Annotated in this window: 63 protein-coding genes (1 of these 63 cut by a window edge); 14 read left to right on the top strand and 49 right to left on the bottom strand. The window is 47.7% G+C overall.

What is annotated here, in order from left to right:
• Positions 1 to 37: 37 nt before the first annotated feature.
• From B3S86_RS03550 to B3S86_RS03445, 22 genes are all read right to left on the bottom strand, one after another.
• Complete coding sequence (locus tag B3S86_RS03550) at positions 38 to 904, bottom strand: 2-oxoacid:ferredoxin oxidoreductase subunit beta (RefSeq protein ID WP_290749177.1); 867 nt, start codon at positions 902 to 904, stop codon at positions 38 to 40.
• Entirely contained in the window at positions 891 to 2,639 is a 1,749-nt protein-coding gene (locus B3S86_RS03545) for a 2-oxoacid:acceptor oxidoreductase subunit alpha (RefSeq protein ID WP_290749174.1), read from the bottom strand. The genes B3S86_RS03550 and B3S86_RS03545 overlap by 14 nt, the downstream gene beginning before the upstream one ends.
• Before the next feature lie 191 nt (positions 2,640 to 2,830).
• On the bottom strand, positions 2,831 to 3,091 hold the full coding sequence (locus tag B3S86_RS03540; protein WP_023467705.1) for a stage V sporulation protein S: 261 nt from the start codon (positions 3,089 to 3,091) through the stop codon (positions 2,831 to 2,833).
• 29 nt (positions 3,092 to 3,120) lie between these two features.
• On the bottom strand, positions 3,121 to 3,915 hold the full coding sequence (locus tag B3S86_RS03535) for a TIGR00282 family metallophosphoesterase (RefSeq protein WP_290749171.1): 795 nt from the start codon (positions 3,913 to 3,915) through the stop codon (positions 3,121 to 3,123).
• 49 nt (positions 3,916 to 3,964) lie between these two features.
• On the bottom strand, positions 3,965 to 5,527 hold the full coding sequence (gene rny / locus B3S86_RS03530) for a ribonuclease Y (RefSeq protein ID WP_023467703.1): 1,563 nt from the start codon (positions 5,525 to 5,527) through the stop codon (positions 3,965 to 3,967).
• A gap of 193 nt (positions 5,528 to 5,720) precedes the next feature.
• Positions 5,721 to 6,764 (bottom strand): recombinase RecA, encoded by a 1,044-nt coding sequence (recA, locus tag B3S86_RS03525; RefSeq protein ID WP_023467702.1) that lies wholly within the window; start codon positions 6,762 to 6,764, stop codon positions 5,721 to 5,723.
• Between the two features lie 111 nt (positions 6,765 to 6,875).
• A complete protein-coding gene (locus B3S86_RS03520; protein ID WP_290749168.1) occupies positions 6,876 to 8,108 on the bottom strand; it encodes a competence/damage-inducible protein A in 1,233 nt (410 codons plus the stop codon).
• A gap of 71 nt (positions 8,109 to 8,179) precedes the next feature.
• Complete coding sequence (gene pgsA / locus B3S86_RS03515) at positions 8,180 to 8,758, bottom strand: CDP-diacylglycerol--glycerol-3-phosphate 3-phosphatidyltransferase (protein WP_035408854.1); 579 nt, start codon at positions 8,756 to 8,758, stop codon at positions 8,180 to 8,182.
• Positions 8,759 to 8,822: 64 nt separating this feature from the next.
• Entirely contained in the window at positions 8,823 to 9,722 is a 900-nt protein-coding gene (locus tag B3S86_RS03510; RefSeq protein ID WP_035409716.1) for a helix-turn-helix domain-containing protein, read from the bottom strand.
• A gap of 27 nt (positions 9,723 to 9,749) precedes the next feature.
• The gene (locus B3S86_RS03505; protein ID WP_023467698.1) at positions 9,750 to 10,532 is read right to left on the bottom strand and encodes a DUF3388 domain-containing protein; all 783 of its coding nucleotides are present in this window, start codon (positions 10,530 to 10,532) and stop codon (positions 9,750 to 9,752) included.
• A gap of 94 nt (positions 10,533 to 10,626) precedes the next feature.
• A complete protein-coding gene (ymfI, locus tag B3S86_RS03500) occupies positions 10,627 to 11,331 on the bottom strand; it encodes an elongation factor P 5-aminopentanone reductase (protein WP_290749163.1) in 705 nt (234 codons plus the stop codon).
• Positions 11,331 to 12,602, bottom strand: coding sequence for an EF-P 5-aminopentanol modification-associated protein YfmH (yfmH, locus tag B3S86_RS03495; protein WP_290749160.1), 1,272 nt, complete (start codon positions 12,600 to 12,602; stop codon positions 11,331 to 11,333). The genes ymfI and yfmH overlap by 1 nt, the downstream gene beginning before the upstream one ends.
• Positions 12,599 to 13,852 (bottom strand): EF-P 5-aminopentanol modification-associated protein YfmF, encoded by a 1,254-nt coding sequence (gene yfmF, locus B3S86_RS03490; protein ID WP_290749157.1) that lies wholly within the window; start codon positions 13,850 to 13,852, stop codon positions 12,599 to 12,601. Before yfmF ends, yfmH begins: the two co-directional genes overlap by 4 nt.
• Entirely contained in the window at positions 13,852 to 14,400 is a 549-nt protein-coding gene (locus B3S86_RS03485; protein ID WP_035408870.1) for a cob(I)yrinic acid a,c-diamide adenosyltransferase, read from the bottom strand. The genes yfmF and B3S86_RS03485 overlap by 1 nt, the downstream gene beginning before the upstream one ends.
• Positions 14,397 to 16,151: an ATP-binding protein gene (locus B3S86_RS03480; protein WP_290749153.1), complete on the bottom strand. Its 1,755-nt coding sequence runs from the start codon at positions 16,149 to 16,151 to the stop codon at positions 14,397 to 14,399. The genes B3S86_RS03485 and B3S86_RS03480 overlap by 4 nt, the downstream gene beginning before the upstream one ends.
• Before the next feature lie 11 nt (positions 16,152 to 16,162).
• On the bottom strand, positions 16,163 to 16,879 hold the full coding sequence (locus B3S86_RS03475; RefSeq protein ID WP_035408876.1) for a response regulator transcription factor: 717 nt from the start codon (positions 16,877 to 16,879) through the stop codon (positions 16,163 to 16,165).
• Positions 16,880 to 17,050: 171 nt separating this feature from the next.
• A complete protein-coding gene (ccsB, locus tag B3S86_RS03470; RefSeq protein WP_035408879.1) occupies positions 17,051 to 18,217 on the bottom strand; it encodes a c-type cytochrome biogenesis protein CcsB in 1,167 nt (388 codons plus the stop codon).
• Positions 18,214 to 19,761: a cytochrome c biogenesis protein ResB gene (gene resB / locus B3S86_RS03465; protein ID WP_081780387.1), complete on the bottom strand. Its 1,548-nt coding sequence runs from the start codon at positions 19,759 to 19,761 to the stop codon at positions 18,214 to 18,216. The genes ccsB and resB overlap by 4 nt, the downstream gene beginning before the upstream one ends.
• Positions 19,762 to 19,783: 22 nt before the next feature.
• Positions 19,784 to 20,374, bottom strand: a complete 591-nt coding sequence (locus B3S86_RS03460; RefSeq protein WP_035408882.1) for a redoxin domain-containing protein — start codon at positions 20,372 to 20,374, stop codon at positions 19,784 to 19,786.
• A gap of 126 nt (positions 20,375 to 20,500) precedes the next feature.
• Positions 20,501 to 21,262, bottom strand: coding sequence for a pseudouridine synthase (locus B3S86_RS03455; protein ID WP_023467688.1), 762 nt, complete (start codon positions 21,260 to 21,262; stop codon positions 20,501 to 20,503).
• Complete coding sequence (gene scpB / locus B3S86_RS03450) at positions 21,262 to 21,834, bottom strand: SMC-Scp complex subunit ScpB (RefSeq protein WP_023467687.1); 573 nt, start codon at positions 21,832 to 21,834, stop codon at positions 21,262 to 21,264. The genes B3S86_RS03455 and scpB overlap by 1 nt, the downstream gene beginning before the upstream one ends.
• A complete protein-coding gene (locus B3S86_RS03445) occupies positions 21,824 to 22,579 on the bottom strand; it encodes a segregation/condensation protein A (protein ID WP_035408886.1) in 756 nt (251 codons plus the stop codon). The genes scpB and B3S86_RS03445 overlap by 11 nt, the downstream gene beginning before the upstream one ends.
• Positions 22,580 to 22,672: 93 nt before the next feature.
• On the opposite strand from B3S86_RS03445, the gene B3S86_RS03440 reads away from it, so the two are divergent.
• Positions 22,673 to 23,137, top strand: a complete 465-nt coding sequence (locus B3S86_RS03440; protein ID WP_290749142.1) for a DUF309 domain-containing protein — start codon at positions 22,673 to 22,675, stop codon at positions 23,135 to 23,137.
• Between the two features lie 17 nt (positions 23,138 to 23,154).
• Here B3S86_RS03440 and B3S86_RS03435 read toward each other — a convergent pair whose 3' ends face one another.
• The 11 genes from B3S86_RS03435 to B3S86_RS03385 form a co-directional block, all read right to left on the bottom strand.
• Positions 23,155 to 23,502 (bottom strand): GNAT family N-acetyltransferase, encoded by a 348-nt coding sequence (locus B3S86_RS03435; protein WP_023467684.1) that lies wholly within the window; start codon positions 23,500 to 23,502, stop codon positions 23,155 to 23,157.
• Between the two features lie 152 nt (positions 23,503 to 23,654).
• Positions 23,655 to 24,182, bottom strand: a complete 528-nt coding sequence (locus B3S86_RS03430) for a type 1 glutamine amidotransferase domain-containing protein (protein ID WP_290749139.1) — start codon at positions 24,180 to 24,182, stop codon at positions 23,655 to 23,657.
• A 97-nt stretch (positions 24,183 to 24,279) separates the two neighbouring features.
• Positions 24,280 to 24,717 (bottom strand): peptidylprolyl isomerase, encoded by a 438-nt coding sequence (locus B3S86_RS03425; protein WP_023467682.1) that lies wholly within the window; start codon positions 24,715 to 24,717, stop codon positions 24,280 to 24,282.
• A 103-nt stretch (positions 24,718 to 24,820) separates the two neighbouring features.
• On the bottom strand, positions 24,821 to 25,825 hold the full coding sequence (locus tag B3S86_RS03420) for a S66 family peptidase (RefSeq protein ID WP_290749136.1): 1,005 nt from the start codon (positions 25,823 to 25,825) through the stop codon (positions 24,821 to 24,823).
• Between the two features lie 83 nt (positions 25,826 to 25,908).
• The gene (locus tag B3S86_RS03415; RefSeq protein ID WP_290749133.1) at positions 25,909 to 26,553 is read right to left on the bottom strand and encodes a hypothetical protein; all 645 of its coding nucleotides are present in this window, start codon (positions 26,551 to 26,553) and stop codon (positions 25,909 to 25,911) included.
• A 93-nt stretch (positions 26,554 to 26,646) separates the two neighbouring features.
• Entirely contained in the window at positions 26,647 to 27,948 is a 1,302-nt protein-coding gene (locus B3S86_RS03410; protein ID WP_023467679.1) for a pyrimidine-nucleoside phosphorylase, read from the bottom strand.
• Between the two features lie 46 nt (positions 27,949 to 27,994).
• The gene (locus B3S86_RS03405) at positions 27,995 to 28,807 is read right to left on the bottom strand and encodes a purine-nucleoside phosphorylase (RefSeq protein ID WP_029341181.1); all 813 of its coding nucleotides are present in this window, start codon (positions 28,805 to 28,807) and stop codon (positions 27,995 to 27,997) included.
• 18 nt (positions 28,808 to 28,825) lie between these two features.
• Positions 28,826 to 29,998, bottom strand: coding sequence for a phosphopentomutase (gene deoB / locus B3S86_RS03400; RefSeq protein ID WP_035408904.1), 1,173 nt, complete (start codon positions 29,996 to 29,998; stop codon positions 28,826 to 28,828).
• A 118-nt stretch (positions 29,999 to 30,116) separates the two neighbouring features.
• Complete coding sequence (gene xerD / locus B3S86_RS03395) at positions 30,117 to 31,001, bottom strand: site-specific tyrosine recombinase XerD (RefSeq protein ID WP_035408906.1); 885 nt, start codon at positions 30,999 to 31,001, stop codon at positions 30,117 to 30,119.
• Positions 31,002 to 31,126: 125 nt separating this feature from the next.
• Positions 31,127 to 31,609 carry a Fur family transcriptional regulator gene (locus tag B3S86_RS03390; RefSeq protein WP_023467675.1) on the bottom strand — a complete coding sequence of 161 codons (483 nt, stop codon included), beginning with the start codon at positions 31,607 to 31,609 and terminating at the stop codon, positions 31,127 to 31,129.
• Positions 31,610 to 31,710: 101 nt separating this feature from the next.
• Positions 31,711 to 32,241 carry an NUDIX domain-containing protein gene (locus B3S86_RS03385; RefSeq protein ID WP_035408909.1) on the bottom strand — a complete coding sequence of 177 codons (531 nt, stop codon included), beginning with the start codon at positions 32,239 to 32,241 and terminating at the stop codon, positions 31,711 to 31,713.
• Positions 32,242 to 32,408: 167 nt separating this feature from the next.
• Between B3S86_RS03385 and B3S86_RS03380 the strand changes: the two genes are divergently transcribed.
• Both B3S86_RS03380 and B3S86_RS03375 read left to right on the top strand, forming a co-directional pair.
• Complete coding sequence (locus B3S86_RS03380; protein WP_290749123.1) at positions 32,409 to 33,263, top strand: aldo/keto reductase; 855 nt, start codon at positions 32,409 to 32,411, stop codon at positions 33,261 to 33,263.
• Positions 33,264 to 33,330: 67 nt separating this feature from the next.
• Complete coding sequence (locus B3S86_RS03375; protein ID WP_035408915.1) at positions 33,331 to 33,990, top strand: type 1 glutamine amidotransferase domain-containing protein; 660 nt, start codon at positions 33,331 to 33,333, stop codon at positions 33,988 to 33,990.
• A gap of 66 nt (positions 33,991 to 34,056) precedes the next feature.
• On the opposite strand, the gene B3S86_RS03370 is transcribed toward B3S86_RS03375, so the two are convergent.
• The 11 genes from B3S86_RS03370 to B3S86_RS03320 form a co-directional block, all read right to left on the bottom strand.
• Positions 34,057 to 34,674 (bottom strand): hypothetical protein, encoded by a 618-nt coding sequence (locus tag B3S86_RS03370; RefSeq protein WP_290749119.1) that lies wholly within the window; start codon positions 34,672 to 34,674, stop codon positions 34,057 to 34,059.
• Between the two features lie 79 nt (positions 34,675 to 34,753).
• A complete protein-coding gene (locus B3S86_RS03365) occupies positions 34,754 to 35,290 on the bottom strand; it encodes a PadR family transcriptional regulator (RefSeq protein ID WP_035408921.1) in 537 nt (178 codons plus the stop codon).
• A 155-nt stretch (positions 35,291 to 35,445) separates the two neighbouring features.
• Positions 35,446 to 36,036 (bottom strand): NUDIX hydrolase, encoded by a 591-nt coding sequence (locus B3S86_RS03360; RefSeq protein ID WP_290749115.1) that lies wholly within the window; start codon positions 36,034 to 36,036, stop codon positions 35,446 to 35,448.
• Positions 36,033 to 36,614 (bottom strand): CDP-alcohol phosphatidyltransferase family protein, encoded by a 582-nt coding sequence (locus B3S86_RS03355; protein WP_035408929.1) that lies wholly within the window; start codon positions 36,612 to 36,614, stop codon positions 36,033 to 36,035. Before B3S86_RS03355 ends, B3S86_RS03360 begins: the two co-directional genes overlap by 4 nt.
• Before the next feature lies 1 nt (position 36,615).
• The gene (locus tag B3S86_RS03350; RefSeq protein ID WP_035408932.1) at positions 36,616 to 37,503 is read right to left on the bottom strand and encodes an ABC transporter ATP-binding protein; all 888 of its coding nucleotides are present in this window, start codon (positions 37,501 to 37,503) and stop codon (positions 36,616 to 36,618) included.
• Positions 37,475 to 38,221, bottom strand: a complete 747-nt coding sequence (locus B3S86_RS03345; RefSeq protein ID WP_290749110.1) for an ABC transporter permease — start codon at positions 38,219 to 38,221, stop codon at positions 37,475 to 37,477. Before B3S86_RS03345 ends, B3S86_RS03350 begins: the two co-directional genes overlap by 29 nt.
• The gene (locus B3S86_RS03340) at positions 38,218 to 38,976 is read right to left on the bottom strand and encodes an ABC transporter permease (RefSeq protein WP_290749107.1); all 759 of its coding nucleotides are present in this window, start codon (positions 38,974 to 38,976) and stop codon (positions 38,218 to 38,220) included. The genes B3S86_RS03345 and B3S86_RS03340 overlap by 4 nt, the downstream gene beginning before the upstream one ends.
• The gene (locus B3S86_RS03335; RefSeq protein ID WP_035408940.1) at positions 38,963 to 40,159 is read right to left on the bottom strand and encodes an ABC transporter substrate-binding protein; all 1,197 of its coding nucleotides are present in this window, start codon (positions 40,157 to 40,159) and stop codon (positions 38,963 to 38,965) included. Before B3S86_RS03335 ends, B3S86_RS03340 begins: the two co-directional genes overlap by 14 nt.
• Before the next feature lie 19 nt (positions 40,160 to 40,178).
• Entirely contained in the window at positions 40,179 to 40,937 is a 759-nt protein-coding gene (locus B3S86_RS03330; RefSeq protein ID WP_290749102.1) for an SDR family NAD(P)-dependent oxidoreductase, read from the bottom strand.
• Positions 40,937 to 41,908 carry an MBL fold metallo-hydrolase gene (locus tag B3S86_RS03325; RefSeq protein WP_035408946.1) on the bottom strand — a complete coding sequence of 324 codons (972 nt, stop codon included), beginning with the start codon at positions 41,906 to 41,908 and terminating at the stop codon, positions 40,937 to 40,939. The genes B3S86_RS03330 and B3S86_RS03325 overlap by 1 nt, the downstream gene beginning before the upstream one ends.
• A gap of 173 nt (positions 41,909 to 42,081) precedes the next feature.
• Positions 42,082 to 43,521 carry an NADP-dependent glyceraldehyde-3-phosphate dehydrogenase gene (locus B3S86_RS03320; RefSeq protein ID WP_035408951.1) on the bottom strand — a complete coding sequence of 480 codons (1,440 nt, stop codon included), beginning with the start codon at positions 43,519 to 43,521 and terminating at the stop codon, positions 42,082 to 42,084.
• Between the two features lie 218 nt (positions 43,522 to 43,739).
• On the opposite strand from B3S86_RS03320, the gene B3S86_RS03315 reads away from it, so the two are divergent.
• Positions 43,740 to 44,618 carry a chemotaxis protein CheV gene (locus B3S86_RS03315; RefSeq protein WP_035408954.1) on the top strand — a complete coding sequence of 293 codons (879 nt, stop codon included), beginning with the start codon at positions 43,740 to 43,742 and terminating at the stop codon, positions 44,616 to 44,618.
• A 53-nt stretch (positions 44,619 to 44,671) separates the two neighbouring features.
• On the opposite strand, the gene B3S86_RS03310 is transcribed toward B3S86_RS03315, so the two are convergent.
• The gene (locus B3S86_RS03310; protein ID WP_035408957.1) at positions 44,672 to 45,040 is read right to left on the bottom strand and encodes an Hpt domain-containing protein; all 369 of its coding nucleotides are present in this window, start codon (positions 45,038 to 45,040) and stop codon (positions 44,672 to 44,674) included.
• 122 nt (positions 45,041 to 45,162) lie between these two features.
• Here B3S86_RS03310 and B3S86_RS03305 point away from each other — a divergent pair, with 122 nt between their 5' ends.
• Positions 45,163 to 46,098 (top strand): magnesium transporter CorA family protein, encoded by a 936-nt coding sequence (locus B3S86_RS03305; RefSeq protein WP_023467658.1) that lies wholly within the window; start codon positions 45,163 to 45,165, stop codon positions 46,096 to 46,098.
• Positions 46,099 to 46,179: 81 nt separating this feature from the next.
• On the opposite strand, the gene B3S86_RS03300 is transcribed toward B3S86_RS03305, so the two are convergent.
• Complete coding sequence (locus B3S86_RS03300) at positions 46,180 to 47,283, bottom strand: PP2C family protein-serine/threonine phosphatase (protein WP_035408959.1); 1,104 nt, start codon at positions 47,281 to 47,283, stop codon at positions 46,180 to 46,182.
• A gap of 126 nt (positions 47,284 to 47,409) precedes the next feature.
• On the opposite strand from B3S86_RS03300, the gene ytzI reads away from it, so the two are divergent.
• Entirely contained in the window at positions 47,410 to 47,583 is a 174-nt protein-coding gene (gene ytzI / locus B3S86_RS03295) for a YtzI protein (RefSeq protein ID WP_023467656.1), read from the top strand.
• 133 nt (positions 47,584 to 47,716) lie between these two features.
• A complete protein-coding gene (locus B3S86_RS03290) occupies positions 47,717 to 48,268 on the top strand; it encodes a hypothetical protein (protein WP_290749095.1) in 552 nt (183 codons plus the stop codon).
• 53 nt (positions 48,269 to 48,321) lie between these two features.
• Here B3S86_RS03290 and B3S86_RS03285 read toward each other — a convergent pair whose 3' ends face one another.
• Positions 48,322 to 48,906 (bottom strand): YdcF family protein, encoded by a 585-nt coding sequence (locus B3S86_RS03285; RefSeq protein WP_290749091.1) that lies wholly within the window; start codon positions 48,904 to 48,906, stop codon positions 48,322 to 48,324.
• 149 nt (positions 48,907 to 49,055) lie between these two features.
• Positions 49,056 to 49,880, bottom strand: coding sequence for an endonuclease I family protein (locus B3S86_RS03280; RefSeq protein ID WP_290749088.1), 825 nt, complete (start codon positions 49,878 to 49,880; stop codon positions 49,056 to 49,058).
• A gap of 355 nt (positions 49,881 to 50,235) precedes the next feature.
• Between B3S86_RS03280 and amyS the strand changes: the two genes are divergently transcribed.
• A complete protein-coding gene (gene amyS, locus B3S86_RS03275; RefSeq protein WP_414651175.1) occupies positions 50,236 to 51,759 on the top strand; it encodes an alpha-amylase in 1,524 nt (507 codons plus the stop codon).
• A 46-nt stretch (positions 51,760 to 51,805) separates the two neighbouring features.
• On the opposite strand, the gene B3S86_RS03270 is transcribed toward amyS, so the two are convergent.
• Positions 51,806 to 52,420, bottom strand: a complete 615-nt coding sequence (locus B3S86_RS03270) for an NAD(P)-dependent oxidoreductase (protein WP_290749083.1) — start codon at positions 52,418 to 52,420, stop codon at positions 51,806 to 51,808.
• Between the two features lie 181 nt (positions 52,421 to 52,601).
• Between B3S86_RS03270 and B3S86_RS03265 the strand changes: the two genes are divergently transcribed.
• The 6 genes from B3S86_RS03265 to B3S86_RS03240 form a co-directional block, all read left to right on the top strand.
• Positions 52,602 to 53,291, top strand: a complete 690-nt coding sequence (locus tag B3S86_RS03265; protein ID WP_290749081.1) for a hypothetical protein — start codon at positions 52,602 to 52,604, stop codon at positions 53,289 to 53,291.
• Positions 53,292 to 53,308: 17 nt separating this feature from the next.
• Positions 53,309 to 54,232 (top strand): AAA family ATPase, encoded by a 924-nt coding sequence (locus tag B3S86_RS03260; protein WP_029341157.1) that lies wholly within the window; start codon positions 53,309 to 53,311, stop codon positions 54,230 to 54,232.
• Positions 54,233 to 54,238: 6 nt separating this feature from the next.
• Positions 54,239 to 55,306, top strand: a complete 1,068-nt coding sequence (locus B3S86_RS03255) for a DUF58 domain-containing protein (protein ID WP_290749078.1) — start codon at positions 54,239 to 54,241, stop codon at positions 55,304 to 55,306.
• 28 nt (positions 55,307 to 55,334) lie between these two features.
• Positions 55,335 to 56,195 carry an ABC transporter permease subunit gene (locus B3S86_RS03250; RefSeq protein ID WP_290749075.1) on the top strand — a complete coding sequence of 287 codons (861 nt, stop codon included), beginning with the start codon at positions 55,335 to 55,337 and terminating at the stop codon, positions 56,193 to 56,195.
• On the top strand, positions 56,195 to 57,223 hold the full coding sequence (locus tag B3S86_RS03245; protein ID WP_290749073.1) for an ABC transporter permease subunit: 1,029 nt from the start codon (positions 56,195 to 56,197) through the stop codon (positions 57,221 to 57,223). The genes B3S86_RS03250 and B3S86_RS03245 overlap by 1 nt, the downstream gene beginning before the upstream one ends.
• A 114-nt stretch (positions 57,224 to 57,337) precedes the next feature.
• On the top strand, positions 57,338 to 57,397 hold the beginning of the coding sequence (locus B3S86_RS03240) for an MFS transporter (RefSeq protein WP_290749070.1). Its footprint extends 1,113 nt past the window's final position; 60 of the gene's 1,173 nt are visible here — the first part of the coding sequence; it begins with the start codon at positions 57,338 to 57,340; the stop codon falls past the right edge of the window.

The following is a 57,397-nucleotide window of genomic DNA, read 5'->3' as shown; positions in this document are numbered from 1 at the left end:
TAGCATCCCCAAAAACCAAACACATCTTTCCTCTATCTTACATGAATTCTGCCGCTAGTTTACCGAATGTTTCTTCGTTTAGCTCAAGATCCGCATATGCGAGACCGGATTCTTGGTACCCATCGATTTGTGACTGGTAATCAGGACGTGTTTCATCCTGATAGATCAATCCCATGACGAGACCATCGTGTGCATGAACGGTCTGTTTTGCAAGATCCAAGTTCGACGGGTCGTATTCTTCGATATCGGACAGCTTCGTCAAGTTCTGCTTGAACCAATCGTACGTATTGACCTTGTTGAATGTGACGCATGGACTGAAGACGTTGATGAACGCAAATCCTTTATGCGCCGTCGCTTGCTCGATCAATTGCGTCAACCCTTTTAAATCATTCGAGAAGCTCTGGGCAACGAATGTCGCGCCAGCCGTCAAAGCAAGTTCAACCGGTGAAACACTCTTTTCGATCGATCCTTTTGGAGTTGACTTCGTCTTAAATCCCGGTGCAGAAGTAGGTGACGTCTGTCCCTTCGTCAAGCCGTAAATCTGATTGTCCATGACGATGTACGTCATGTCGACATTCCGTTTGAACGCATGAATCGTATGTCCCATGCCGATCGCGAATCCATCACCGTCGCCACCAGACGCGATGACCGTTAATTCGCGGTTCGCCATCTTGACACCTTGGGCGATCGGTAAAGATCGTCCATGAACGCCGTGGAAGCCATACGTATTGATGTAACCGGAAATCCGACCAGAACAGCCAATCCCGGAAATCAATGCTAACTCTTCTGGTTCGAGACCGACGTTTGCGACAGCACGCTGAATCGCTGCTTGAATCGAGAAGTCTCCACACCCCGGACACCAGTTTGGTTTGACATCATTTCTAAAATCTTTAAAGGTTGCCATGATATACCCCTCCTACGACCTGCTCGACGACCTCTGCCGGGTAGAACGGGTCGCCATTGAATTTCAGGATATGCTCGATCTTCGATGCATGTCCACAGTTCATCTGGATCAGCTTCGCCAGTTGTCCTGTTGCATTGTACTCGACGACGATGACTCGTTTTGCCCGCTCTAAGTGCGGCGTGACAAGTTCACTTGGGAACGGATGGACTTGACGGATATGCAAGTGATCGACCTTGATCCCTTGTGTTTCGAGTCGTGGCATGATCTCTTCGATTGTTCCACGTGTCGAGTTGAAACCAACGAATAAGATATCCGGTTCTGCATGATGCTCCGTTACAAGAACGGCATTCTGTAAGCGGAACGTATTCAGCTTGCGAAGTCGTTTCGTCATTTGATCGACCCGGTTCTTCGTCGCTTCCGACGGACGCCCTTCCTCATTGTGCTCAACACCCGTCACGTGATGAATCCCGTGCTTGACGCCTGGAATGACACGTGGGCTGATTCCATCTTCCGTCACTTCGTAGCGTTTGAAGTACGCTTTCCCTTCAAGTTCCGGTAAGTCTTCCTGAATCAACTTCCCGCGACGGATCTCAACGCGTGACATATCTGGTGGCTCAACCGATTGTTTTCCGAGCGATAGCATCAAATCCGTCAATAGAATGACAGGACATTGGTACTCTTCTGCGATGTTAAATGCTTCTGCTGCATCGTAGAACGCTTCCTCGACCGTTGATGGTGCCAAAACGACCTTTGGAATTTCACCATGTGTACTATAGATCATCGCCATCAAGTCAGATTGTTCCTGTTTCGTTGGTAGACCTGTTGACGGACCACCCCGTTGTGTATCGACGATGACGAGCGGTGTTTCCGTCATCCCGGATAATCCGATCGCTTCCGCCATTAGTGACAATCCTGGACCAGCAGACGCCGTCAAAGCACGGACACCTGCGTAGTTGGCACCAATTGCCATCGTGACCGCTGCCAGTTCGTCTTCCGTCTGGACGACCGTTCCACCGAACTGCGGTAATTTCTTGATTAAGTATTCCATGATCTCAGACGATGGTGTGATCGGGTAAGCTGCCATCAGACGCGCTCCACCGGCAATCGCGCCAAGAGCAATTGCATCGTTTCCAATCATGAACATCCGTTGTTTTCCGTCAGCCGGTTCCAAGACGAACCGTTCGCCCTCTCCTGCAAGAGCTTCAAACGCTGCTGCTCCTTCACGGATTGCTGCTAAGTTCTTCTCGACCATATCTGGACCTTTTCGTCCGAAAATCTGTTCGACGACGGCTTGGAAACGCTCTGGTGCAATGCCGAGAATCGCACTCGATGCACCAATCGCGACCATGTTCTTCATCAAAGCCGTACCGAGATCAGCTGCGATCTCCGTAAATGGAATCGCATACAATGAGGCGCGTGCTTCGTCCGGATTCGTCGGATTGAATTTCGCATCCGCGATGATGATGGCACCTTGACGCAATTCATGGAAGTTGACGTCGATCGTCTCTTGATCGAATGCGACCAAAATATCGAGATCATCGGAAATCGTCCGGACTTCCTGTGTCGCGACACGAATCTTATTATTCGTATGTCCTCCCTTGATACGTGACGAAAAGTGACGGTAGCCATACAGGTAATAGCCGAGTCGATTCAAGGCAATCGCAAAGATTTCGCCTGTTGATTCGATCCCTTCTCCCTGCTGACCGCCAACTTTCCATGATAACTGATTATACATCGACGTTCGCTCCTTCTCTGTCCCCTGAAATGATAGTTCTCTCTATCCTCCCTCATGATACCGATTTACCGGAAGTAGTACAATGCTCCCTCGGTGGAAAGGTGAGAAAAATTCGAAGACGCAGCAAAAAGACCATCTACTCCAGTCGAGTAAATGGTCTACTTGTAAATATAGGACCTATGTCCAACTCATCATCGTGGTTCGATGATGAGTTTGATGGCGGTTCTTTCTTCTCCATCAATTAAAATGTCTGTGAAGGCTGGGATACAAATCAAATCGATGCCAGAAGGCGCCACGAATCCGCGTGCGATGGCGACGGCTTTGACAGATTGATTGAGCGCTCCCGCACCAATGGCCTGAATCTCGACGGAACCTCTCTCTCGAATGACACCCGCGAGTGCACCTGCTACCGCGTTTGGATTCGACTTAGCTGATACTTTCAGGACGTCCATGCGTGTACCTCCCCATCCAGAAATGGCAATCAGTCGAAGAATACTGACTGATCCGTCAGATGAATCCGTTCAATCTTCGTTGCTCTTTTTGTTGTGTCATCGATATGAATCAAGACTCCATTAAGTTGTTCCCGTCCTTCGGCAACTTCAAACCGCGTTGGGAGCTGTGTCTTAAATTTTCGTAGGACATCTTCCTGACGCATCCCGAGCACACCGTTCAACGGACCTGTCATCCCGACATCCGTGATATAAGCCGTTCCCCCGTCAAGAACACGCTCATCTGCTGTCTGGACGTGCGTATGTGTGCCAACGACAGCTTGTACACGACCATCGAGGTGATAACCCATCGCGATTTTTTCACTCGTTGCTTCCGCATGGACATCAACGAAGATCGCATCGACTTTTCCTTCGACTTCCGCAATCAGTTCATCAACGGTACGGAACGGGTCACCGAGAGGTGGTAAGAAGACCGTTCCTTGGACGTTGATGACGGCAATCTTTTTATTGCCTGCCTTAACGATCATCATCCCACGACCTGGTGTGCCTTCCGGATAGTTCGCAGGACGGATGATCCGGTCCGCGTCGTCAATCCAGTCAAAGATGTCACGGTTATCAAACGTATGGTTCCCCATCGTGATGCCGTGGAATCCGAGTTCGAGGAATTGATGATAAATCGACTTCGTGATGCCGCGTCCGTGTGCTGCATTTTCACCGTTGACAAGCATGACGTTCGGATTGTATTTCGCTTTCAAGCGTGCTGTAAATTGTTGCAGGATATGTCGACCGGGTGCACCGACGACGTCTCCGACGAATAAAATCTTCATTGCTGTTCCTCCGTTCATTAAAAAAAGTGGCGGTCGCCCGCCACTCCACTTATTTCGCGTATTCGACTGCTCGTGTTTCCCGAATGACCGTGACTTTGATGTGTCCCGGATAATCGAGTTCTTCTTCGATTTTTTTCCGGATGTCACTCGCCATCTTGTGAGCCAGTACATCATCGACGACGTCAGGTCGAACGATGATGCGGACTTCACGACCCGCTTGGATCGCAAATGATTTTTCGACACCGTCGAACGATTCCGAGATTTCCTCGAGGCGTTCGAGACGGCGGATATAACTTTCGAGTGTCTCTTGACGTGCACCTGGACGAGCAGCAGATAATGCATCCGCAGCTGCAACCAAGACAGAAATGACAGATGTCGCTTCCGTATCTCCGTGGTGTGATGCGATCGCGTTGATGACGGTTGGATGCTCTTTGTACTTCGTACCGAGCTCGACACCAATCTCAACGTGACTGCCTTCGACTTCGTGGTCGATCGCTTTCCCGATATCATGCAGAAGACCTGCACGCTTCGCAAGCGTGACATCTTCTCCAAGTTCAGCTGCCATCATACCTGCAAGGTGGGCAACCTCAAGTGAGTGATACAGGACGTTCTGTCCGTAACTCGTACGGTACTTCAAGCGACCGAGAATTTTGACAAGGTCCGGATGAATGCCGTGGATTCCGACATCATACGTCGCTTCTTCCCCGATTTCTCGAATCCGCTCGTCGACTTCACGACGGGATTTGTCGACCATCTCTTCAATACGAGCCGGGTGAATCCGACCATCCTGAACCAATTTCTCGAGCGCCATTTTAGCGACTTCGCGACGAATTGGGTCAAAACCAGACAAAATGACGGCTTCCGGCGTATCATCGATGATCAAGTCGATCCCAGTCAAGGTCTCGAGCGTACGGATGTTGCGGCCTTCCCGTCCGATGATGCGACCTTTCATCTCATCGTTCGGCAAGTTGACGACCGATACAGTCGTCTCTGCGATATGTTCAGCGGCGAACCGTTGAATCGCAAGTGACAAGATATTACGTGCTTTCTTGTCGGCTTCTTCTTTTGCTTTTTGTTCGATTTCTTTTTGAAGAATGGCTGCGTCGTGTAAAGCAGCCTGTTTCGTCTCATCCATGATGATTGTTCTTGCCTCGTCTTGCGATAAATTCGCGACGCGGACAAGCTCTTGACGTCCCTGTTCATACAGGTCCTCTACTTTGCGCTCTAGTTCTTCAGCTTGATGCTTCCGTTTCGCGATCTCTGCATCACGTGTATTGATTTGATCTTCCTTACGGTCGATAGCGTCAACACGGCGATCGAGTGTCTCTTCTTTCTGGAGCAACCGGGCTTCTTGTTTCGCTAGCTCTTGGCGACGTTCACGCAATTCTTTTTCCACTTCGTTACGAAGTTTGAATGCTTCATCTTTCGCTTCGAGTACGGCTTCTTTTTTCGTTGCCTCAGCCGATTCACGCGCACGTTCAACGATTTTATTCGCTTCCGTTTCTGCGCCTTGAATTTTCGCTTCTGCAATCGATTTCCGCAAGAAGTAGCCTACGATGAATGCGATCAGCAAAGTGAGGAGAAGTATGACAATCCAAGTCAGTGTACTCATGGGTTCACCTCCCCTTTGCAAGGTGTTTCTTAGTTCATTTCGGTATTTCATCGAAGCTGTCTAAAAAACGTACATCTATATTGTAAGGATAGCACTCGTTCATTGTCAACGAACGGACGGGAAAGAATTCCACTGTTTTCCTCTTTTACACTAAAAAAGAGAGGATTCGTATGCGAATCCTCTCTGAAACGGTTTATTCAGCAAATAGATCTTCTGGTTGTTCTGCTTCGAAATCAACCGGCTCTTCGCGATCGACGAGACCGTGATGTTCACGAATCAAACGTTCGACCTCTGCTGCGACTTCCGGATGCTCGACCATGTATTGCTTCGCGTTCTCACGCCCTTGACCAAGACGCTCTGAGTTGTACGAATACCATGCACCACTCTTTTGAACGATATCCAGATCCGTTCCGATGTCGATCAACTCACCGACCTTCGAAATACCGAGACCGTACATGATATCAACTTCTGCTTGTTTAAACGGAGGAGCAATTTTGTTTTTGACGACCTTGATCTTCGTTTTGTTACCGACGACGTCCGTACCGTTTTTCAACGCTTCCGCACGACGCACTTCTAAACGAACAGACGAGTAGAATTTGAGTGCTCGACCACCTGGAGTCGTTTCCGGGTTACCAAACATGACACCGATTTTTTCACGGATTTGGTTGATGAAGATGACGATCGTTTTCGATTTATTCGTTGCACCAGACAACTTACGAAGCGCTTGGCTCATCAAACGCGCTTGAAGACCGACGTGTGAGTCACCCATCTCGCCTTCAATCTCTGCTTTTGGTACGAGTGCCGCAACAGAGTCGACGACAAGAATATCGACCGCACCAGAACGAACGAGTGCTTCGGCGATTTCAAGTGCCTGCTCCCCAGTATCCGGTTGTGACAAGAGGAGCTCATCGATGTTGACACCGAGTTTATTTGCGTATGCTGGATCAAGCGCGTGCTCTGCATCGATGAATGCTGCTTGTCCACCTTGTTTTTGAACTTCTGCGATTGCATGAAGCGCTACCGTCGTTTTACCTGACGATTCAGGTCCGTATACTTCGATGACCCGTCCACGTGGGTATCCACCTGCACCTAGGGCAATATCTAATGTAATCGATCCAGAAGAGATCACTGATACCTTCTGATCCGCATTTTCTCCGAGTTTCATGATGGAACCTTTACCGAACTGTTTCTCTATCTGGCGTAACGCCATCTCAAGTGCTGCTTTACGATCACTCACGTAGCAGGCCTCCTTTTAATTATCTTACTGAGATTATTGTACTTCTTTTGAGACCGAATGACAAGCATTTTACGAACATTTATTCGCATACTTGCACTTTGACCAATTTTCTCACTCGGATTCTTTTTCGAGATGTTTCAGTAGAAGGAAATAGGTATCCTTGACGGCGCGCAGTCGAATCATTCCCCGGTCGAACGATGGATATTGCCATTCGACGATGCGTGTTCCATGTGCGTCCGCAACAGCACAATAGACGGTTCCGACCACTTTTCCGCTGTTGCTTGTCGGACCTGCTTCCCCTGTCAAAGCGACGGCGATATCGGATTGATACAGTTCGCGTACCCCTTCAGCCATCGCGATTGCGACTTCTTTACTGACAGCAGTATGCTCTCGTAACAAAACTTCCGGTACCGATAATACGCCTTGCTTCGCTGCATCATCATACACGACGGCGCTCCCACGCAACACTTGACTCGCACCGCTGACATCAACGAGTCCACTTGCGACAGCTCCTCCCGTCAGTGATTCGGCGAGTGACAGTGTCAATCCTGCTTCTTGATACCGTTTCAGTACGACTTCCGGCAGGCTTGTCTCGCCATATCCATAAAAGTACATGCCCACTTCAGCCAGTACGTGTTGTTCCAGTTCATCGAGCATACGGTCGGCTTCCTGTTGATCGAGTGCTTTAGCAGTCAGACGCAACCGTACTTCAGCGAGTTCCGCATAAGGGGCGACCGATGGATTGGTTGCTTCTTTGATTAACGTTTCCAGGCGATCGTTTAGAGCCGATTCTCCGATTCCGAAGAAACGTAGTGTTCGGGAACGGATTGTCTCTTGACCGAACAAATGACTGAAGTGATCTTTGAGGATTTGCTTCATCTCACGTGGCACACCGGGTAAAACGATATATTGGTGGTGCTCCGTCTGCACCGACATACCGGGAGCAAGACCCGCATCATTGCGTAAAACCGTCGCGCCAGCGATGACTAATGCTTGTTTCCGTTCATTGTTCGTCATCTCCCGTTGACGTGTCTTCAAGAATCCTTCGATTCTTTCGTACGCTGCTTGATCGAGAACGAGATCGCGCCCAAGCAGGTCAGCGAGCACCTCTTTCGTCAAGTCATCCTCGGTCGGTCCAAGCCCCCCTGTGATGACAAGGAGATCCGCCCGCTGTTGCGCCTGACGGAACGTTTCCTGCATCCGCTCGCGGTTGTCACCGACGACTGTATGATAATGAACGTCAATTCCTGCACTGGCTAGCCATTCGGAAAGGTACTGTGCATTCGTGTTGGCGATTTCTCCAAGGAGAAGCTCACTTCCGACTGCGATGATTTCTGCTTTCATGTTGATTCCTCACCTTCTTGAAGTATAAGAAAAGACTGTTCGGTATGACGAACAGTCTAAATTGATCCAACTTACATGGATTTCGTAATTAACTTGATGTTTTTCGAGAAATACTCGACGCCTGAATAGATCGTCAAGATAAGAGCAAGCCACATCGTGATATCTGCGAATGGAATATTCCACATCGCAAAAACGATATCGTGCAATAAATACGCTGTAATCGATGTCAACTGGACCCATGTCTTTGCTTTCCCAGAGTTTCCGGCAGCAAGAACGATGCCTTCGTCAGATGCGACAAGACGAAGACCTGTGACAGCGAACTCACGGCAGAGAATGATGACGACGATCCATGCCGCAACGAAGTCAAGTTCCACAAGGTAGACGAGCGCAGCAGCGACTAACATCTTATCGGCAAGTGGATCCATGAATTTTCCAAAGTTCGTTACTAGATTTTGTTTGCGGGCGATATACCCATCGAGCCAATCCGTCAGTGAAGCAACAAGGAAGATGATGGCTGCAACGAAGTGTGAGACGGGAAGTTCAGCTCCTAGTACATCCCACTGTCCCCAGTTCGGATCAATCGCAAGTACGATGACGAACACGGGAATTAATAAAACGCGTAATACTGTCAATTGATTCGGTAAGTTCATGTAACGCCCTCCTCCTTCATTTCATATGTAGATGAATATGCCATCTAAAAGAAGGCACGCCGGTTTACGGCGTGGCTACTTTCTTCAGATAGATGTTTTGGACGAGAAGCGAACGGTTCAGTTTCAGTTCTTGGTCATTGACGACGATTTTATCAATCCCTTTAATCGAACCGATCCGAATCCGGATCAAGTCCGTCTTCGCGTCCTTCACGACGATCGGATTCGGATCCGACGCGTTGATGTGATCTGGCGCGAGTGCTTCTCCTTCAAGGGATGTATCACGCACACCAACGAATGGTGATGGAGAGGCATCTTTCTTGATTTGAATCGAGACACTCATCGTATCTTTCGTTGCGACTTCATAGGTGACATCTTGACCAGATGTCGACTTCGCAGCAAGCGCTTCTTTTTTAGGTTTTTCTTTTGTTTCTTCTTGTTTCGCCGGTTCTTCCTTCGGCTTTTCTTCTGTCTTCGCAGGCGCATCCGTTTCTTTACTCGGTGCGTCTCCTTGGTCGATCGTGACATCGTTTTGCTTCGGTGCAGACGTTTTTGCCTCTTCGTTACCGTCGAGGAACATCTGAAGTCCATAATACAAGGCAGCACCAATCGCAAAAATCAGCACGATGATGATGATGTTCGGAATCCAGCGCTTTGCAACGCTTTTCTTCGGTGCACTTGATTTCGAATACGTCGCGCGTCGTGATAATTCGACGACCGGTTGTGCCTCCGGTTCCGGAAGATCACGCTTATAGGTCGTGAAGACTTCGTCGACGTCAAGACCGAGTGCTTCCGCATATGTCTTGATGAAGGCCCGGGCGTAAAAAGCACCTGGTAATTGATCATAGTTGCCTTCTTCAATCGCGACGATGTAACGCTTTTGAATCTTCGTCGTCGTTTGAATTTGTTCGAGAGAGACGCCTAGCGCCTCTCGTTGTTCCTTTAAGTAGGTTCCGAGCTCGGTCATCGGTAACACACCTTCCATTTTTCATACTTATTCAAAGTTGAACCAATCATTTCCCCCATGGGAACGAGGCAGTTCAGTCACAATGATTTCTTCTGTCGTGTTGCGTAATTCAATGATGTAATCAAAATCATCCCACGTATATTCACTTGATTTGACGAATGCATCCGGATGTTCGACGATTTTCGTCGCCGGTAGTCGCATGACTTCGCGTAAAATCTGCCAGTGCCGTTCATCGAAATTCCGTTGCGACACCAAGGCATCGATGATGTAGACGTAATCCCCAGTCCGTTCGTCATCGAATAACGACGTTCGTACCGTCTGTTTGATCAGCGTCGAAGAAAGGAACAACCATTTCTTGTTCGCACTGACGCTTGCAGCGACGATCGATTCCGTCTTCCCGACTCGTGGCATACCGCGGACACCAATCAACAAGTGCCCATCCTGTTTACACAGCTCTGCCATGAAATCGACGAGAATCCCTAAGTCTTCCCGAACGAAGCGGAACGTCTTTCGTTCATCACTGCTTTGATCGATATAACGACCGTGACGAATCGCGATCCGATCACGCAGTTTTGGTTTTCGTAGTTTGATGACCTCTATGGTTGACATCGTCTTGAGAATAGCAGCGAGTCGTGGAATTTGATCCGGTTGTTTCGTTTGGAGCAACATACCGCGTCGTTGATGATCGACACCATTGATCGTCACGATCGAAATATGTAACATTCCCATCAACGAAGCAATGTCCCCGAGTATACCGGGACGGTTGACCTTTAATTCATATTCGAGATACCATTGCTCGAACTCACTCACGCGCCCATCCTCCTCTATTGATACGATTATCCATTCCTCATGTTAAATGATTTTTTGAAAAATGAAAAGCATTCCTGAACTGAAATTCCAATGCTTACATCCACGCACCATCTATTTTAAGGATGGCTCCCGACACATAACTCGATTCTGGTTGCACCAAGTAACGGATCGCGGAAGCTACTTCCTCTGCTTTTCCGAATCGTCCGGCAGGGATTTCAGCAATCGCTTCTGCCTTTTCATCCTCAGAAAAAATCGCGTTCATCGGCGTATCAATCCATCCTGGCGTAATCGCATTGATGCGTCCATGCATTGGTCCAAGTTCTTTACTGTATGCTTTGACGAAGCCCAGCTGTGCTGCCTTGCACGTCGAATAGGCAACTTCACCCGCGACACCTTGTTCCCCTAATACACTACTGATGACGACGATCGCCAGCTGCGACGTAAACGGTTTTGTCCGCGTCACGGTTTGACTGATGCGCATCAACGCATCGACATGTATTCTCCAAAGTTCACTCATTGATGTTGCCGATTGATCGAGCAACAGACCGCTATAACTCGTTCCGGCACAATGGACGAAGGCATCGACGACAGGTAACGCCGTACAAAATGCCTGCAACTCCTCATCATCCGCTAAATTCGCCGTCAGGATGTGGTGCTCTCCTTGCCACTCCTCTATCATCCGTTCCAAAACCGCTTGCTGTCGATACGTCTGAAGCACCAATTCATGTCCGGCGGCAGCAAGTTGTTTTGCTGCCGCAAGACCAATGGCGCCACTCGCACCGGTGATGAGGATTCGCATCACGCGTACGGTTTGACGATTGAGATCGCCCGGTTTTCAATGGCGAACAACTCGTCGAAACGGGCGTCGATCTCTTCTTTCGTAATCGAAGCAATCAATGTCGGAAGCGTGAACAGATTCGTACCGGCAAGTGCGTGACGCGAGAACTGATTCGCAATGAATTCCGGTGAATTCAAGGCACGGAGGAATTTCCCTTGCATCATGTTCCGCTTGCGCGTGACCTCGTCTTCCGTGAAGTCAGGACGCGTTTGCAGAAGTGTCTCATACGCTTGGATAAACTTGTCTGGATCCTCTGTCTCCATGCCGAACGTCGCGAAGGCGAACTCTTCCTCACTCGAGTAATCAAAGCTGAACGTATCGTCGATCAGACCGTCTTCATACAATTCCAAATACGTCGATGATGTTTGATCGAATAAGAGGTGCAATAATAATTCACTCGTCAACTCACGACGGACTTGTGCTTCGCCGCGGACAGATTCGTCCTTGTAACCGATTAATACCTTCGGTGTCTTGACGTCGAGCTCGAGTTCGAGACGTGGACGATGCACGCCGTGCGGTTCTTGACCGTAATCCCGTTCGATCGCTGGACGATCCGTATAATCCTTCTTCGCCTGATTCGCCTTGATCAATGCCAGCGTCTCTTCCGGGTCGATGTTTCCGACGACGAACAACACCATGTTTGATGGATGATAGAACGTACGATAGCACGTGTATAGGTCATCGGCTGTGATTTGATTGATCGATTCCGGTGTTCCTGCGATATCGATTCGGACCGGATGCGTCGCATACATTGATTCGATTAGACCGAAGAACAGACGCCACCCTGGATTATCTTGATACATCTGGATTTCCTGCGTGATGATCCCCTTCTCTTTTTCAACGCTTTCCGGCGTGAAGTAGGGATCTTGTACGAAATCGATCAATGTCTCGAGGTTTTGTTCGATCAATGACGTGGCTGAGAACAAGTACGCTGTCCGTGAGAACGAGGTAAAGGCGTTCGCTGAGGCACCGAGACGACCGAACTCTTGGAAGACGTCACCTTTTTCAGATTCGAACATCTTATGCTCGAGGAAGTGGGCGATGCCGTCCGGTACCGTGATCCATTCCTCTCCTTTTTTAAATCGTTGATCAATCGAACCATAACGTGTCGTAAACGTCGCATACGTCTTTTCGTATCCTTTTTTTTGCAACAGATAGACGGATAAGCCGTTATCGAGTTGCTCGTGGTATACCGTTTCGTCTGTATCGTGATAAGTCAGTTGTTCCATCATGCTTCACCTCGCAATAGATATACGGCATCTAGATCGATTGCCGTTGCTAATCGAACGACGTCTTCACGTGTCGCCGTCTCGATGATGTGGATCTCATCTTCAAGTGTCAGTCCACGCATCTTCGAACCATTCAACCAACCAATCAATTGCCCCGGCTGATCAAGAATTTGACGGCGCGCATTGATCAACATCGCCTTCGTCTGTGTCAATTCTTCATCCGTGAACTGTCCCGCCTTCAAATCAACGAGTTGCTCTAGGATGATTTTCTCGGCACGTTCCGCTTCTTTTGTGTCAACCCCTGCATAGACGTAGAGTGCACTGTTTAATGCCGCATATCGTGAAGCCGCATAATACGCGAGACTCTCTTTTTCACGGACATTCATGAACAGTTTCGAATGTGGGAATCCACCGAACAGACCGTTGACGATTTGCATCCGGATTGAATCGGCAGACGTCGGATCGACCGCTACCCGGTAACCAAGGTGCAGCTTCCCTTGTTTGATCGGTTGCGTTTCGCTCGACCGTTTCACACCGTTGACCGGTTTTTGTTCAGGGATGTAATGGCTGACTTTTTCTGAGTGCGATGGCAAGAAGGACAACGCATCTTCCATTTCCTCCTTCGTCACCTGTCCGACGACGAAGACATCGATTCGATCGTCTTCGATCATCGAACGGTATGTATCACGCAAGGACGATGGAGTGATCCGTTCGAGTTCTTCGATTGTCCCAAGCGATGGTAACGAGACGGCTTCGCCTGGTGCCATCAATTCAAGGAGACGCTGCTGTGCGTAGCGCATCTTATCGTCGTACAGCGAGCTGATTCGTAAGGCATGCAGTCGCTTTTCTTGTTTGACGAACCGTTCGCGGAAACCACTTTCCGTCAAGTCTGGATACAGCACCATTTGCTCTAGCAATTCAAGTGCTTCTTTTAATAACGACGGGTGATGGACGAGTTCTCCACGGACGACATCAAGTTGGAACGAGATGACGTGCTCTTCTCCGAACTTCGACGCGTCCGCATAAAGCCCCGCATCATATAATGTCTCAAGTGGCTCACGTAATGCTTTCATCGACGGATAAGCAGCTGTCGATTTTTCCATGATGTATGGTAAAATCGCGCGGCTAGTCAGTGTTTTCGCCTCTAGCGGTGCTGAAAACGTGACGAGGATCGTCGTCGTCTTGAATTTATCGGTCGGAACGAGGTGGAAGCTCGTTCCTTCCTTTTTCCATGTGCTAAATGACTGACTCATTACTCTCCATCCTTTCGTTTGAACACATGCGCACTGCGAACGTATTCAATATCTGCTTTTTGGTTAACGGCATTCTCATAACGGGCTGCTGTAAAAAAGAAATCACTGAGCCGATTGATGAACGGTAACAAATGAGCCGCTTGGGGAACATCGATCATCGAACGTTCGACGCGACGGCAGACCGTCCGTGCCACATGCAATGTCGCGGCCGCTTCCGTTCCGCCTGGTAAGATGAACTTGTCGAGTGGTGGCGATAATTCCGTTAAACTATCAATCCAACTTTCTAAATCAACTGTTGCTTCCTGACTTAACCGTGATGGACGAGGTTCGACATACATCAAGTCACTGCCACAGTCGAACAACGCATGCTGGATGACCGTCAATTGTTCTCGTACTTCGATTGATGATGCTTTGGTCCGAGCAAGTCCGACGAAGCTATTCAATTCATCGAGTTCTCCCATCAAGCTGATCAATCGATCATTTTTTTTGACTCTCCCACCGACAAGGGATGTTTCTCCTTCATCGCCTGATTTCGTATAAATTTTCATGTTTTATTCACTCCTATAGCGAAAGGAAGCGACTCATAATGTTCGCTTCCTTTGTTTTTTGGTAATCGGATTCGGAAAGTCGCTCCTTCTCCTAAGCGGCTGTCGACTTCGACCTCTCCACCATGAGCACGGACGACGTTCGCGACGATCGCAAGACCAATTCCTGTACCGGTCTTACCGCGCGTTCGTGCCTTGTCCGCCTTATAGAAACGATCAAAGACGAAAGGTAAATCTTCTTCCGGAATCCCGTCACCTGAATCGATGACGGATAATGTAATGTTTTCCCTATCTTCGTCAATCTTAATCTTGATTTCTCCGTTCTCCGTATAACGAAGGGCGTTTCCAAGAAGATTCGTCAAGACTTGTTCCATCTGATCCGGATCGGCGTCAAATGTGATGTTCGGACCGGAAACCGAGAAAGTGACCTGCTTATCGCGTCCCATTTGTTTGAATTTCTTGATGACTCGCTGTGCAAACGAGACTGTTTCGATGGCTTCAATCCGTAACTCCTGATAACCGGCTTCCATCCGCGCGAGATCGAGTAGATCATTGACGAGACGGGACAAGCGTTGCGATTCATCATAGATGATTGATGCAAATTCTTTCGTCGCCTCGTCACTTTCCGTCATCCCGTCGACGATCGCTTCCGAATACCCTTGCAACATGACGAGTGGCGTCCGCAGTTCATGGCTGACATTCGCGACGAAGTCGGCCCGCATCTTCTCCAGTTGTTGTGCTTCCGTCATGTCGCGCAGGACAGCGACCGCTCCGATCTGCTCTTCTTGTTCGAGTAACGGACTGACGATGATGATGTAAAAGCGTCCTTCCCGTTCAAACGAAACCGTCATCTCCGTCTCTTCCTTCATGACTGTCTGGAACAGTTCAATCAGTTCATCCGGTACGGGAGAACCTGCAAGAAATGCTTCAGCTGGTGGATTCGTCGCGAGGAGCTCACCTGATTTTGAGAACGTCAACACGCCGTCTGCCATACAGCGCAGAATCGAGGAAAGTAAGTGACGCTCCTTATCAAGATCCGTGACGTATTGATTGAGTTGGCTACTCATCTCGTTAAAGGCAAGCGCTAAGTCACCAATCTCATCACGTGAACGTTGCGTCAGGCTTTGATCGAATTTCCCTTCACCGGCCTCAACGACGGCTTGACGAATCGTCCGTAGTGGTGCGGTGATCCGTGTCGATAGGAAGAATGCAAAGACGGTCGTCCCGATGATCGCTAATAAGACACAGAGCTGAATGATTTGACGTGCGCCTTCATTCGCTTGCTCGATATTCGTCAATTGTTCGATCAAGTAGATCGTTCCGTTGCCGCTATCCGTAATGAGCGGTGCTCGATACGCGAGTGCCGCCTTTCCATCGAAGGTCTCGTAATTACCGATTGCCGTTTCACCTTCTTCACCATCGATCGCTTTCCAGTTCTGACGTTCGAGCTCCTTGATAATCCGGTTCGCTTTCGCTTGTGAAATGTTCGCTTCGACAGAATCGTCCTGGGTCTTCGCAATTAATGTCGCGCCATATATATCCGTGATTTCGACAGCAGTACTCGATCCTTCCTCGATACCGGAGTGCGCCTGAAAGACGGTCTCGACTTGTTGACCGAGCTTTGCAAGGTGCCCCCGCTCCTGTTCGATATGAAAAGAGTTGAAAAATTCAAGTAACAAGATCGTCAAGGCGATCAAGACGACCGAGACAAGCAATAGGATCGTGCCCCATAGTTTGATGACTACACTTTGCAACCATTTCATCGTCAGGTCGGACTATTCTCGAACTTGTATCCGACACCCCAGACCGTCGTGATCATTTGAGCAGCGTTCGGAGACAAACGATTCAGCTTTTCACGCAGACGTTTGACGTGTGTATCGACCGTCCGAAGATCCCCAAAAAATTCATAGTTCCAGACTTCCTTGAGTAGTTGTTCCCGTGAGAATACTTTGTCCGTTTGTTTTGCCAAGAAATACAGGAGTTCATATTCTTTTGGTGTTAAATTGACTTCTTGTGATTCAACCGTCACGCGGTGTGCGTCATTATCAATCGTCAAATGTGGGAAGACGATGACATCTTTTGTTTTCGCATCCGTATGGAGGAATTTCGTTGCACTCGCTCGGCGAAGGATTGCTTTGACACGCAAAACGACTTCACGTGGACTGAATGGTTTGACGATATAATCATCTGCCCCCATTTCAAACCCATGGACGCGATTCGTTTCTTCACCTTTTGCCGTCAGCATGACGACCGGCGTCGCTTTCGTTTTCCGTAGTTCTTCACAAACTTGCATCCCGTCCATCTTCGGCATCATCAAGTCGAGGAGAATGACATCGTATTCTGTCTCAAGCGCCATTTCAAGCGCCGTCTCTCCATTGTCTGCTTCCTCGATCGTGAAATTTTCCCGCTCCAGATACATCTTCAACAGGCGACGAATTCGTTCCTCATCGTCGACGACTAAAATACGTGCTTCTTCTGACATGCTGTCTCCTCCTATAAACTAAACTCTACTCCTCTATCCTACTACTCTTTTAGTATACTATGAAACGAAAAGAATGGCTTGCACTGGCTAATTTCCCCTAAACGATACTCTTTTGTCAGAGAAACATGAAAAAGCAGCGGACCGTTTCCGGATCCGCTGCTTTTCTTTTCCTTATGCGTACGAGTGTAATCCCGCTACGACAAGGTTGACGAAGACAAGGTTGAACATGATGACAGCAAAACCACCAACACATAACCATGCTGATTTTTTACCGATCCACCCACGCTGGATGCGCATGTGGAGATAGAACACGTAGAAGAGCATCGTGATCAATGCCCAAACCTCTTTCGGGTCCCAGCCCCAATAGCGGCTCCATGCCATTTGCGCCCAAATCATTGCGAAGATTAATCCGCCAAGAATAAAGATCGGAAGACCGATCGCGATCGCACGGTAACTAATCTCATCAGCTGTTTCTAGATCAATCTTCCGCGCGATTGGTTTCAGACTCTCTGCGACACGCTTACGGAGAACTACGAAACGTAGCAACACATATAAGACGACCCCACCAATGACTGACCATAAGACCGTATTGACCTTATTCGCATTCAAGAAGTTCGGCAATTCAATGACGGCACCTGAACCAGATAAGACTTTTCCGTTCTCAGGACCTGTCAGAACCGGCATCGTGTATTCATGTGTCATCTTCGCACCATTCTTCGCGACGTATTCGATCGTTGATGCAGAACCTGTTGCTTTGAACAAGAGGCCGACGAGGATGTAACCAACGACACAAACGAGTGAGAACATGACGATCTCAAGCCATGTCCGTGTTTTCGATTCTTTATTGAAATCCGTCGCGTGGACCAGATAGAGCAATCCGGTCGCAAAACTGACAGCGAGAATCCCCTCACCGAGCGCTGCCGTCGTAACGTGGATTTTGAGCCAGACACTTTGAAGTGCCGGAATCAAGGGTTGGACCTCATCCGGGAACATCGACGCATAAGCGATGACGAGCAAGGCAACCGGCATTGCAATCAAGCCAAGGACATTGTTTTTATAGATGGCATAGACGATTAAGAATCCAAGGACCATCATCATACCAAAGAATGTCGTGTATTCGTATAAGTTCGAGACCGGAACGTGTCCAGCACCCGCCCAGCGCGTAAAGAAATACCCTAACTGAGCAAGAAAACCGATGATCGCGAGCGTATAGGCGATCTTACCAGAACGTGTCGGACCTTTTTTACCACTCGTCGCAACAGCGAAAAAACCTGTACTGACGAGGTAGACGATGAATGACGTTAGGAGCAGATTACTGCTCAACTGAAGCATGTTCATTTAGCTTCCCCCTCTTCCCGCAACTTTTGTCGGTCCTCAAGTTCTGGTAGACCAACTTCCGTCAACGCGAGATTGGCTTCTTTTTGAAGCCCTAATGCGTTTTTGTTCGTAAATCCAGCAATCTGAATGCGACCGTTCTTCTCACGTAACCAGAGACGACGGTGCGGCCAGTACATCCCGATCAATAGACCTGCCATGAAGATGATGCCACCCGCAAAGAGGAATGGGAGCGTCAAGTCTTTCTTGATTCGGACACCTGAGATGTTTGAGAGCTCCGTACCGGCAAACGCCATCTTGTACTGGTTCTCATCCCCACCGACATTCAGCTTGATACCAATCAAGCTACGCTCCCCTTTTGGGTGCTCCGGTGATTTGATATTAAAGACGAACGCCGGATTGACAGGACGTCCAGAATTGGTCGTCGGCTGTCCATCCTTGACGACGAAATCAGGCAAGAAATCCTTCAATTCGACATCATAGCCGTTTTTCAACTTGTAGGTCTCTTTTGGTTCACGTAAATCGACCTTGATCGTATCCACGACTTTACCTGTCTTTTGGTTGACGATGCTAAACGACATCGTCTTAAATTCTGGATCTGCCGCGTATTGTTCTTGGAAGACTTGGAAATCATCGAATTCGAATGGACGGTTGACTGCCGTCTCACCTGATTTGACTTCTTCGAGTTTCGGTTTGAAATCGCTTGTCTCTCCGACTCTTTTATAGAGCGTCATCTTCGTGTCGTAGTTTTTCGGTACATTTCCGCCCGCTGCTTCAAGTGATTTCTTGAATTTTGCGTCCACCTTCTCAGGATCATAGAACTCGATATTGAACGCCTCATTCTTCAAGTAATACTTGTTGTCTGTCGCCTCGATCGGTAATGTTTCTCCTTCACGAAGCCAAAGCAGTTCATCTTCATGCATGCCCGGTACGACCCGAAGCATCGCCCCTCCGAAGAATAGTACAAGACCGATATGGTTGATGTAAGGACCCCATCGTCCAAAACGTTGCTTTTCCGCTAAGAGCGCCCCGTCTTGCCGACGAACTTTATAGCCCTTTTTCTCAAGTAACGGTGCGATCGCATCGATTTTTTTGACGTCTCCAGTCGCTTCAGCGCCAAATCGCTGACCATTCATGAAACGGTCCGACTGGATGACCGGTTGTTTCTTCAATGCTCGGTAGAGCGGGAAGAAGCGGTCAATCGACACGATGATGATCGATAAGAGTAACAGTGTGATTAATCCGATGTACCACCATGATTCAAACAGGTTGTGGAATCCTAACGTATAGTAGATATCCCCTGCCGTACCGTATTCTTTTTGATAAAATTCTTCCGGTGGTGTTGCCTGCGGAATATACATCTCTTGCGGGAAGATCGTACCGACCCCACTCGCGATGATGATCAGACCGATCAGCCATAACCCGACCTTGACAGACGAGAAGAACGTCCATGCCCGGTCGATCCAAGATGGATTTTTACGTTTCGAACGAAGTTCTGCTTCCTCGTAACGCATGTCCAGTTGTTTAAAATCTTCTTGCTCCTGCATCCTTAAATCCCCCTTCGATGCGTTACTGGTTCGCCTTCTTCACCATCTCTTCCAGCTTCGCTTGATCAATCTCACCTTCGTATTTCTCGACGACCTCACCTTTTTTGTTGATGATGAACGTCACAGGTAAGTTGTAGATCCCGTAAGCCTTCTCGACCGAACTATTCGTATCCATGAGGATCGGATAATCCGTTCCGCCGATATCTTTGATGAAGCTTGAGACTCGAACCGGTGTTTCTCCGACATTGACCGCTACGAAATTGACACCTTGATCCTGCATCATCTGATAGTTGTCATTGATCAAAGGCATCTCTTTCTTACATGGTTCGCAGAATGTACCCCAGAAATTGAGTAAAAGTCCTTTTCCTTTGTATTCATCCATTGAGTGCTGTTTCTCACCGTATAGATCGACGAGCGCGAAACCAGGAGCATCATCGCCTGCCATGACACGTCCGTTTTTATCGCGTGTCGCCTGATCGACGAATTGCATGATGACAACTGCGCCTGCAAACAAGACCATCGTCATGATCATCAGACGCCAGAAGGAGCGTTTCTTCTTTTTTTGCTGGGCCGCTGCTAAGCGTTCTTCCGGATTTTGTTTTGTTTTTTTCATATTTTACCGCCTCCACCCATATTGTACTTGAAATCGCTTAAACGTTGATAAAATGTGAAATTCGTTAATCGTTTTGTCACAAAAAAAGAAAACTCAACCCGGAGGATGAGCTTCTCGCTTTACAAATTAACGTTTTTTTGTGTTCTTACGTCTTTTCGTAGGTGGAGCGGCTGGATCCGCTAGCTCACGCAATTGATTGACTTCTTTTTTTGAAAGTTCACGCCACTCGCCAGAAGTAAGACCTGCCAGTGTCAAGAAACCAAACTGTTCACGTTTCAACTTCAAGACTTCTGAACCGAGTGTCTCGACCATTTGACGGACTTGGCGGTTATGTCCCTCGTAGATGACCATTTCGAGGATAGCCGTGTTTTTCTTCTTATCGATGTCACGCATCTCGACGCGTGCTTTCCCTGTCTTAAAGCCGTCCGGCAAGACGACGCCTTTTTCAAGACCTTTGACGTGGAAATATTCCGGTACGCCTTTGATTTTGACGATGTAACGCTTCGGTACCTTATACTTCGGGTGAAGCAGAAGGTTTGAGAATTCACCGTCATTCGTCATCAACAGAAGACCGCTCGTATTGTAGTCGAGACGACCGACTGGGAAGACACGATGACCTGGTGGTACGAGATCGACGACCGTCTTACGTCCTTTATCGTCTTCAACCGTCGAGACGACACCTGTTGGTTTATATAGCATGTAATAAACGTGTTCTTCCCGCTCGAGCTTGACGCCATCGACTTCGACTTCAGCACGCGCTCCAACTTTCGTTCCGAGCTCCGTGATGACTTTCCCGTTGACCTTAACGCGACCTGCTGTGATCAATTCCTCTGCTTTACGCCGTGAAGCGACACCTGCTTGTGCGATGATTTTTTGTAACCGTTCCATTAATTCACTCTCTCCTCTAATGAAGGATCATTCCGGAAGAAGAGATCTCCATCTGATTCGAACGTTTCTTCGAACTCGAGTGGTGGTAACTCCTCAATACTATTCAGACCAAAGTGGTCCAGGAAATGATCCGTCGTCTTATACAATTTCGCGCGACCAACGCCTTTGGCGCGTCCCGCTTCTTCAATCAAACCTTTTGCACTTAACGTATGGATGACGCGTTCCGTCTTGACGCCACGGACGACTTCGATATCAGCACGCGTGACGGGTTGTTTGTACGCGATGATGACGAGTGTCTCCATCGCTGCTCGAGACAAGGAGTCTTCTGCAAGTGAACCCGCATACGCCTGAATATACGGCGACATCTCTTTTCGTGTCACCATCTTAAAGACGCCACCCGACTCTACGATTTGCAACACCCGTTGCTCCGCTTCAAACGTCGTCTGAAGAGCCAGTAACTGTTCACGCGCCGCCGCTTCACTGATCTCTAGTGCTTGACTGAGACCACGTGGGTCGATGCCGTCATCGCCGACGACGAATAACAAGCTTTCAATGATTTGTTCATACGCCAATCTGACTCTCCTCCTTCACCATGCTACGCAACAAAATGTCATCGGTCATTTGTTCACAATCAATGACGCGTTGCTTGACGAGTTCTAGGACGGCGAGGAAACTGACGACCAGTTCTTCGACCGTCGGCTGCTCCACAAAAAAGCCAAAGAATGTCGTACGCTCACGCGTCGCGACGTAACGGGCGACAGACTCCATCTGTTGCTCAAGCGACCGTTCTTCCCGTTTGACCGTCTTCGAACGACGTACCTTCCAAGCTTCCCGTTGACGCATTTTTTCATAGGCACGTAATAAATCACTTAGTGATAACGTACCATTATACTCTTGTGCGTCCGTATCGAGATAACGCATCAAATCCTCTGGTTGTTTCGAGAACAGCTCAAGGCGTGCCTCTTCCTTTTCCTTCAGGACGAGGGCTGCTTCCTTATATGCCTTATACTCGATCAACTGTTGAATCAGACCTTCTCGTGTCGGTTCTTCCTCGAAATCGGGAATCTCATCATATTCCGTCTGTTCGATCGGCAAGAGTTGTTTGCTTTTCAGTTGCAACAGCGTCGCTGCCATGACAAGATATTCACTAGCAACATCTAGTTCAAGATGTTGCATCGCACGGATATAGGACACATATTGATCCGTCACCATGGAAACGGATATATCATAAATATCGATTTCTAATTTACCAACCAAGTGTAACAGCAAGTCCAGCGGGCCTTCAAACGCATCCATCTTTACACTGTATGATTCCATGATTCTCCCTGCCCATCAACGTTTTTTGCGCCTTAGTATACCATACAACGGATGGGTTCGACTATGTTATATTCAAAAGGAAGAGGTGATTCCATGAATCCGATCGAGCGATTCGTATTCGAATTCAATATCCGGCACGATTACTTCGAATGCCATGAAATCTTAGAAGAAGTCTGGCAAGAAGGACAACGTCAGGACGAAGCACTTGTTGGTTTAATTCAATTCGCCGTCGCCCGCTATCACCACCGTCGCGGCAATACGACTGGGGCACAGCGGACATATGCGAAAGCATTTGATAAAATCGAACGCCACCGGGCAACACTGATTGCGTCCGGGATCGACGTCTCATATTTGCTCGATCATCGCGACCATTTTACGGATAAGGTCTATCGGCACATCCCGTTACCTGTCTTCCCGGACGTCATCCGAACCGTCGCACTTGAAGCGACAGCACCTGATCTCGACTACGTGACGCATAAACATCGTTTGCGTGATCGTACGGATGTCGTTCTTGCACGGCAAGAAGCGCTACAAAACCGAAGAGACCGGTCCATCTAAGCCATGGACCGGTCTTTTTATTGATTTTTCCATTTGTCGACGAGGCGTTGCGTCTCTTCGGTCGCACCCGTAATATCCGTTCGAAGAAGTTTGGCTGCTTCATCGAGTAGGAGATACGACATCCGTTCTCCACGGAAAGACGGTGATAATGCGATATGTTTCAATTCAGCATGGCCATCCATTAATTGAAACCCGATGACACCGACGAAATCCTCATCTTGTTTGTACAAATACAAGCGTTGGTCTTCTTCCTGTTCATAGGCTTGAACCGTTTCAAGCAAATACTTCGGATCCTTCACTTCGCACGAAAAGGCGATCAGCCCCATCGCGGTCCGTTCATTCAACTTCTTATATTTTACTAGCATGTGATTCTACACCTTCCTAATTTCAACAACTCTCAGGAGCATGAACGACTGAGACTCATTCATTCTACACCTTCTCACACAGAATTACTGCATTTTTTTCATAATCCATGAAAAAGGCAGGAGACTGTCACGTGACGTCCCCTGCATCTGAATCACGCTTGTTCTTCCATCACTTGGATGAAAGCACGCATGTAGTCCGGTAGATCGGGTGGACGACGACTCGAGACGATATGTCCGTCGACGACGACAGCTTCATCATGCCAAATCGCACCCGCATTCGTCATGTCATCCTTAATCCCTGGCGTACTCGTGACGTTGATACCTTTTAAGATGCCAGCAGAGATCAGCACCCAACCAGCGTGGCAGATTTGACCAATCGGTTGTTTGTTCTGGTCAAAATGACGCACCATGTTTAAAACAGAGTCAAAGCGGCGTAACAGATCGGGCGACCAACCACCTGGAACAAGAATCGCATCGTATTCTGCTGGATTGATCTCATCGAACGTCTTATTCGATTTGATCGGAACACCGTACTTCCCGATATATGTTTCATCCGCTTTCTCACCGACGATGTCGACGATTGCGCCTTCTTCACGTAAGCGATGGACTGGATACCATAATTCTAAATCCTCGAAGTCATTGCTGACGACTTGGATGATTCGTTTTCCTTCTAAACGCATGACAAACACTCCTTTTCGAGTTGAGTTCCCTTACTGATTGTACCCGGTTCTAAAAAAAGAAAAACTCCTCTTCGAACGTCCGAAGAGGAGCAAGAACTTACGCTTCGACGCGGATTTCTTTGATGCCAGCGCCTTGCTTCATTTTTTGTGCATGTTCGAGACCTGAAGTCACTTGTCCGAAGACTGTGTGTACACCGTCGAGATGTGGTTGTGGCTCGTGTACGATGAAGAACTGGCTTGATCCTGTGTTACGACCAGCGTGTGCCATCGAGAGTGAACCCGCTTTGTGTTTGTGTGGGTATGATGTTGACGTTTCACAAGGAATCGTTTTTCCTGAACCGCCTGTACCGTTTCCGATTGGGCATCCGCCTTGTGAGACGAAGCCTGGGATGACACGGTGGAAGTTCAATCCATCGTAAAAGTTCGAGTTTGCAAGGTTTTCGAAGTTTTCAGTCGTGATCGGTGCTTCATCGTTGAACAATTCGAATTCGATTTTATTTCCATCTTCTAATAAGATATGACCAGTTTTTTGCATATTTGACCAACCTTTCGTGCTTTTCAGCATGAGATTCGTCACGATTCAAGATCGTGATTCCATGGTACAGTGTACCAAATTTCAGGACGTCGTGCAGACCTTTTTACTCGACGGCTGCCTCTAACACATCAAGTGTCACCGAATCTGTTACTTCGACACGAATTTGAATTCCATTCGCGAGTGTCACAACAGGATCCGTATGCCCGAAGTCCGCATCGAGAATGATCGGGAAATCATAGCCCCGCGTCGCGCGCAGAATGATGTCTTTGAGCGGGAAGTCCGGATCAAAATCGACTTTGCGCGGGAAGCGTCCGACGACGAGCGCCGCAATCTTGTCATACGCACCCATGTGTCGCAATTGCGTGAAATACCGGTCGATTGTTTCTGGTGTCTCACTCTCGTCATCCTCAAGCATCAAGACGACACCGTCAAATGATGGCAAGTATGGTGTCCCAGCAAGCAGTAAAAGTGTTCCCGTGTTCCCCGTTAGAATCGGACCTTCTGCGACGCCCGACTTAATGATCGTGTATCCTGCGTTCACTTGATGTTCTCGTCTTCGGTCGTCCGCGACATCCCAGCGTAAAACCTCATCTGTCCACTCCTCAGACGCTTCGATTCGACCGATCGGCTCCGTCTGCATGAACGTACGTTTGAACGATTCTTCGGTATACGGATCAAGACCATCGAATTGACCGAACTGCGTCAGCAGCGCGGGTCCGACGAACGTCGTCAATCCTGTTTTCTGATAGATGCCAGCAAATAGTGCTGTGATATCACTGTATCCGACGAAGATTTTCGGATTGTTTCGGATCAACTCATAATCAAGTTCATCGAGTAATTGGTGCGAGTTAAACCCACCGATTGTCGAGATGATCGCCTTAATCGATGGATCGGCGAACGCCATATGTAAATCTTGCAGCCGTTCCCCGATCGTTCCTGCCGTATGACTATGAACAGCCGTTGCGTTCGGCATTAAGACGACCTCGAAGCCCATTTTTTCAAGTGTTGCGATACCGCGGGCGAGACGACGCGGTACGTATGCTGCGACAGCAGACGCCGGCGAGACGATGGCAATCTTATCCCCTTTTTGTAAGCGTGGTGGTTTCATGAGAGTTCCCCCTTTTTCATTACAAGTATTTCCAGTATAACAAATCGAAGAGGAACCGCGTACTCTCATTTTTTCCATCCATCTTACAGCTTCACGAAGATCGAATCTCCGTTCTCAAGCAATTCTCCTTTTTCCGAAACATAATCGACCTTGACCGTCATATGTTGAAGAATCTTTTGTTCGCGCAACGACTTTGCCCACGCTGTGACCTGCGCTTTATCCTGTTCGTGTCGCTTGCGTGGAACGTCCACTAAGAGCGTCGGAGCGACTTCCTTCCGTAAATAAGCCTTTGAATCAAAACGCGCGTCATCTAGCTGCTGTATTTTATCGTTGTCATAAAGTACGGTCACGCTCAATTGATTGTTCAGTTGTTCGAGAGTCGGCGACGGGATCCGTCGCTCTAACCGATCTTCCCAAAGTGACGCGTGATACGAGTCAACGAACCTCCCCGACTCCTCTTGTTGATAGACGAAAAACTCAGTATTCGTTTTTTCGTCTATCGCGCGTGCGGCATATTCAAATGGAAAATTGCCCATGTTGTCGTAAAGACTACCGGTCACCTTCGCTTCCGGAAGATGCTGTTCTAAGTAAGTTTTTGCTTTCCGCTGTACTTCAGTCTCTTTCGTTCCATCCGAGTTCATGTCCTGTGTAAAAGCGAAAGTCATCAAAAAGGCACTACCTCCGATGACTCCAATTAGACTGGCAATCCCGATTATCCAACGTTTCATATAGTCCCCTCCCATATTTTTACACTTACAATTTTATCATAAAAAAAGAGTAGCGGACGACGTCCACTACTCAAGTATTGTTGATTGGATTGCTTACTGGATAACAGCGTGAACGAGCGGACGTTCTGCCGGTTTCGTTTCACTGATGTGGTACGCGTGATCCATTTTTTCGATCGCTTGGTCGAGTGTTTCTTTGTTTGAACGAAGTGTTGCGATGACATCGCCGACTTCGACACGGTCGCCGACTTTCTTGTGTAACGTGACGCTTGCTGCGTGATCGATTTCATCCGCTTTCGTCGCGCGTCCAGCACCGAGGATCATTGCTGCAACACCGACTTCGTCAGCGATGATTTCAGAGACATAACCGGCTTTTGAAGCGACGAATGTTTTTTCGTATTTCGTTTCAAGTGCTTTTGTCATGTCGTCAACGAGTGATGCGTCGCCACCTTGCGCTGCGATGAACTTCTTGAAGACGTCAAGTGCTGCTCCGTTACCGAGACGTGTTTCGAGATCCGCATATGCTTCGTCGAACGTCGGGTAGAATTCACCGAGGACTGCCATGTGTGATGCAATCGTCAAGGCGATGACTTTCAAGTCACGGACATCTTTCCCTTGAAGGACTTCGATTGCTTCCTTGACTTCGTTTGCGTTCCCGATTTCAAAGCCGAGCGGCTGATCCATGTCCGTAATGACAGCAACCGTCTTACGATTGACGCTCTTACCGATTGAGACCATCTCTGTCGCGAGTGCTTTAGCATCTTCGAACGATTTCATAAAGGCACCTGAACCTGTCTTCACGTCAAGTACGATGCTGTCTGCTCCCGCTGCGATTTTTTTCGACATGATTGAACTTGCGATCAATGGAATCGAGTTTACTGTCGCCGTGACGTCACGAAGGGCGTAGAGTTTTTTGTCTGCAGGCGTCAAGTTACCTGTTTGACCGATGATCGCCATCTTAATGTCGTTGACTTGTGAGACGAACGCTTCTTCAGAAAGCTCGACGTCAAAACCAGGGAACGCTTCGAGTTTGTCGATGGTTCCACCTGTATGACCGAGTCCACGACCGCTCATCTTCGCAACCGGAATGCCGATTGACGCAACGAGTGGTGCGACGATCAGACTGATCTTGTCACCAACACCGCCTGTCGAGTGTTTATCGACTTTTTTCCCGTGGATACGTGAAAGGTCGATCACGTCGCCCGAGTTGACCATCGCCATCGTCAAATCAGCGATTTCACGATCTGACATTCCTTGATAGAAAATCGCCATCGACATCGCTGACATTTGGTAATCTGGAATTTCACCATTCGTGAATCCTTCTACCATTGCTTGAATATCAGCTGTTGCGAGTTCGCCACCGTCTCGTTTTGTTGCAATCAAATCTACCATACGCATAATCTAGTTCCTCCTCAGGAGTGGTTTGTAAGTTTTAAAACAGTCGTTACATTTTTTTGATCGAACCGCGAACGAGTGATAGGAAGTGTGCTCGGACACGTTCTGTCGTTTCGATGACTTCATCATGATGTAACGGTTGATCGAGAATACCTGCTGCCATGTTCGAGACACACGAAATTCCAAGGACACGCATATCTGAATGACGGGCAACGATGACTTCAGGGACCGTCGACATACCGACGACGTCTCCTCCAAGCATCCGTGCCATCTTGACTTCTGCTGGTGTCTCATACGTCGGACCAGTATTTCCGAAGTAGACACCTTGACGGACACGAATACCGAGCTCGTCCGCTGTTTCCTGTGCAAGACGAAGTAATTCCGCATCATACGGCTTCGACATATCCGGGAAACGTGGTCCCATCTCGTCGACGTTCTTACCGATCAATGGGTTCGTACCGAAGAAGTTGATGTGATCCGTGATCAACATCAAATCACCTGGTTCGAACGCTTCGTTACAAGCACCCGCTGCGTTCGTGACGATCAATGTCTCGACGCCGATCGCTTTCATGACGCGTACTGGGAACGTCACCATATCCATTGAGTATCCTTCGTAGAAGTGGAATCGTCCTTGCATCGCAACGACTTGTTTCCCTTCAAGTGTTCCGAAGACGAGTTGTCCGGCGTGTCCTTCAACCGTTGAGACCGGGAAGTTCGGGATTTCATGGTATGGAATTGCGATCGGGTTTTCGATCTCATCAGCGAGGACACCCAGTCCTGAACCGAGAATCAATCCGATTTCCGGTTTCGCCTGCATCTTGCTTTCTAAAAACGAACGTGTTTCATTCCAGTTGACTGTCATCTGAATCGCTCCCTCGAATTATAGTTCTGTTAAAAAGCTTGTTCCGTGTGCCGGCATTTTGACACCGAAGTTTTCAGCAACCGTTGCCCCAAGATCAGCGAACGTCTCACGGATACCGAGCGGTTTTGCGACACTGTTTTTGTGATAAGCAAGCAACGGTACGTATTCTCGCGTGTGGTCTGTCCCAGCATGAACCGGATCGTTTCCATGGTCAGCCGTGATGATCAAGAGATCATCTTCTTTCAAGCGATCAAACACTTCCGGAAGACGGGCATCGAACTCTTCGAGTGCTTGTCCGTAACCTTGCGGATCGCGACGGTGTCCGAACAATGCATCGAAATCGACGAGGTTCAAGAAGCAGAGTCCGTTGAAGTCTCGATCGAGTTGCTTCACGAGTTGATCCATGCCGTCCATGTTCGACTTCGTACGGATCGCATCGGTCACGCCTTCGCCGTCATAGATATCAGCAATCTTACCGAGTGAGATGACATCAAGTCCAGCTGTCTCAAGTTCGTTCATGACTGTCCGGTCGAATGGTTTAAGTGCATAGTCGTGACGGTTCGCTGTCCGAACCCATGCTCCTGCCTCACCAAGGAATGGACGTGCGATGATACGACCGAGCATGTACGGGTCATCCCGCGTAATATCGCGTGCATATTCACAAATCCGGTACAGTTCCTCTAATGGAACGACTTCTTCATGAGCTGCGATTTGAAGGACAGAGTCTGCCGACGTATAGACGATCAAGGCGCCTGTCTCGACATGTTCTTGTCCGAGTTCGTCGAGAATTTCCGTACCAGAAGCCGGTTTATTCCCGATGATCTTCCGCCCTGAGAACTCTTCTAAGCGATGAATCAAATCATCCGGGAATTTTTCGAAGACACGGAATGGTGTATCAATCCGGAGTCCCATGATCTCCCAATGCCCTGTCATCGTATCTTTCCCTGCAGATACTTCCTGCATTTTTCCGTATGCCGCAAGCGGTGCTTCTTCAGCTGAGATACCTTCGATCGGTTCGATATGCGAGAGACCGAGTTTTGCCATGTTCGGCATGTTGAGTCCGTTGCGTTCACGCGCGATGTGACCGAGCGTATGCGAACCAAGATCTCCGAACTGTTCAGCGTCCGGTGCTTCTCCGATTCCTACGGAGTCCATGACGATCAAAAATACACGTTTAAATGATTGAGCCATTTGCTGTTCCTCCTATATACGAGCTGTAGTTGTGCGATTCCCGTTACGATTTTTCCCGGAAAGGGACTAGACAAAACGCATCATTTGTCTGAAGTCAGACCTTTAAAAGATAGAACCATCACGCCCGTGGATGATGTTTCTTATACACGTCGTGGAGTCGTGCTTTGTTGACGTGTGTATACATTTGTGTCGTCGACAAATCAGCGTGTCCTAGCATTTCTTGTACGACGCGTAAATCGGCACCATTTTCAAGTAGATGGGTCGCGAACGAATGGCGCAGGACGTGTGGTGTGATCTCTTTTTCAATACCCGCTTCCTTTGCCCGTCGCTTGATCATCTTCCAAAATCCTTGCCGTGATAAACGATCACCACGACTGTTTAAGAAGACATCGTCCGTCTGTTGACCACCGAGACTGTTGCGCGCGAGATCAAGATATGTTCTGACGCTCTCAATCGATGTCGTACTCATCGGGATGATCCGGGATTTATTCCCTTTCCCAAGACACGACAGATACCCGAGTTCGAGTTGCAAATCGTTCAACTTCAGTTGGAGCAGTTCGCTGACGCGCATGCCTGTTCCATAGAGAAGCTCAAGCATTGCTGCATCTCGTCGTGTAAGCGGATCGACACCGACGACCGAATCAAGTAAACGTTCGACGTCGGTTTGACTCCAGACGACGGGAAGCTTCTTCTCCGGTTTCGGTAAATCAAGATGACGGGACGGATCATGCGTCGTTAGTTTCTCTTCGACCAGATATTGATGGAACGAACGGATTGAGCTCGTCGCCCGCCGGACCGTCGATCGTGACTTGCGTGCTTCAAGCAATCGTTCAATGTGGTCGACGATATGATGTCGGTGAACCTGTTCAAACGAAGAAACTTCCGCTGTTTCGAGCGTCTGTAAGTATTGATTCAAATCATTTCGATACGCAGCTGCCGTATTCGCGGACATTTGCCGTTCAATCACTAAATAGTTGATAAATGCTTCCAGTTGTTCACGCACTGAACTCATCCTCTTCGTTTACGAAATCGCTTACTTTCCCATCATATCAAAGGTGTAAACCGTTGTGAAGAGGTCTGACCTATAAAAATCGAAAAAGAAAAACCATCCGAAATTTCCTCGGACGGTCAGACTGTTTGTGTTTGCGATTGTTCCAACGCTTCCCGAGCGTGACGCTCTTGGCAGACACGGCAGACGCCATGGAATGTCAGGCGGTGATCCTTGATTTTGAAATGGAATCGGGACACGATTTCTTTCTCTACTTCTTCAAGCATATCGTCTAAAATCTCTTCGACGGATCCACATTCGATACAGACGAGATGGTGATGCGAATGACTCGCACCTTCTTGTCGTAAATCAAACCGGGATACGCCATCTCCGAAGTTGACCTTATCGACGACTTCGAGCTCCGTCAATAATTCGAGCGTCCGGTAAACCGTCGCAAGTCCGATGTCGGAGTTCTTTTCTTTTACAAGGAGAAAGACATTTTCGGCACTGAGGTGATCCGACTCATGTTCGAGCAGGACACGCACAGTCGCTTCACGTTGGGGAGTCAGCTTATATCCTTTACCGCTTAGCTGTTTTTTGATGCGTTCTACACGACTTTCCATCATAGCGCCCCCTTTGTTCGAACTGATGCTATTATCATAGCTGAAACTCAGTCTTTTTTCAAATTAAAATGATTATCAACTGAAAATCATTTAAATGAGAATCATTTTAAAGTACGGATCTGCCAATGCTGAATCGCCATGATCGTCTTCGCGTCGACAATCGTTCCGTTTGCTACGAGTTCGAGCGCTTGTTCAAGCTTCAATGTTTTGTTCTCAAGGAACTCATCTTCATCGAGCTGACGATCACCGGCAGTAAGACCAATCGCTTCATAAATATGTACACGTTCGCTACAGAAACCAGGCGCACCGTAGAAATCAAAGACATGTCGTAACTCTTTCGCGACGTAACCTGTTTCTTCCTTTAATTCACGTCCGGCACAATCGAGTGGATCTTCACCTTTCTCGAGTTTGCCCGCTGGTATCTCGATCGATAGACTCTCGAACGCCTTCCGATATTGTTCAACGACAATCAGATCCCCTTGTTCATCAAAAGCGATGATGGCAACGGCACCATTATGATAGACCAGTTCACGAACCGAGGTATTACCGTTCGGTAACGTGACGACATGTTTCTCGACATCAAAAACTTTTCCTTCATAGATCACTTCACGTTCAATCGTTTTTTCTTCCATCGGTAGTGTTCCCCTCTTCTATCCTAGTTTACGTTCTCTGTCATGATTAGTATGCCGTTTCCGACGTATTGCCGCAAGACTTCAAGCCGTCTTTTTCATAAGATATGATACACTAGAATGCAGAAGTTCCAAACTTACAGTTCATTTAAGAAAAGAGGGAATTGAACATGTCATTAGGATTAGGTACGATGACGATCTTAAAACGCGGACAGGAAGAAGCGGCAGCAATCCTGCGGACGGCACTCGACGCGGGTATCACCCATTTCGACACAGCGGATGTCTATGCAAACGGAGCCGTCGAATCGATTATCGGTCAAACCTTCGCGCAAGAGGATCGTAGTCGATTGTTTCTTGCCTCAAAAGGTGGCAATCGAATGAATGCGACCGGAACCGGTTGGACATGGGATCCGAGTTATGACTATTTGAAGCAAGCCTGTCTTGAAAGTTTAAATCGACTCGAAACACCTTACCTCGACCTATATTACGTCCATGGTGGCACGATGGACGACGATATCGACGCATCGATTCGCGCGATGGAAGACTTAAAAGCAGAGGGGAAAATCAAGGAATATGGTCTCTCGTCATTGCGACCGAACGTCATCGAATATTGGCTTGAGCATAGTAATTTCTCTTACTTGATGACGCCTTATTCATTGCTCGATCGTCGCATCGAAGAGTTGTTACCACGCTTAAAAGAGAAAAACATCCAAGTCGTTGCCCGCGGTCCACTAGCAAAAGGAATGTTGACACACGAAAGTGCCTCACGCCTGCAGTCGGTTGATCGTTTCGAACAGTTCGATAAAGAGACGCTCGAAGCCAGTCTACAACAATTACAAAACTTCCCGCTTCCAGCGCTTGCATTGCAAGCAATCGATCAACAGGTCGATATCGTCCTTCCAGGTGCGTCAAGCGTGTCGCAACTTCAAGCAAACGTCCAAGCGATGAGAGAGCCGGTTTCGCAAGCTCAGATCGACCAGGCGCTTGCTACACTGCCAGTTCATCACTATACCGAACACCGGTAAGGTTTAACACTCCATTTCTCCGGGAATCTCCTTCTTTGTAACGTTCATACAGAGGAGGAGTTTTATTATGGCACGTATTTTAATCGTATCAACAAGCGCAGATGACATGAATGGTCACAAAACAGGATTATGGTTCGAGGAGTTCGCAGCACCTTACAACCTGTTCAAAGATGCAGGACATGACGTGACGGTCACGTCCATCAAAGGCGGAGATGTTCCAATTGATAAAGCATCGATCGTCAAAGAGATCTTACCGAAATTCCAAGATGCTCGCCGTGCGTTGCACGATACGAAAGCACTTTCTGAAGTAGATCCAGCATCATTTGACGCTGTCTACTTCCCAGGTGGTCACGGTGCGGTCGTCGACTTCCCGAATAACCCACAAGTGGCGAGTGCTATCGAAGCTGTCATCAAAAAAGACGGCGTCGTCGCATCGGTCTGTCATGGTCCTGCTGCCTTCGCGCACGTCATGATCGATGGCAAACCCTTCGTATCAGGTCGTCAAATCAACGGCTTTACAGATGAAGAGGAAAAATCAACAGGTCTCGAAGATAAAGTACCATTCTTGCTCGAGACGACACTTCGCGGTGAAGGGGCTACTTTCCTGACATCGGATGCTGGTAAAGAGTTCGCTGTCATCGATGGCAATGTCGTTACAGGACAAAATCCGGCTTCAAGTGAAGCAGTCGCAAAACTAGTCCTTGCGAAACTGGCTACACAGGCTTAATCGAGTAGTCTCTATACAAAATGGAGCAGGCGACATCATGTCGTCTGCTCCATTTTTTGACGTGAATTATAACCGATGAAGCGAATCCAATCGTTCGAGATCGGCTTCTGTCTCACGCTTTTTTCGTTCAAGCCGCTTTAACTCGTCTTCGAGTTGTTGCTGTTGAGCTCGCAGCATTGATCGTTCTTCCTCTGTAAAGGAACGAGCTACTTCTTTTTCTTTGAAATACCACCACTTTTTAATTTTCTCAGGTGGTGGTCCGATCTCAATCTGTTGCTCATGCTGTTTGACCTCATCCATTTGTTCAGCATGGGCCAATTGAAGCTGTTCTAATTCTGTCTCATAAGCTGTTTGTCTAGCTTCAAGAATCGGTGTCAGGTACGCAAGGATATGCGCCGTCAAGTCTCGCTCGACGACTCGTCGTAATACATCTCGACGAAGTGAGGCTTCCGAATTGCCCGAAGCATTCTTCCAGACGGTTGGATCCGCCTGTTCTAGAATCTCCTCTTCTTCCGCTTCTCCGAGCCAGCGTAATTTGAGTAATAATGGCTCGAGGAGTGCCTCCTCTACATACGCCGTAAATTGCGAATACGACGTCGCTTCTCGCGTCAACGGTTCTTCATGTAGGTGAAATAACGCTTCTGCCTCTTCTTCGATCCAGTCTTCGTAATCATTAAAGTACATGGTTTAACTCCTTACTTCATCTCATCAAAAACAAGACTGGCTCGAATCCGCCATCTACATGACAGTCGAGCCAGTTTTGTTAGACGTTCGCTCCGTTTTTTTTGATTTCCGCGATCGCCCAATCACACCAGTCCAAGTAATTCAACATCATACGCAAGCCGTATTCACTCGTCAAGGTCTCACCTAGTGTCGCACCGTTCTCGAGATGGTCGTGACGCCAACTTTGCATCATCTCGACGGCAAATTGATGGTGTCGCTTCGATTCTTCTAGATAAGCGACAGCTTCCTCTGGTGGGAGAAGATGCAAGAGCGAGACACGCATCAAGTTCTCATCCTTCATCTTCGGTTTGAATTCATTTGGTGTCCGTAACCATTCGACGAGCTCCGTCCGCCCTTTATCGGTAATCGAATAGACTTTCTTATCCGGCAGATCTTCTTGAACGATATGAACGCTCGTCACGAGTTCTGCCTCTTCCATTTTCAACAACTCTCGGTATATTTGTGTATGATGTGCGGTCCAGAAGTGGATCATCTGTTTTTTAAAAGTCGCGCTCAAATCATAACCGGTCGCTTCCCCTTGGGTCAGCAGCCCGAGTAGTGCAAATCGTAATGCCACTGGCTGCACCTTCTTTCCTTCTTTTGTATATATACTTAATTATCTCAAATATACCTGAATTTCGCTACTCTCGTGTCGAACAAATGTACGAATGAAAACGACCTACGTCGACATCACATTCGATCGTAGGTCGTTCTGTGTCATGATTCTCAAGATTAGCTTAGGTTACGTAATCTTTCGATTCCCTGTTGGACATGTTTCCAGTAAGAAGAAGGATGCGGAACGAATTGATGACGATCGAACCATTCTCCTGTTTTATCCTGAATACGCTCAATCGTCACGTCAGCGATGCGATCCAACTGCTCAATCGAAAAAGCGATTAATCGTTTCACTTCGGTTTCCTGGAGCATATACGATTCTAACGCTTGATCACTTTGTGCGAGAAACACATGGCATCGTTCACAATCCCAAAGTGTCGCATCCCGAAACTCCTCCTCCTGAACTCCAAGAGGTATTAGTTGATCAAAGGTATAAGCTAAACCAATCTCTTCTTCGAGTTCCCGGACACCATCTTCAACCGTCTCATTTGCAAGCAGATGACCGGCTGCCGTGATATCGAGCATTCCCGGAAAGTCCTTCTTTTGTTCAGAACGTTGCTGGAGCAACACGACGTCCCGCGTTGGATCATAGACGAAACAATGAAACGTTTCATGCCATAGACCTTTTGCGTGGACTTCTGATCGCGGACACGGTCCGAGCGGATTCCCAGCTCGGTCCACCGTCATGATCATCTCTTGTTCACTCATCGTAACACCTTCGATGCTTGATGGAATCGTTCTCCAACCGTATAGAGTTCAGCGATCAAGAAGACACTTGCGATCCAGATGATAGCACTTGGAAACAGAATCATCGCCGTCAAGAATAGAAATCCTTCCGTTCGTTCGATGAGTCCTGGTTGATATTGAAACGACTTGTAACCGTAGTTCTCACTAACTGCTCCGATCGCAAGGAACATCGTCATCCCAATGACGAATGATGCGACAAGTAACAGAATCACAACCTGCGTTTCCGGAAACCGGAGTGCGAGACCAATTAACACTGACAGTTCGACAATTCGGTCGAGAACAAGATCAAGGATCGTACCAATTGGTGTTGTCTTCTCTTTTCTTGCCATCGTGCCATCAATAACGTCGAGCATACCCGAGATCCACAATAGGACAATTGCCGTTCCCATCATGTCGTTATAGACGAAAAAGCCTGTCGCACCACCGATGATACCCGAAATGATCGTCACCTGCGTCGCTGATAATCCAATTTTCTTAAATAAGGTCGCCCCTTGATCAAACAGGGGTTGAACGATTTTACGCGCACGCGTATCTAACATGTCACCCCTCCTTTCTAACGATATACCCTTCTATCGAATGAATCGTCTCGTCTGAAGAAAGTACGAGCCGTTCGCCTGATGGCCGTTCCACTTCGTAGAACCGAACGCCATATTGAATGAGTTCTTTCGTAATCGTAACACGCTCATCCGTTTCCTTCGTCGGTCTTGAGACCAAGTTAACTGACGTCAACGGATACCAAGTCGCTTCGATGTAGATGCCTTCACCGAAAAACGGACTTGTCTGACTGAGCGTGATCGGTGTGCCGCGATCCACGATCCGTCCTTGTTCCAAAACATAAATGACATCTGCCATCGCCATTGCCTCTTCCCGGTCATGCGTGACAAGCAGTGTCGTGACGCCTTGTTCCTCGGTCAACTTTCGGATCAATGTCCGAAGTTCTCGTCGTCTCGGTACATCTAGACTCGAGAACGGTTCATCGAGCAACAAGAAGTCCGGCTGACTCGCCAGCGCACGAGCTAGACTCGCACGTTGCTGTTCACCACCTGAAAGTTCGTGGATGGCACTTCGTCCTCTCCCCTCGAGTCCAACGCGATATAACCAAGAATCAAGTTCGATCGGTGTTAACTGTTTCGCACCGAGGCGAATGTTTTGTTCAACGTTCAAATGCGGAAACAATAAAGAGCGTTGAAACATCATCGTCACACCTCGTTGATTCGGAGAGAGTGTCGTGACGTCTCGTTCCCCAAATCGAATCACTCCACTCGTCACACGTTCGAGACCCGCAATCAGGCGGAGAAGCGTCGTTTTCCCGCTACCACTCGGTCCGACTAAAGCCACGCATTGTCCAGACGCGATGCTTACATCGATATCAGACAACACTTGTTTGCTTCCAAATCGTTTATTGACTTGTTGTATCGTGACTTCCATTTAAACGCCTCCGTACGATTCGTATCCAGCTAGAAAAAATAACGGCTTGTAATACATAAAAAAGAATAGGTAATCCAATCAACCAAAGTGTCGCCAGACGAGCTGCCTCCTGGGAATTACCAGAATACGCCGGGAACACTTCCAGTGCGATCATGCGTACGATTCCGCCTCCAATCAACGCAACAAGAGCATATTGACTGATCGTGATCACGGTGACGAGCAACGTCACGGACTGTAATGTCGATCGTAACATCGGTCCCGTCAAATAAAACCAACGTTTGAATCGATTTCCTTCGAGCAAGACCATCTGTTCGAGCATCCGCTCACCGAGCGTCTGAAATCCGTTCGTGTACAAACGGACTGTATATGGCAATGTCGGCAGAAGCAACACGAGCAGTACACCGAAAAAACGATCTGCCAGACCGAGCCGGATCCATGTCAAATAGAGACCGAACGACAACAATAAGACGGGAACGAATAGCGGCAAACTAATCAAGAACTCTGCTATACGAATGCGTGTCCCGGTTTGAAAAGCGATCGCTTTTCCTGCCATGTATCCGAAGAGATGATTTAACAATATAACGGCACAGACCATCGCAATGGTCGTACCAAGCGTTGCTTCAAGACGCGGATTCCAATTCCATTCTCCCGGAATTAAACCGATCAATGGAACGTTGAAAAGAAGAACAATACATACGATGACGCTAGTTTTTTTCATTCACTTCGCCCCCTACTGATCTTCGTTGCCAACGGGCGGGTTAAACCCGTCATGAGCACTAGTAAGAGGAAAAGTCCACCCGTCAAGACGACACTCATCGCAAAAGCGAGCGGTTGTTCCGATAAATCACCTTGTGTGTATAAGTCAAAGGCATAGACGCCAAGTAATTTCGGATAGGTCACGCCGAGTAATGCCGGAATTTCATACGCAAATAAAATAAAGGCAAGTAAGATAAAGCCGGCTTCAAGCATGGGAACGAGCAGGAACACACCCCGTGCATGCCAGAATCGGCGCACTGGCGATAAATCGAGCATCATACCGAGTTCTTGGTAACGTGGATCGAGACGTCGTACAACCGGTAAGAGATAAAAAAAGACGAACGGAATTTCTTTATATAGATACGTCAAGATGACACTGATGTGGTTCCCTTCATGCGGTCCGATGATCGGCACATCACTGAGGTAGAGGATTGCGAGATACGCCGCTCCTAGATGAGGAATGAATAACGGAATCGCGAGCAACACCGCTAGCCGTGTTCTGCTCAAGATTCGTGCGAGCATCACACCGATGATCAAGGCAATGCCCGTACTCACGATGGCAACGTAACTACTGACGGTTAGACTCTCTAAAAAGACGTCATCCGTCAGTAGCTCATGATAGTCGGCGGGTGACGTCATTGAAACACTGACCCACAGCCCGTATAAGACCATCCCTGCCATCAGAATTGCAGCAGGATATATGTTACCGCGCCACACGAGACGGCCATTCCTTACGGATCATCTCGAAGACCGATGGATCTAGTTCCGTCCGGACTTTCCCTTCAAAGACACTCGGCTTCGGTGTCGACGGTGCGGCCGGTACATCAGCGAACTGCTTTTGTTCTGCCTGATCAAGTGTCGACAAATCGAGACTCGTTCCATCGCCCCAGTAAGTCGCATCATATTTTTTCAATTGTGCCTCTGGTGACAACAGCGTATTGATCGTAACGAGTGCACCTCTCGGGTTCGGTGCGTTGAATGGTACGGAAAGGAAATGGGTCGATGCGATTGAGCCATCCTTCAAAACAATCGGACGCGTTTGTTTCGGAAACGTTCCTGACTTCACTTCTTGTTCTGCCCGTCGTTCGTTGAAGCCCATCGTGAAGTCGACGTCTCCCTTCGCGTATAACTGATCGAGTTGCGCAAGCGTCTTCGGATACGTTTTCCCCTTTTTCCAGAGGTACGGTTTGATTTCGTTCAGGTAAGCCCATGTCTTCTTGAAGTCTGCTTTTGGGTCTTTTAGGGTCGCGTTCGATTCGACACCATACATGACGTGACGGACGAAGGCGTTTCCTGTAAAATCCGTCACTTCTGGATAAGTGAAGCGTCCTGGATTTTCCTTGACCCAAGACTTCAACGCTTGTAAGTCCTTTGGTGGCGACTTTACATCAGCTGCGTCATAGTGCAACGTATATTGGACTTTTCCCCATGCGGCTTCGAGCCCGTCTGTTTTCGTACCGCTATCTGAACTTTGGGCGGCAGCATCAACGTATTTCATGTTTGGAAGAACTTTTGTAATTTCCCCATAAAGTAACTCATCTTTTTTAGCATTCAAGAAGTTATCGCCATTAATCCAGACGACATCGATGACGCCTTTTTCCTTACCTGCCTTTTTCTCAGCACGTAATTTTTGAATAATGTCTGCCGTCTCGATCGGAACGCGTTCAAGTGTAATATTATGTTCCTTCTTCAGACGGGGCGTCACATATTCATCGATATAGGCGTTGATTCCGTCATCGCCCCCCCACATGTACATCCGAACCGTTGATTTTTCTGCTTCTTTCTCAATCGTCTGATAAGCGGTTCCTAAAACGTTTTTCGGTTCCGGTGTCGCATCCGGCGTCCCGCACCCGGCAAGCAAGGTACCTAATGCAAGAAAGCTCATTACTTTTGTTTTCATTCGTTGTTCTCCTCCGTCATCACTTTTTGTCAAAACCTGATTTTCCTAACCATTCAATCAGCCGCGGCATGACGCCGTACCCTTTTGCGGAAAGCTCCATCCACCACGGCGCATTGACCTCTCGCTTTCGGCGACGCATCGCCCGAACGACGGTCAGTGCGAGTTGTTCTTTCGATAAGACGATCGAAGCCACGTTTTTTTCATATTTTCGGCTGATGTCAGCTCGAACAAAAAATTCCGTCGCAATCGGTCCTGGGTTGACCGTCATGACGTGGATGCCTTTTGGACGTAACTCCAGACGTAACGCATTCGAAAACTGCAACATAGCAGCTTTTGTCATGCAATAGATCGTCGACTTCGGTGTCGGCAACTTTCCTGCCTGACTCGCGACATTGACGATCATGCCGCCTTCTCGAAGTAACGGAAGGCACGCTTTCGTTAGACGAACAGGACTTAAGACATTGATTCGGTGCATCGATTCGATCGTTTCAATCGAGGTATCGTCTAGGAAGCTGAATTCCCCGAAACCTGCGTTATTAATCAAAATATCGATTCGTCCATAACGATTTGCGAGTGTTTTCGCAAGAATTTCGGGCGCCACTTCCAAATCGTAGACCAGGTAGTCTGCCTGGAGTTCAGATGCTAACGTTTGTAATCGATCCTCGCGTCGTGCGATTAAAATCAAGTTTGCCCCTTCTTTATGCAGAGTGCGCGCCAGTGCTTCCCCGAGTCCACTTGAAGCACCGGTGATGACGATCGTCCGGTTGATGAGTTGCATTAAACTTCCTCCATTTTCGAATAGTAGAGGATACCAGATCGTTTCTCAACCGTAATCGCACCACGTGCGACAAGCGTATCAAGACGTGCCTTCATTTCACTCATGACGAGCGGGAATGATTTTTTTAATCGATTCCCATACGTCACTTGTGCTAATTCAAATAACGTATGCTCTTCTGAAAAATACTTTAACAGTTGATCGCCGCGTGCCTTGCGTTGCATCAATCGTTCTTCAACGAGTGCCGCGACATCGCGAATCGGATCACCATGACCGGTATACGCGATTCGGATCTGTTCTCCTTGTAGTTTTTCCAAGGAGTCGAGATACGCAAGAACGGGTCGTTTCACGAGCACGTCATCACCCGGTTGCGGTTGTTCAAGCAACGGGTTCGGTTCGACCCGGTCCAGCAAATGGTCCGCCGCGAACAATATACCATCGTCGCTTAAAATTCCGATTTGGTCACTCGCATGACCTGGCAGTTCGATGACGCGATATCGCCCAGAAGGTGTAATTGCGTCGCCTTCCTTTAATATGAAATCAAGCTGACCTTTTCCAAGCCATTTTAAGGCAGATTGATAGCTCGGTAACATCTCTTGAATCGCTGACGGAACACCAAATGAAGTCGCCAGTCGACGTAAGAACACGTCCCCATTGTTTAGGAACGTCTCGTCCTGTTCCAAATACGGGCGCAACCGCGCATGTCCATAGACAGGAATGCCTTTCTCTGAAAATCGATGTGCCATCCCAGCATGATCCGCATGGTGATGCGTCACGATGACACGATCTAAATCCTCAACCCGCAAATCGTGTCGCGCAAGCGTCTGTTGCATCATTTGCCACGCCTCGAGTGTATCGGGTCCACAATCAATGAGGATGTTTTCCCCTTCCGTTCGTAACACATAACAGTTCACGTCCCCTACAGGAAATGGTGTGGGAATCGGAATCGGGATGATTTCGTCTGATACAGTCATGCCTACACGCCTCTTTTCTCTCGTCCATTTTCTTTCATTATAGAGAGAATGAAGCTATAGCGCCAAACTTTGTGCGTCAACGGATGATATTTGTTGTCTAGCTTACGCTAGAGTATAAGAAATGGATGCACAAAAAACCGACCTTTCCGCAGATTGAAAGGTCGGTCAAAAACTTATTTTAAGTTGAGGACTGTTAATTTGTCGCGTGTCATCGAAGCTAAGCTACGTCCGACACCTTGAACACCAAGACCCGATGATTTAACACCGATGAATGGGAAGTGGTCAGGACCACGTTCCGTACGTCCATTGATTTGAACAGAACCTGTTTCAAGCGCGTCCGCTACCGCAAACGCAGCATCGATGTTTTCCGTGAAGACACTTGCTTGAAGACCGTATTCTGATTCGTTCGAGTATGCGATCATTTCGTCGACCGAGTTAACACGAATAATTGGAAGAACTGGTCCGAACGGCTCTTCCCAAGCAACGCGCATGTCACGTGTCACGTTGTCAAGAAGTGTTGGTTCGATCAAGTTCGCTGTACGTCCGCCACCTGTGACGAGCGTTGCGCCCTTGTCTGTTGCGTCCGTGATCAAGCCTTCGACGAAGTCCGCTGATTTCGTATCGATAAGCGGTACGACGACACTTTCTTGTTCAGGTGAACCGACTGTCAATTTTGCAATTCGAGTCTTAAGTTCTTCAATAAGCGCATCCGCTTGGTGATCGAGAACGAAGACACGTTTGATTGCTGTACAACGTTGACCTGAGTAAGAGAATGCACCACTGATGATGTGATCTGCTGCAAGTGACAGGTTCGCATCCTCAAGAACGAGTGCTGGGTCTTTTCCACCGAGTTCAAGGACAAGTGGAATCATTGCCGATTGACGTGATAAATGTTGTCCTGTTCCTGTACCACCTGTGAATGTGATCATGTTGATTCCCGGATGAGCTGTCAAGTAATCACCGATGACTGATCCACGACCTGTGACGATGTTGACGAGTCCAGCTGGAAGGCCTGCTGCGACGAGTGCCTCGACCATTAAGATACCGCTGATTGAACCTTGTGTTGCCGGTTTAAAGACGACGGCGTTCCCTGTCATGAGTGCAGGTGCGAGTTTCGCTGCTGCCAAGTTAACTGGGTAGTTGAACGGTGAGATGGCAAGCACGACACCGAGTGGCGCTTTTTTGATGACCGCGATTTTTTTCGCGCTACCGCCTGGGAACGAATCCCCTTGCATCATCTGACCGTCGAAACGGAGACCTTCTTCCGCAGTGTAGCGAATGATTTCAGCTGTCCGTTTGACTTCTTTGACGCCATCTGCACGCCCTTTACCGACTTCGCGCATGATGACTTCACCGATTTCGTCCGCACGTTTCTCGAGTTCCGTTGCCCAAGCGTGAAGCAGTTCAGCCCGTTTGTTCGCTGGTTGTTTTGCCCACTCTGCTTGTGCCGCTTTCGCTGAAGCGATGGCACGATCGACTTCTGGTTTTGTCATCGCTTGAACACGACCGACAAGATCCTCTTTATATGGTGAAGAGATTTCAATCGTCTCTTTTGATTCACTTTCATGCCATTTTCCATCTAGTAAAAACGTGTAGGTTGTTGCTGTAGTCATTCCACTCTACCTCCATTTATTTTTATCTCTCTCATTTCAGTGTGTGGCTGCATAGCTTATTGTAATCAATTGGTCTGACAAATGCCAAACTTTTTGCTTAACATATTATGAAAGCGATTACAACACTTTTTTTGTCGATTCAGAACTAGAATTTTTAACGTAGCATGCCGATAACTAGTCAGAAGTGAAGTGAAGGTAATGGAAAGGGGCACAACCATATGTACAATCAGCACGATATTTTATTAGAAGCCGGCACGAACGAACTCGAGATCGTCATCTTCCATTGTGGTCCGTATACGTTCGGTATCAACGTCATGAAGGTTCGGGAAATCATCGTTCCGCTCCCGATGACACCACTTCCGGGTACACCGGATGCTGTCAAAGGATTGATCGAACTCCGCGGCGAAGTCATGACGGTGATCGATTTGCCTACAGTCATCGGTGTTCCCCACGACGAAGCAACCGAGGATCGACTGATCATCTGTGAATTCAATGGGGAAAAGAGCGTCCTGCGTGTCGATTCCGTGACGGAAATCCGTCGTATCTCATGGGAACAGATCGATACACCAAACGAACTCGCTCGTGGCATCGAAGGGTTAACGAATGGTGTCGTCAAAACGGGAGACAAGATGATCATCCTGCTCGACTATGAAAAAATTGCCCTTGAGCTCTCACGCAAGGATATCTTCGCCCGCGAAGAAGGACGTCGCGTCCAGTCCCGTGACCGGTCCGATAAAATCATCTGGATTGCCGAAGACTCGGAAATGCTCCGGACGTTGATCATCGAAACACTCGAGGAAGCCGGTTACCACGGACTGAAGTGGTTCATCAATGGTAAGGAAGCTTTTGATGCGTTTGAGAACGGAAGCAACTGTGACCTCCTGATCACCGATATCGAGATGCCGAAGATGGATGGACTACACTTGACGAAACGACTCCGTGAAGATGATCGTTATGCGGAATTGCCGATCATCGTCTTCTCCTCCTTGATTTCCGACGATTTACGCCATAAAGGCGAGTCCGTTGGTGTCAATGCACAAATCACGAAACCGGAAATCGGTCGATTGATCGAAACGGTTGATTCATACGTCTTATAAAAAAAAAGAAAAAAAGCCGACGAGATGTCGGCTTTTTTAATCTATTCGATTCCTCAACGCAGTACGTCAAGATTTTTTCCAGTAAACACATCGAGCCAGATGACCCGGAATTCAACCATGCTGTCTTCAATCCGATCGACGATTTCTTGCGTACCGGTCATGGAACCGGATTCTGCTTCTTTTTCAAGCAGTTCGAAATCATCGGCTAAATCATCAGCGGCAACGGAATAGGAAGCACCTTTTAGCAAGTGAGCGAGCTTTTCAGTTTGCTCAGCATCTTGTTTAGCGACGGCATCTTTCAGTTCAGGAAACTTTCGATCGAACTGCGCGATATACGTTTCTCCAATTTTTTGAAGGAACGCGTGATCCCCACCCGCGATCGATTGAAGTTCTTCGAGCTTCTTAGCATTAAAAAAAGGCATGTCTTCCCCTCCTCTGTTTTCATCTTATCACTAATCTTCGTAAAAAAAAATCGGAGAATCATTTACACGCCATCGTTTCTATTTCTATAATGAGACAGTGAAGAGCAGGAGGGATAGACAATATGTTGACGATTTATCGAAGCGATGTCACTGGGGCAGTCAACGAGATACAGGAGTTTACGAAAGGTTCCTGGATCCATCTTGTCAATCCGACCAAGGATGAAGCCGACCAAGTCATCGCTGCTACGAATATTCCAGAGGATTTCATTTATGACCCTTTGGACGTGGAAGAAAAACCACGTTTTGAAAAAGATGAAGAAGGCCTACTGATGATCGTCGACGTTCCCTACATCGAAGAAGAATCATCAGGACGCCGTTATAATACGATTCCGCTCGGTATCATCGTGACATCCCGTCATTTCATCACCGTTTGTTCGCAACAGCTCGATGTCCTGACGTTATTCTCGAGTGGTAAGTTGCGAGGATTCCGGACGAATTATCGATCGCGCTTCGTATTTCAGATTCTCTATAAAGTCAGTTCCTCGTATCTCCGTTTCCTACGCCAAATCGATCGACGGATGGATGAACTCGAGGAAGAATTACAACGTTCGATGCGAAATCAAGAAATCTTTCAACTCATGAACCTTCAGAAATCATTGGTCTATTTCATGACATCCTTGAAATCGAACGATGGTGTCCTCGACCGAATCATCAAGACACCGAGTCTTGAGAAACACGAAGACGATGAAGACTTACTCGAAGATGTCTTCGTCGAACACCGGCAAGCAATGGAAATGGCACAAATCTATAAAGACATCATCAGTTCGACGATGGATACATTTGGTTCCGTCATCTCGAACAATGTCAACTTCGTCATGAAGTTCCTCGCCTCGATTACGATCGTCATCTCGATTCCGACGATGATATCAGGGATGTTCGGAATGAACGTCCATGTCCCTTGGGAAGGAGAAGTCATCGGTTTTTGGATCGTCTTCGGCATGATGATCTTCTTCTCTGGTCTTGCTGCATTCATCTTATGGCGGAGAAGGTTCTTCTAGTTCAAGTAAGCGTAAGACTTGTATGACTCAAAAAAGACTCAGTGACGGTGTTTCTGTCGCTGAGTCTTCTTCATTTACATGTTAATTGATTTCGACTGTCACGAGACAAAGATCATCCGCTTCATCGCTCTGATCCGGTTGAATCAGCTGATGGATGTTCGGTCCTTGTTGTTCAATCAGATTTTGGATGGCGTGAATTCCTTCATCGATACCTTTACTGTAGAGTTCCATGAAACCGTCCGTATAGAGATAGACACATCCTGGTGAGACGATGTCGATCGTCTTGCTCGAATACGTCGAGTCTTCGAACATACCAACAGGAAGTCCCGTATTCTCAAGCGGAATGATTTGATCGTTCATACGTAACAAACCAGGTGGATGCCCCGCGTTCGCATAGCTGAGTTTCATTTCATCTAAGTCGATATAAAGGTAGACAGCCGTGAAATAGATTTCTGTCTCGTCTCCCGGAAACAGTCGACTCATCTGTTGATTCAATTCTTCAAGCACTTGAGCCGGATCACCAATCCGGTGCACGAGTTCAAACAAGATTGAACTCATCCCCATCGTAATCAATGCAGAGGAGACACCGTGTCCCATGACGTCAAATAAGATGATGCCGTATTTATTCTGAGAGATGCGATACCAGGCATACATGTCTCCCGCTAGTTTCTTAGACGGGATATAGGTCGCCATGATGCGGATCTCATCGTCTTCGATATTGGCACTAAGCACACTCTGTTGCAGTTTTTGCGCCAAATCAAAGTCTTCTTGTAGCACTTTTTCATATCGTTTTCGTGCATCGATTGCTTGCTTCAGACCGATCGCATTACGAACTCGTGCGAGCAATTCCGTTTTTCGAATCGGTTTCGTCGTGTAATCAGATGCCCCTGCATTCAATCCATCAACGATATCTTCTTCGTTTGATCGACCCGAGACGATCAGGATTGGTAGTTCATCAAGACCAAACCGTTTTCGGATCAAACGTGTTGCCTCGATTCCGCTGATTCCCGGCATCTCAACGTCGAGCAGGACGACATCTAATTGCTCAATGAACAATGGATCCTCCATCAATTCGATTGCTTCTTCTCCACTCATGGCTTTGACGACGTCATATCCTTCATTTTCTAACAATCGCTCTAAGAGCATTAAATTTGTTAATTCGTCATCTACGACCAAAATACTCATCCGTCGTCACCTCGTTCTATTTAACATGTTTATCTGAAATCAGTTTAGCACACAACCTACAATTTCGTTTAGACGGATGCTGCTTTTTCCGTCATACTAGAAAGTGAATGAAAGGAGGAGTGGACTATGTGGCTATATGTCGTCTCCATTCTCATCATCGTATTCGTCTTGGTCGCCTCGATCATTGTCATTTCAAAAGGATATGGCTATAAGGGCAACAAGGACGATATCGAAATCGATTATGATGAAATCAACCGAAAACTTCGTCACGAAAATGATGATGATTCATCCAACAAATGAACCTCTAAGACCATCATATCACGATGGTCTTTTTAAATTCATTTCAAATACATGTTTTTTTTAGATGTTTTTGATTTGCTCACAAGGGTATATCCATATCATGGTTAAATACTATCTCAAGGGAGTGTTTATTATGGAACCGAATCTTCAACATGATCCACACGCAACGCACGCAGAACATCCGAATCGTCAGTTTGATCAGGAGGAATCATCAGGTCGTCAAGTTAATCTTGTCACAGGGATGTTAATCGGTGCCCTTGTCGGCGGACTATTGACGCTACTTAGTTCTTCGTCCCGTCAAAACACGAAACAAAGCTTACGTGGTGCGAAGGATTCCGTCTCGACACTCGCGTCTTCCATCAAGGAAGATCCGTCGGGCAAAGCGTCGCAAGTTATCAATCAGGTAAAGAGTGCTTCAAGTATCATCCAAGAAGTGGCGTCTGACGTTCAAAACGTCTATGACAAAGTGAACACAGAACTTGAAACAGTGAAGTCTGATGCTTCGACTGTGAAAGATACAGTCAATGAGACAAAAGGTGACCTGAGTTCTATCAGCAATAAAGTCGTCGAAGCGAAAGATGTCGCACTTGGCAAAGAAGAACCACCTGCTGAGCACGATGCTTCTAATCAACAAGCAAATGATGCTCAATCTTCTGAGGAAAAAAATAAAGGTGAAGGCATCTAATCGTTTGGTGTACTTCTTCATTCTCCCCGATGTGTTCAACACGTCGGGGTTTTTTAACGTAGGAATTGAACAAGAATCGCGACGCGTTCACGCATCCCGAAACGAAGGACACCTGAAAGGGGTGTCTCTGCCGGAATCGCGTCCGTCAGTAACCCCAGTTGTTTCGCCTCTTTTCGAGCGCGGTACAGATGAAAATCTGACGTGACAATTGAGACACGTCGGACATTCTTTGGTAATAAGTCTTTTGAATACTGTAGATTTTCCGTCGTCGATGTCGAACTGGACTCAAGAACCAGTCGCTCCGCTTCAATGCCAGACGCCACCATTCCGCGTCGCATCGCTTCTGCTTCCGAGATATCCTCATCCGGTCCTTGTCCACCACTCAAGATGAAGCGGACATTCGGGTGTTGTTTCCCATATGCGGCTGCCGCCTGAATCCGATTATGTAAGATTTGCGACGGTTTCTCCCCTTTGACACCTGCGCCAAGAACGATGACATACGGCGACGACCCATCCGCAAGTGGTCGTTCTCCTCTGTTGACGAAAATCCCGACACTGTACCAGAAGGCGACACAAGCGACGAGTCCTCCACCAACCATCCATTTGATATTTCGTTTGTTGAACGTGCGTTTAATCATACCGTACGACCTTTCTGCTAAAAAATGGGTTACGGTATGCTGTACGAATGATGCTTGCAAAAAGTTTCAACCTGACGGGCTTTACCTCCAAAAAAATGCGATCTTCTCTGAATCGAGAACATCGCATTTTCCTATTGATTGACTCGTCATCAATTTCCCCAAATTGATGTCACGTATTCCGGATGATCAATGAATGGATTCCGGTTTTTTTGCCACTTCTCGAAGATGACGTCGTTACGACGCATTTCGAAGCTATCGACTGGATCAAGCTTATTCCATGCTTTCAGCGTCGATAATTTTCCATGTAATGGGTTCGTTCCATTGTTGACGTTTTCTGAGGCTTCGAGATCGATTTCTCCGCCACCTTCGTAACGAACTGCCATGTAGAAGATCATCCGCGCGATGTCACCTTTGACTCGGTTCGGTGGTTCCCACGAATCGCCATCACGGTAGCAATCGCATCCACTATATTTCGTACCGCCATTGTCGAAATCAAGATTCCCACGTGCACTGTTGACGACGACATCTTCCGGACGCAAATGATGCAAGTCTGTTCCCGGTCCGTTCGTCGTACCAAAGTCACCGTGCGACTTTGCCCAGACGTGTTCCCGGTTCCATTGACCGACATTTCCACCATTGCTACTTTTCGCAATCGATTTCCCCGTGTATAACTCGATAACGTTGTTCGCATTGTTTGGATCTTGATCCGTTTCTTTCAGTGCTGTCCATACTGTGTCGTATGACACTTGTGTATGGTTGTCGATGATATCGTGCAGCGATGCCTTCAACGCTGCCCCTGTCTTTCCTGCTGCCGGTAGATAGTACGCATCGATCGTCGATTGAGATGTAACCATCTGCGGACCTGCCGCTACTTGTTTTGGATCGACTGTTTTTGCAGTGACCGGTGTAAAGACGATTGACCCGAGCGCAAGTGTTGCGGCAAGTGCACCTGTGACCTTTGACTTCCAGTTCATGCGTGTTCCCCCTCGATTGGTATGTATGAAAACGGATGTTACACGCTCATTTTCACATCGAATCCATTCATGGTGGAAGATGGACGATAGACCTGCTTTTTTGAAGATGAGTCGTCGTTCAGATTCTTTATCGAAAGACAACGGTTAGATGGTCCTGATTTTTTTCGTCCAAGACATCAATTGCATCAAAATAATTCTTCGAAAGAAATATTCTAGGGTCAAAAGTCACGAACGAAAGAGACTGACAAATAAGAATCCGGGACGATATTCCTTTCCTCTAAGGCTTCACTATAATAAATAATGCAAGCGTTTTCATAAATCATGAGGAGGTCTTTTCGTGAAACAAAAAGGATGGATTTTAGCAACCGTCGCTTCAGCTGCATTTTTAGCGCCACTTGCGCAACCGATTGCAGTAGGTGCAACAGCTGACAATGGTACGATGATGCAGTACTTCGAATGGTATGTACCAAATGACGGTAACCATTGGAATCGTCTCGGAAGTGACGCGACGAAACTGGATCAGCTCGGTATTACATCAGTCTGGATTCCACCTGCCTACAAAGGAACTTCACAAAGCGATGTCGGCTACGGTGCCTACGATCTATACGATTTAGGTGAGTTCAACCAAAAAGGAACAGTCCGCACGAAATACGGAACAAAAACGCAATTAAAAACAGCGATCGGACAACTGCATACCGCTGGAATCGATGTGTACGGGGATGTCGTCATGAACCATAAAGGTGGCGCCGATTTCACGGAAGCCGTCACGGCAGTCGAAGTCAATCCGGGTAACCGTAATCAGGAAGTCTCTGGCGATTATCAAATCCAGGCATGGACGGGCTTCAATTTTGCAGCACGAAATAACCTCTACTCGAACTTCAAGTGGAAATGGTACCACTTCGACGGCACGGACTGGGATCAATCGCGTTCAAAAAGCGCCATCTATAAGTTCCGCGGTACCGGTAAAGCATGGGATACGGATGTCTCAACTGAAAATGGTAACTACGATTACTTGATGTATGCGGATCTTGACTTCGATCATCCAGAAGTTCAGCAAGAAATGAAGAACTGGGGCAAATGGTACGTCAACGAACTTGGTCTTGATGGGTTCCGTCTCGATGCCGTCAAGCATATCAAACATGGTTACTTAGCGGACTGGCTCGCGAACGTTCGTCAGACGACGGGCAAACCGCTATTCACAGTCGCCGAGTACTGGCAGAACGATCTTGGAACGTTACAAAACTACTTAAGCCGGACGAATTACCAACAATCCGTCTTTGATGCCCCGCTTCATTATAAATTCGAGCAAGCAAGTAAAGGTGGCGGATACTACGACATGCGGACGATCTTTGACGGTACACTCGTCAAGAGTAATCCAGTCCAAGCCGTGACACTCGTTGAAAACCATGACTCGCAACCTGGACAATCGCTTGAATCAACGGTTCAATCATGGTTCAAACCACTCGCCTACGCGATGATCCTGACACGTGAACAAGGGTATCCGTCGGTCTTCTATGGTGACTACTATGGTACAAAAGGTACGTCGAATCGCGAAATTCCAGCACTCGCTTCGAAGATTGATCCGTTACTCAAAGCACGGAAGGACTTCGCGTTCGGGAAACAAAATGATTACCTCGATAACCAAGACATCATCGGTTGGACACGGGAAGGTGTCTCGGATCGGGCAAAATCCGGTCTTGCAACAATCCTCTCAGACGGCCCTGGCGGTAGCAAATGGATGTACGTCGGCCTTCAGAACAAAGGAGAAGTCTGGACGGATATCACTGGAAACAACACGGCATCGGTCACGATCAACCAAGATGGCTACGGTCAATTCTTCGTCAATGGTGGTTCGGTCTCCGTCTATCGTCAACAATAAGCATTCAAAAAGGTCTTTTCCGTATGACGGGAGAGACCTTTCTTCTTCATTCAGCGAGACCGACACTCGATTTGATATGATCTTCTGTCTCGATTGCTTGTAAGAGGAAATGCGCCACATCTGCGCGATTGATTTGTTTTGCATCTTCCGGAACACCTGTATCTGCTTGACGATAAAGCCCCGTCAACGGACCGTTCAGTAAACGGAGTGGTCGGGCCACCGTATAGTTCAAATCCGCTTGTTGCAAAAGCGCGATCGCTTGGCGGTGATCCTTCAGTGGATTTTTCAGAATCCGCTGAGCGAGCATCCCTTGTACACCCGGTAATTCATCATCAACACCGGCAGACGCGACATAACCAATTCGGTCTACGCCCTGCTTTTTCATCGCTGTCACGATCCGGACGAGACTCCGTTCTAAAAAGCCACTGTATGCAAGACTCTCTGTGCCAAGAGCCGTCAGGACAGCCTCTTGCCCGGCAATAGCAGCTGTTACCGCTTCTTGATCGAGCACGTCGCCCTTTAAGACTCGTAACCGTTCGTCATGTAGTGTCAGTTTTTCTGGACTGCGGACAAATGCTGTGACCTCATGCCCGTGATCAATCGCCTGTTTGACCAGTTCTTGTCCAGTTTGACCAGTCGCTCCAAAAATAATCAGTTTCATACGAAACATCCTTTCTCTTTCAAGATCCACTGATTCAATCATACCCTTACCACTTGAAAATGAATCGTCTCACCTTGTCTTTATTTTCAGAAAATTGTTTTTATTTGTTAAGCGTGTATGCTAAAATCTTCCTAAGTACATATGGATATTTTTTCCTTAAAAACAGGAAGGAGGATCGCTTGTGTTACGGCAACGCTTTATCATGTCGCTTGGTGTCATTCTAATTAGTCTGTTCTTGTTTCAAACTACCGCGACGTATATTTACACGCATTACATCATGCCGGATCCTTTTAAAAAGCCTTCGATTGCAGAAACTGAAGCGAATGGCGAAATTAGTTTTAAAAACGGTCACTCACCTACTAACACAAAAGGCAAGATGCCTTTTGAACCGATCGATCCACGACCTGGTCCAAAAGAGCTCTGGAAATCCCTTAAAGCGGATGCCTCTGACTCCCCTTTTTCTTATCTACAATATGTCATTTTAATCAGCTTATTTAGTTTCATGGTCTGGAAACTCGTTCAGTCGCGTCGCGTGAAAAAACGGCGCAGGTCTACAGGAGACGTAATGGATGACGTTCCATTCGCTCAATCAATCTTTCATCCTGCTTCTTTAAGAAAATCATCTTATCTGTATGCATCGTATTCGTCTTCACGTGTCCGTGATCTCGTCATCCGTTTTGAGCAACACTTACCGCGCAGTCAGCAACGTCGTCCGAACGAAACGCTTGAAGACTGGTTACGTCGAATTGAGGTCCCTGTCGATTTTCAGTTGTATCGGAATATCCGCTACGGTGACATGTCGGAAACGATCGTCACGGACGATGAGATTCTACGCTTCGAACAACAACTAGCACGCTACTCAACCATTTGACCTTGGAGGGATTTCCTATGAAACTACAACAATTAAAAGATCAACTCAATTCCATCTATCTCGGTAAACCGGACGTCATCGATCTTTGTCTGACGGCACTCATCGCAGAAGGACATATTCTATTAGAAGATGTACCGGGAACAGGGAAAACGATGCTCGCCAAAGCGCTCGCTCAGAGCTTTGAAAGTGCCTTCTCGCGGATTCAGTTTACGGCGGATCTTCTCCCATCAGATGTCATCGGTTCGGATTTCTTCAACTTAAAGACACAGGAGTTCGAGAATAAACGCGGTCCATTGTTCGCGAACGTCGTCTTGATTGATGAGATCAACCGTGCTGTTCCGCGGACACAATCGGCATTGCTCGAAGCGATGGAAGAACGTCAAGTCTCGATCGGTGGAACGACCTATCAGATGCCCGCCCCGTTCTTCGTCATTGCGACACAAAACCCAATCGAGTCAGCAGGAACGTTCCCATTACCGGACGCCCAACTCGACCGGTTCATGGTCGCAATTGAAGTCGGTTATCCGGATTTCGAGAACGAACGGCGCTTATTGTCTGAGATTCTGACGAACGTCCGTCGGTCAGCTGTCGGCATCGCGTCAGGCGGTGACTTGATTTCCTGGCAGGAAGAGGCACGCCGCGTCCATGCATCACAAGACGTGCTCGATTACTTGCTCCATATCGTCCAAGCGACACGAAACCATGAACTCATTGAAGTCGGCGTTAGTCCGCGTGGAGCGATTGCATTACTTCGCGCCTCGCAAAGCTACGCATTCTTGAATCAACGCGACTTCATCATCCCGGAAGATATCAAATATCTTGCAAAACACGTCCTGTCTCATCGCCTGACACTGACACTTGAAGGTGGAATCAAGACGACGAAAGCGGCTGTCTTGACGCATATTCTGGACGACGTGCCGGTTCCGGTCGAGATGGGGTGACGAATCATGCAGATTGAACGTTCCGTCCCGTTTTGGCTTGAACGCCGACTCTTTCCACTGTACGTCGCGATGACGTTCATCTTCCTCTTCATTCCACGTCTGTCGATCCTCGGTTTTCTGTTCGCCGCCTTGGCGACGATTCATTTCGTCGTCGGTCGAACAGAAAAACAGCTCCGACGGGACGTGGCAATCGAATGGAAGCATTATGAAGCGTTGATGTTCAACCAAGAACAGACATCGCTCCATCTACAAGTCTTCGGCTTCGAATCCTTGAGTCAACTCGGACTCGAAGCGACACTTCGTTTGCACACGGATGGCGGAGTCATTTTCCCGGAGATGGACCCACTACATCCAGCGACGTTTCATGCAGTGATTGACTCTGAAGACGGAGTGACGATCCCGATTCAGACGGTTCGCCGCGGACCAGCCGAGTTCGATGAGATCATCTTGACGATTCGCCTGCCCTGGAAGATGGGCGTTTATCTCTTTACGTTCGATACATATCCGTCGTTTACAGTCTTACCGTCCTTGACGGCGCAAGCGACGCCGCTTCTTTTACAGCGTTTACGGATCGGTGATCGACCGGACCGTTACTCACCGCTCAAGAACAAACTGGTTCAACTCGGTGCAAAACCCTATACGGCGGAACCGTCAAAAGAGATCGATTGGTATGCGACGGCGAAGACCGGTCGCTTGCAGGCAAAAGTATTCGAAACGAGCAATCAAGATACGTTTACGATTGCCTTGAACTTATCTGCCCCGAGCGGTTACGGACTCCACCAACAATTTGAGACGTTCATCGAACAAGCGGCATTCCTGATCAGTGAATTAATCAAGGAGGGCTGTAAGATTGAACTGTTCTTGAATCGACTCGACGGAGCAAACCGGATGACACATCTCTCGTTACAAGAAGGACAACCGCAATTAAAACATGTCCTGATGACCCTTTCGACGGTCTCGACGCGTGATTCGTTCATCGCGACACAACAGTTCGAACGCTATGTACTGCGCCGGAAACATATGAACAGTCAGTTGATCCAAATTGGCAATGACCGGATCCTCGCCATCGGCTGAGGATCCAAAGAAAGGAGTTTTTCGCCTCATGGTGTTTATCGCCCGAAAATCAATTCAGCTTATCGTGGCATTTTTTGTCTTGATTGCGATCAGCGCCCTTCCGGGGCTTGTCGCGCAAATGAAATTCAACCCAGTAAGCTACTGGGAAGGTCTGAAGCAACAATTTGCTCAATTAACGAAACTTGATGAGATTACCTATTTCAACGTAACCGCTCAAAAGGAATTCTTGTTGCTTCCTACCATCAGTCCATTCATTAAAGAGACGTTGATCATCTTTACGACAGCTATGCTGGTCTCCGCTGTGTGTGCGATTTTTTATGCTTATTTGTTTTATCGGAGTGGTCGCAAAACACGCATGATGCTGAAACAAACGACTCGGACGCTTGAGATGGTTCCGGATCTGTTCTGGATCATTCTTTCGCAATTCCTTGTCCTCTATCTGTTTAAAACGACCGGGTATGACAAAATCGAAATTGCGGGATCCTATGCTGAGTACATTCGTTTTTTACCGATTCTTACGCTAACGTTGACAACACTATTCTTCTTCATCAAATGGTTAACGACGCAAGTACTCGAACAGGAAGCTGCTCCTTTCCTTGAACTCGCACGGGCTAAAGGCATTCGTCCTGCCGCTCTTTTCTGGAAACATTTGATTCCGACAATGATCTATCGGTTTTATCTGTTTTTCCGAGCGAACATCATTACGGTATTATCGAGTCTCGTGATCATTGAATACACGTTCGAAGTGCAAGGTATGTTCCGGTTCGTCTTTTATAATGGACAAATGCCGATTTTGATGGTCATCTTGTTCTTAATCTATTTGCCGATTTTCATCATTGATTTGTTGGCAGAATGGCTTATTCCTAACGCCTGGAAAGGGGGGATTTGATGCGTCGTACTTTGATGCGAGATCCTGTCTTCTGGCTATGTTTATTTTTACTCACTGGTTTACTGCTCCTTAGTTTTGGAAATACGATCTTTCGTGATGGTCAAGTCGATCAAATCTCGAACCGGTATGCTGAAGACGGTACGTTCCTTGCGACGTCACCACTAAAACCGTCAAGTGATCAATGGCTCGGTACAGACCGCTCTGGCTATGACCTCTTTCAATTGATGATTGAAGGATTTAAATGGACAGCCGGTATTTGTATGATTGTTGCGCTCGGTCGAATGTTTCTTTCACTGGTCATCGCAATTCCGCTAGCTTTCCGAAGTGCTCGCGTCAATCGATACTTAAAACTTGTTTTTGATGGATTTTTAGTTTTACCGCTCTCTCTTGTCGCGTTGCTCATTTTGCTTCCATCACTTACGTTCTTTGATTCGACTGCTATCCCACCACTTTTTGATCGTGTATCGTTTGAATTGATTGTCTTGATTTTGCTTGGTCTCCCCTCTTTATCGCTTTATCTGATTGCAGAGACCCGCCAGTTACTTAGTCAAGAGTTCATGATTGTCGCCCAGACGCTTGGTGGCAGTCCGTGGCATCGGTTCAGACGCCATATTTGGCCACATCTTGTTCCAACGTTGACAATCGTTTTTATGCAACAGTTCATCCAAACGTTGATGTTACTCGTCCACTTATCGCTCTTTGATATTTTCTTTGCCGGAACAGTTAATTTACATGTAGGAACTGCTCCAACGATCTTTGAATGGTCATCGATGTTTGGCTATTACTACAATCAGTTTTCGGCGACGTCGTGGCTCAACCATATGTTCCTCGTTCCACTGATTGGACTAGCATTAGTCGTCTTTTTCAGCAATCTATTTATGAGTCGACTCGAACGGGCTTTCCGCTTCCGCCAGCAACTAAAACCAATCAAGCTATCGGCATCTCGTGCTCAAGACGAAGCTGCCGCGACATCGATGGTTGATCCCTTTACACTCGTTGCCCGGAACTCCCGTCACGATTCTGATTGACAATCCATTTTTTTCCTCTTACACTAGAAAAAAACACGAAATGAGGGCGTCCAATGTAAGTCATTCTGAATTCTCACTCCTAATTAAATACGTACGATATGGAGGTCATTCAGAATGAACCGGTTTACGCTTTTATTGGTCAGTCAATGGATTGCGAATGCGGGAGATGCGCTC

This window comes from Exiguobacterium sp. UBA3968 (assembly GCF_002385115.1).
Classification (GTDB): Bacteria; Bacillota; Bacilli; order Exiguobacteriales; family Exiguobacteriaceae; genus Exiguobacterium_A.
This window is presented reverse-complemented; position numbering and strand designations above follow the sequence as displayed.

Coding starts and splice junctions, on each gene's coding strand:
- B3S86_RS03550 (WP_290749177.1), bottom strand. CDS start 904: ATGGCAACCTTTAAAGATTTTAGAAATGATGTCAAACCAAACTGGTGT.
- B3S86_RS03545 (WP_290749174.1), bottom strand. CDS start 2,639: ATGTATAATCAGTTATCATGGAAAGTTGGCGGTCAGCAGGGAGAAGGG.
- B3S86_RS03540 (WP_023467705.1), bottom strand. CDS start 3,091: ATGGACGTCCTGAAAGTATCAGCTAAGTCGAATCCAAACGCGGTAGCA.
- B3S86_RS03535 (WP_290749171.1), bottom strand. CDS start 3,915: ATGAAGATTTTATTCGTCGGAGACGTCGTCGGTGCACCCGGTCGACAT.
- rny (WP_023467703.1), bottom strand. CDS start 5,527: ATGAGTACACTGACTTGGATTGTCATACTTCTCCTCACTTTGCTGATC.
- B3S86_RS03520 (WP_290749168.1), bottom strand. CDS start 8,108: ATGAAAGCAGAAATCATCGCAGTCGGAAGTGAGCTTCTCCTTGGAGAA.
- pgsA (WP_035408854.1), bottom strand. CDS start 8,758: ATGAACTTACCGAATCAATTGACAGTATTACGCGTTTTATTAATTCCC.
- B3S86_RS03510 (WP_035409716.1), bottom strand. CDS start 9,722: ATGACCGAGCTCGGAACCTACTTAAAGGAACAACGAGAGGCGCTAGGC.
- ymfI (WP_290749163.1), bottom strand. CDS start 11,331: ATGCGAATCCTCATCACCGGTGCGAGTGGCGCCATTGGTCTTGCGGCA.
- yfmH (WP_290749160.1), bottom strand. CDS start 12,602: ATGATGGAACAACTGACTTATCACGATACAGACGAAACGGTATACCAC.
- yfmF (WP_290749157.1), bottom strand. CDS start 13,852: ATGAGTCAGTCATTTAGCACATGGAAAAAGGAAGGAACGAGCTTCCAC.
- B3S86_RS03485 (WP_035408870.1), bottom strand. CDS start 14,400: ATGAAAATTTATACGAAATCAGGCGATGAAGGAGAAACATCCCTTGTC.
- B3S86_RS03475 (WP_035408876.1), bottom strand. CDS start 16,879: ATGTCAGAAGAAGCACGTATTTTAGTCGTCGACGATGAGGAACGAATT.
- ccsB (WP_035408879.1), bottom strand. CDS start 18,217: ATGAACATGCTTCAGTTGAGCAGTAATCTGCTCCTAACGTCATTCATC.
- resB (WP_081780387.1), bottom strand. CDS start 19,761: ATGCAGGAGCAAGAAGATTTTAAACAACTGGACATGCGTTACGAGGAA.
- B3S86_RS03460 (WP_035408882.1), bottom strand. CDS start 20,374: ATGAAAAAAACAAAACAAAATCCGGAAGAACGCTTAGCAGCGGCCCAG.
- B3S86_RS03455 (WP_023467688.1), bottom strand. CDS start 21,262: ATGGAACGGTTACAAAAAATCATCGCACAAGCAGGTGTCGCTTCACGG.
- B3S86_RS03445 (WP_035408886.1), bottom strand. CDS start 22,579: ATGGAATCATACAGTGTAAAGATGGATGCGTTTGAAGGCCCGCTGGAC.
- B3S86_RS03440 (WP_290749142.1), top strand. CDS start 22,673: ATGAATCCGATCGAGCGATTCGTATTCGAATTCAATATCCGGCACGAT.
- B3S86_RS03435 (WP_023467684.1), bottom strand. CDS start 23,502: ATGCTAGTAAAATATAAGAAGTTGAATGAACGGACCGCGATGGGGCTG.
- B3S86_RS03430 (WP_290749139.1), bottom strand. CDS start 24,182: ATGCGTTTAGAAGGAAAACGAATCATCCAAGTCGTCAGCAATGACTTC.
- B3S86_RS03425 (WP_023467682.1), bottom strand. CDS start 24,717: ATGCAAAAAACTGGTCATATCTTATTAGAAGATGGAAATAAAATCGAA.
- B3S86_RS03420 (WP_290749136.1), bottom strand. CDS start 25,825: ATGAAACCACCACGCTTACAAAAAGGGGATAAGATTGCCATCGTCTCG.
- B3S86_RS03415 (WP_290749133.1), bottom strand. CDS start 26,553: ATGAAACGTTGGATAATCGGGATTGCCAGTCTAATTGGAGTCATCGGA.
- B3S86_RS03410 (WP_023467679.1), bottom strand. CDS start 27,948: ATGCGTATGGTAGATTTGATTGCAACAAAACGAGACGGTGGCGAACTC.
- B3S86_RS03405 (WP_029341181.1), bottom strand. CDS start 28,807: ATGACAGTCAACTGGAATGAAACACGTTCGTTTTTAGAAAGCAAGATG.
- deoB (WP_035408904.1), bottom strand. CDS start 29,998: ATGGCTCAATCATTTAAACGTGTATTTTTGATCGTCATGGACTCCGTA.
- B3S86_RS03390 (WP_023467675.1), bottom strand. CDS start 31,609: ATGGAAAGTCGTGTAGAACGCATCAAAAAACAGCTAAGCGGTAAAGGA.
- B3S86_RS03385 (WP_035408909.1), bottom strand. CDS start 32,241: ATGGAAGAAAAAACGATTGAACGTGAAGTGATCTATGAAGGAAAAGTT.
- B3S86_RS03380 (WP_290749123.1), top strand. CDS start 32,409: ATGTCATTAGGATTAGGTACGATGACGATCTTAAAACGCGGACAGGAA.
- B3S86_RS03375 (WP_035408915.1), top strand. CDS start 33,331: ATGGCACGTATTTTAATCGTATCAACAAGCGCAGATGACATGAATGGT.
- B3S86_RS03370 (WP_290749119.1), bottom strand. CDS start 34,674: ATGTACTTTAATGATTACGAAGACTGGATCGAAGAAGAGGCAGAAGCG.
- B3S86_RS03360 (WP_290749115.1), bottom strand. CDS start 36,036: ATGAGTGAACAAGAGATGATCATGACGGTGGACCGAGCTGGGAATCCG.
- B3S86_RS03355 (WP_035408929.1), bottom strand. CDS start 36,614: ATGTTAGATACGCGTGCGCGTAAAATCGTTCAACCCCTGTTTGATCAA.
- B3S86_RS03350 (WP_035408932.1), bottom strand. CDS start 37,503: ATGGAAGTCACGATACAACAAGTCAATAAACGATTTGGAAGCAAACAA.
- B3S86_RS03345 (WP_290749110.1), bottom strand. CDS start 38,221: ATGAAAAAAACTAGCGTCATCGTATGTATTGTTCTTCTTTTCAACGTT.
- B3S86_RS03335 (WP_035408940.1), bottom strand. CDS start 40,159: ATGAAAACAAAAGTAATGAGCTTTCTTGCATTAGGTACCTTGCTTGCC.
- B3S86_RS03330 (WP_290749102.1), bottom strand. CDS start 40,937: ATGCAACTCATCAACCGGACGATCGTCATCACCGGTGCTTCAAGTGGA.
- B3S86_RS03325 (WP_035408946.1), bottom strand. CDS start 41,908: ATGACTGTATCAGACGAAATCATCCCGATTCCGATTCCCACACCATTT.
- B3S86_RS03320 (WP_035408951.1), bottom strand. CDS start 43,521: ATGACTACAGCAACAACCTACACGTTTTTACTAGATGGAAAATGGCAT.
- B3S86_RS03315 (WP_035408954.1), top strand. CDS start 43,740: ATGTACAATCAGCACGATATTTTATTAGAAGCCGGCACGAACGAACTC.
- B3S86_RS03310 (WP_035408957.1), bottom strand. CDS start 45,040: ATGCCTTTTTTTAATGCTAAGAAGCTCGAAGAACTTCAATCGATCGCG.
- B3S86_RS03305 (WP_023467658.1), top strand. CDS start 45,163: ATGTTGACGATTTATCGAAGCGATGTCACTGGGGCAGTCAACGAGATA.
- B3S86_RS03300 (WP_035408959.1), bottom strand. CDS start 47,283: ATGAGTATTTTGGTCGTAGATGACGAATTAACAAATTTAATGCTCTTA.
- ytzI (WP_023467656.1), top strand. CDS start 47,410: ATGTGGCTATATGTCGTCTCCATTCTCATCATCGTATTCGTCTTGGTC.
- B3S86_RS03290 (WP_290749095.1), top strand. CDS start 47,717: ATGGAACCGAATCTTCAACATGATCCACACGCAACGCACGCAGAACAT.
- B3S86_RS03285 (WP_290749091.1), bottom strand. CDS start 48,906: ATGATTAAACGCACGTTCAACAAACGAAATATCAAATGGATGGTTGGT.
- B3S86_RS03280 (WP_290749088.1), bottom strand. CDS start 49,880: ATGAACTGGAAGTCAAAGGTCACAGGTGCACTTGCCGCAACACTTGCG.
- B3S86_RS03270 (WP_290749083.1), bottom strand. CDS start 52,420: ATGAAACTGATTATTTTTGGAGCGACTGGTCAAACTGGACAAGAACTG.
- B3S86_RS03260 (WP_029341157.1), top strand. CDS start 53,309: ATGAAACTACAACAATTAAAAGATCAACTCAATTCCATCTATCTCGGT.
- B3S86_RS03255 (WP_290749078.1), top strand. CDS start 54,239: ATGCAGATTGAACGTTCCGTCCCGTTTTGGCTTGAACGCCGACTCTTT.
- B3S86_RS03250 (WP_290749075.1), top strand. CDS start 55,335: ATGGTGTTTATCGCCCGAAAATCAATTCAGCTTATCGTGGCATTTTTT.
- B3S86_RS03245 (WP_290749073.1), top strand. CDS start 56,195: ATGCGTCGTACTTTGATGCGAGATCCTGTCTTCTGGCTATGTTTATTT.